General features: G+C 47.1%; 57 protein-coding genes and 1 other annotated feature (2 of these 58 only partly in view). Of the genes, 6 read left to right on the forward strand and 51 right to left on the reverse strand.

All coding sequences use genetic code 11. The features are described from left to right. From ASG16_RS25290 to ASG16_RS25315, 6 genes are all read left to right on the forward strand, one after another. Positions 1–273 carry the final stretch of a hypothetical protein gene (locus tag ASG16_RS25290; RefSeq protein WP_056492715.1) on the forward strand. It extends 639 nt beyond the left edge of the window, so 273 of the gene's 912 nt are visible here — the last part of the coding sequence; its start codon lies beyond the left edge, outside the window; the stop codon is at positions 271–273. A 103-nt stretch (positions 274–376) separates the two neighbouring features. Then, the gene (locus ASG16_RS25295) at positions 377–583 is read left to right on the forward strand and encodes a ferredoxin (protein WP_007724004.1); all 207 of its coding nucleotides are present in this window, start codon (positions 377–379) and stop codon (positions 581–583) included. A 369-nt stretch (positions 584–952) separates the two neighbouring features. Continuing rightward, positions 953–1201: a binding site (T-box leader), on the forward strand. Positions 1202–1271: 70 nt separating this feature from the next. Continuing rightward, positions 1272–2426 carry a pyridoxal-phosphate-dependent aminotransferase family protein gene (locus tag ASG16_RS25300; protein ID WP_056492712.1) on the forward strand — a complete coding sequence of 385 codons (1155 nt, stop codon included), beginning with the start codon at positions 1272–1274 and terminating at the stop codon, positions 2424–2426. After that, positions 2419–4002, forward strand: a complete 1584-nt coding sequence (gene serA, locus ASG16_RS25305) for a phosphoglycerate dehydrogenase (protein WP_056492709.1) — start codon at positions 2419–2421, stop codon at positions 4000–4002. Before ASG16_RS25300 ends, serA begins: the two co-directional genes overlap by 8 nt. Positions 4003–4119: 117 nt before the next feature. Then, a complete protein-coding gene (locus ASG16_RS25310; RefSeq protein ID WP_056492706.1) occupies positions 4120–5403 on the forward strand; it encodes an ArsB/NhaD family transporter in 1284 nt (427 codons plus the stop codon). Between the two features lie 13 nt (positions 5404–5416). After that, positions 5417–5692, forward strand: coding sequence for a hypothetical protein (locus ASG16_RS25315; protein ID WP_241970829.1), 276 nt, complete (start codon positions 5417–5419; stop codon positions 5690–5692). 39 nt (positions 5693–5731) lie between these two features. On the opposite strand, the gene ASG16_RS25320 is transcribed toward ASG16_RS25315, so the two are convergent. From ASG16_RS25320 to lpdA, 51 genes are all read right to left on the reverse strand, one after another. Continuing rightward, the gene (locus ASG16_RS25320) at positions 5732–6862 is read right to left on the reverse strand and encodes an HAD family hydrolase (protein ID WP_056492705.1); all 1131 of its coding nucleotides are present in this window, start codon (positions 6860–6862) and stop codon (positions 5732–5734) included. 14 nt (positions 6863–6876) lie between these two features. Next, entirely contained in the window at positions 6877–8661 is a 1785-nt protein-coding gene (locus tag ASG16_RS25325; RefSeq protein WP_056492702.1) for an ATP-binding protein, read from the reverse strand. 1 nt (position 8662) lies between these two features. After that, the gene (locus ASG16_RS25330; RefSeq protein WP_012686105.1) at positions 8663–9379 is read right to left on the reverse strand and encodes a response regulator transcription factor; all 717 of its coding nucleotides are present in this window, start codon (positions 9377–9379) and stop codon (positions 8663–8665) included. 88 nt (positions 9380–9467) lie between these two features. Beyond that, the gene (gene ccsB / locus ASG16_RS25335) at positions 9468–10697 is read right to left on the reverse strand and encodes a c-type cytochrome biogenesis protein CcsB (RefSeq protein ID WP_056492699.1); all 1230 of its coding nucleotides are present in this window, start codon (positions 10695–10697) and stop codon (positions 9468–9470) included. A gap of 24 nt (positions 10698–10721) precedes the next feature. Then, positions 10722–12356 carry a cytochrome c biogenesis protein ResB gene (gene resB, locus ASG16_RS25340; protein WP_056492696.1) on the reverse strand — a complete coding sequence of 545 codons (1635 nt, stop codon included), beginning with the start codon at positions 12354–12356 and terminating at the stop codon, positions 10722–10724. 13 nt (positions 12357–12369) lie between these two features. Continuing rightward, positions 12370–12894: a thiol-disulfide oxidoreductase ResA gene (resA, locus tag ASG16_RS25345; RefSeq protein ID WP_056492694.1), complete on the reverse strand. Its 525-nt coding sequence runs from the start codon at positions 12892–12894 to the stop codon at positions 12370–12372. Between the two features lie 108 nt (positions 12895–13002). Beyond that, on the reverse strand, positions 13003–13752 hold the full coding sequence (locus tag ASG16_RS25350) for a pseudouridine synthase (protein ID WP_056492691.1): 750 nt from the start codon (positions 13750–13752) through the stop codon (positions 13003–13005). A gap of 115 nt (positions 13753–13867) precedes the next feature. Then, positions 13868–14401 carry a spore maturation protein gene (locus ASG16_RS25355; RefSeq protein ID WP_056492687.1) on the reverse strand — a complete coding sequence of 178 codons (534 nt, stop codon included), beginning with the start codon at positions 14399–14401 and terminating at the stop codon, positions 13868–13870. Between the two features lie 11 nt (positions 14402–14412). Continuing rightward, positions 14413–15003: a nucleoside recognition domain-containing protein gene (locus ASG16_RS25360; protein ID WP_056492685.1), complete on the reverse strand. Its 591-nt coding sequence runs from the start codon at positions 15001–15003 to the stop codon at positions 14413–14415. After that, entirely contained in the window at positions 14996–16165 is a 1170-nt protein-coding gene (locus ASG16_RS25365) for a D-alanyl-D-alanine carboxypeptidase family protein (RefSeq protein WP_056492682.1), read from the reverse strand. Before ASG16_RS25365 ends, ASG16_RS25360 begins: the two co-directional genes overlap by 8 nt. A gap of 144 nt (positions 16166–16309) precedes the next feature. Then, a complete protein-coding gene (scpB, locus tag ASG16_RS25370; protein WP_048032593.1) occupies positions 16310–16894 on the reverse strand; it encodes an SMC-Scp complex subunit ScpB in 585 nt (194 codons plus the stop codon). Continuing rightward, the gene (locus tag ASG16_RS25375; protein ID WP_048032592.1) at positions 16884–17648 is read right to left on the reverse strand and encodes a segregation/condensation protein A; all 765 of its coding nucleotides are present in this window, start codon (positions 17646–17648) and stop codon (positions 16884–16886) included. Before ASG16_RS25375 ends, scpB begins: the two co-directional genes overlap by 11 nt. A 19-nt stretch (positions 17649–17667) precedes the next feature. Further along, complete coding sequence (locus ASG16_RS25380) at positions 17668–18336, reverse strand: site-2 protease family protein (protein ID WP_048032591.1); 669 nt, start codon at positions 18334–18336, stop codon at positions 17668–17670. Between the two features lie 185 nt (positions 18337–18521). Next, positions 18522–18953: a peptidylprolyl isomerase gene (locus tag ASG16_RS25385; protein WP_016739980.1), complete on the reverse strand. Its 432-nt coding sequence runs from the start codon at positions 18951–18953 to the stop codon at positions 18522–18524. A 68-nt stretch (positions 18954–19021) separates the two neighbouring features. Further along, the gene (locus ASG16_RS25390; RefSeq protein ID WP_056492679.1) at positions 19022–21295 is read right to left on the reverse strand and encodes a GGDEF domain-containing protein; all 2274 of its coding nucleotides are present in this window, start codon (positions 21293–21295) and stop codon (positions 19022–19024) included. A gap of 124 nt (positions 21296–21419) precedes the next feature. Next, the gene (gene lysA / locus ASG16_RS25395; RefSeq protein ID WP_056492676.1) at positions 21420–22742 is read right to left on the reverse strand and encodes a diaminopimelate decarboxylase; all 1323 of its coding nucleotides are present in this window, start codon (positions 22740–22742) and stop codon (positions 21420–21422) included. Positions 22743–22921: 179 nt separating this feature from the next. Further along, positions 22922–24391, reverse strand: coding sequence for a spore germination protein (locus ASG16_RS25400; protein ID WP_056492673.1), 1470 nt, complete (start codon positions 24389–24391; stop codon positions 22922–22924). Next, the gene (gene spoVAEA / locus ASG16_RS25405) at positions 24345–24959 is read right to left on the reverse strand and encodes a stage V sporulation protein SpoVABEA (protein ID WP_056492670.1); all 615 of its coding nucleotides are present in this window, start codon (positions 24957–24959) and stop codon (positions 24345–24347) included. Before spoVAEA ends, ASG16_RS25400 begins: the two co-directional genes overlap by 47 nt. A 29-nt stretch (positions 24960–24988) precedes the next feature. After that, positions 24989–25339: a stage V sporulation protein AE gene (spoVAE, locus tag ASG16_RS25410; RefSeq protein ID WP_007724093.1), complete on the reverse strand. Its 351-nt coding sequence runs from the start codon at positions 25337–25339 to the stop codon at positions 24989–24991. Then, positions 25339–26364, reverse strand: a complete 1026-nt coding sequence (spoVAD, locus tag ASG16_RS25415) for a stage V sporulation protein AD (RefSeq protein WP_056492668.1) — start codon at positions 26362–26364, stop codon at positions 25339–25341. Before spoVAD ends, spoVAE begins: the two co-directional genes overlap by 1 nt. A gap of 13 nt (positions 26365–26377) precedes the next feature. After that, complete coding sequence (spoVAC, locus tag ASG16_RS25420) at positions 26378–26863, reverse strand: stage V sporulation protein AC (RefSeq protein ID WP_007724098.1); 486 nt, start codon at positions 26861–26863, stop codon at positions 26378–26380. An 81-nt stretch (positions 26864–26944) separates the two neighbouring features. Next, positions 26945–27364, reverse strand: coding sequence for a stage V sporulation protein AB (locus ASG16_RS25425; protein ID WP_056492665.1), 420 nt, complete (start codon positions 27362–27364; stop codon positions 26945–26947). Further along, positions 27361–27975: a stage V sporulation protein AA gene (locus tag ASG16_RS25430; RefSeq protein WP_056492662.1), complete on the reverse strand. Its 615-nt coding sequence runs from the start codon at positions 27973–27975 to the stop codon at positions 27361–27363. The genes ASG16_RS25425 and ASG16_RS25430 overlap by 4 nt, the downstream gene beginning before the upstream one ends. A gap of 125 nt (positions 27976–28100) precedes the next feature. After that, entirely contained in the window at positions 28101–28856 is a 756-nt protein-coding gene (gene sigF, locus ASG16_RS25435; protein ID WP_005827375.1) for an RNA polymerase sporulation sigma factor SigF, read from the reverse strand. Positions 28857–28867: 11 nt separating this feature from the next. Further along, positions 28868–29317 carry an anti-sigma F factor gene (spoIIAB, locus tag ASG16_RS25440; RefSeq protein ID WP_007724107.1) on the reverse strand — a complete coding sequence of 150 codons (450 nt, stop codon included), beginning with the start codon at positions 29315–29317 and terminating at the stop codon, positions 28868–28870. After that, on the reverse strand, positions 29317–29667 hold the full coding sequence (gene spoIIAA / locus ASG16_RS25445) for an anti-sigma F factor antagonist (protein WP_048032580.1): 351 nt from the start codon (positions 29665–29667) through the stop codon (positions 29317–29319). The genes spoIIAB and spoIIAA overlap by 1 nt, the downstream gene beginning before the upstream one ends. 147 nt (positions 29668–29814) lie before the next feature. Continuing rightward, a complete protein-coding gene (locus tag ASG16_RS25450; RefSeq protein ID WP_048032579.1) occupies positions 29815–30999 on the reverse strand; it encodes a D-alanyl-D-alanine carboxypeptidase family protein in 1185 nt (394 codons plus the stop codon). Positions 31000–31143: 144 nt separating this feature from the next. Continuing rightward, positions 31144–33216, reverse strand: a complete 2073-nt coding sequence (locus ASG16_RS25455) for a methyl-accepting chemotaxis protein (protein WP_056492659.1) — start codon at positions 33214–33216, stop codon at positions 31144–31146. Between the two features lie 181 nt (positions 33217–33397). After that, positions 33398–34357 carry an ABC transporter ATP-binding protein gene (locus tag ASG16_RS25460; protein WP_056492656.1) on the reverse strand — a complete coding sequence of 320 codons (960 nt, stop codon included), beginning with the start codon at positions 34355–34357 and terminating at the stop codon, positions 33398–33400. 14 nt (positions 34358–34371) lie between these two features. Next, positions 34372–35361 carry an ABC transporter ATP-binding protein gene (locus tag ASG16_RS25465; protein ID WP_056492653.1) on the reverse strand — a complete coding sequence of 330 codons (990 nt, stop codon included), beginning with the start codon at positions 35359–35361 and terminating at the stop codon, positions 34372–34374. Between the two features lie 14 nt (positions 35362–35375). Further along, entirely contained in the window at positions 35376–36293 is a 918-nt protein-coding gene (locus ASG16_RS25470) for an ABC transporter permease (protein ID WP_056492650.1), read from the reverse strand. A 6-nt stretch (positions 36294–36299) separates the two neighbouring features. Then, positions 36300–37232: an ABC transporter permease gene (locus ASG16_RS25475; RefSeq protein WP_048032574.1), complete on the reverse strand. Its 933-nt coding sequence runs from the start codon at positions 37230–37232 to the stop codon at positions 36300–36302. 250 nt (positions 37233–37482) lie between these two features. Next, complete coding sequence (locus ASG16_RS25480; protein WP_056492647.1) at positions 37483–39132, reverse strand: peptide ABC transporter substrate-binding protein; 1650 nt, start codon at positions 39130–39132, stop codon at positions 37483–37485. 109 nt (positions 39133–39241) lie between these two features. Continuing rightward, positions 39242–39712, reverse strand: coding sequence for an Lrp/AsnC family transcriptional regulator (locus ASG16_RS25485; RefSeq protein ID WP_007720718.1), 471 nt, complete (start codon positions 39710–39712; stop codon positions 39242–39244). Between the two features lie 330 nt (positions 39713–40042). Next, complete coding sequence (locus ASG16_RS25490) at positions 40043–41350, reverse strand: pyrimidine-nucleoside phosphorylase (protein WP_056492644.1); 1308 nt, start codon at positions 41348–41350, stop codon at positions 40043–40045. Positions 41351–41374: 24 nt separating this feature from the next. After that, entirely contained in the window at positions 41375–42184 is an 810-nt protein-coding gene (locus tag ASG16_RS25495; RefSeq protein WP_056492641.1) for a purine-nucleoside phosphorylase, read from the reverse strand. 60 nt (positions 42185–42244) lie between these two features. After that, positions 42245–43417 (reverse strand): phosphopentomutase, encoded by a 1173-nt coding sequence (gene deoB / locus ASG16_RS25500; RefSeq protein ID WP_056492638.1) that lies wholly within the window; start codon positions 43415–43417, stop codon positions 42245–42247. 119 nt (positions 43418–43536) lie between these two features. Further along, on the reverse strand, positions 43537–44424 hold the full coding sequence (xerD, locus tag ASG16_RS25505; protein WP_048032569.1) for a site-specific tyrosine recombinase XerD: 888 nt from the start codon (positions 44422–44424) through the stop codon (positions 43537–43539). A 93-nt stretch (positions 44425–44517) separates the two neighbouring features. Next, on the reverse strand, positions 44518–44757 hold the full coding sequence (locus tag ASG16_RS25510; protein ID WP_048032568.1) for a YqzK family protein: 240 nt from the start codon (positions 44755–44757) through the stop codon (positions 44518–44520). Between the two features lie 156 nt (positions 44758–44913). Continuing rightward, on the reverse strand, positions 44914–45378 hold the full coding sequence (gene fur / locus ASG16_RS25515) for a ferric iron uptake transcriptional regulator (protein WP_007720739.1): 465 nt from the start codon (positions 45376–45378) through the stop codon (positions 44914–44916). A 94-nt stretch (positions 45379–45472) separates the two neighbouring features. Then, positions 45473–46099 carry a stage II sporulation protein M gene (spoIIM, locus tag ASG16_RS25520; protein ID WP_056492635.1) on the reverse strand — a complete coding sequence of 209 codons (627 nt, stop codon included), beginning with the start codon at positions 46097–46099 and terminating at the stop codon, positions 45473–45475. 67 nt (positions 46100–46166) lie between these two features. After that, the gene (locus ASG16_RS25525) at positions 46167–47339 is read right to left on the reverse strand and encodes an endonuclease Q family protein (protein ID WP_056492632.1); all 1173 of its coding nucleotides are present in this window, start codon (positions 47337–47339) and stop codon (positions 46167–46169) included. 4 nt (positions 47340–47343) lie between these two features. Further along, positions 47344–47901 carry an NUDIX domain-containing protein gene (locus ASG16_RS25530; RefSeq protein WP_007720749.1) on the reverse strand — a complete coding sequence of 186 codons (558 nt, stop codon included), beginning with the start codon at positions 47899–47901 and terminating at the stop codon, positions 47344–47346. A 161-nt stretch (positions 47902–48062) separates the two neighbouring features. Continuing rightward, a complete protein-coding gene (locus ASG16_RS25540; RefSeq protein ID WP_056493337.1) occupies positions 48063–49262 on the reverse strand; it encodes a DUF3866 family protein in 1200 nt (399 codons plus the stop codon). Positions 49263–49405: 143 nt separating this feature from the next. Continuing rightward, complete coding sequence (locus ASG16_RS25545) at positions 49406–50527, reverse strand: M20/M25/M40 family metallo-hydrolase (RefSeq protein WP_056492629.1); 1122 nt, start codon at positions 50525–50527, stop codon at positions 49406–49408. A 91-nt stretch (positions 50528–50618) separates the two neighbouring features. After that, positions 50619–51035 (reverse strand): methylmalonyl-CoA epimerase, encoded by a 417-nt coding sequence (mce, locus tag ASG16_RS25550; protein WP_056492626.1) that lies wholly within the window; start codon positions 51033–51035, stop codon positions 50619–50621. A gap of 329 nt (positions 51036–51364) precedes the next feature. Continuing rightward, positions 51365–53524 carry a copper amine oxidase N-terminal domain-containing protein gene (locus ASG16_RS25555; protein ID WP_056492623.1) on the reverse strand — a complete coding sequence of 720 codons (2160 nt, stop codon included), beginning with the start codon at positions 53522–53524 and terminating at the stop codon, positions 51365–51367. 240 nt (positions 53525–53764) lie between these two features. Continuing rightward, a complete protein-coding gene (locus ASG16_RS25560; protein WP_056492621.1) occupies positions 53765–55105 on the reverse strand; it encodes a dihydrolipoamide acetyltransferase family protein in 1341 nt (446 codons plus the stop codon). A gap of 20 nt (positions 55106–55125) precedes the next feature. After that, positions 55126–56109, reverse strand: a complete 984-nt coding sequence (locus tag ASG16_RS25565; protein WP_007720847.1) for an alpha-ketoacid dehydrogenase subunit beta — start codon at positions 56107–56109, stop codon at positions 55126–55128. Between the two features lie 13 nt (positions 56110–56122). Continuing rightward, positions 56123–57115: a thiamine pyrophosphate-dependent dehydrogenase E1 component subunit alpha gene (locus ASG16_RS25570; protein WP_056492618.1), complete on the reverse strand. Its 993-nt coding sequence runs from the start codon at positions 57113–57115 to the stop codon at positions 56123–56125. Positions 57116–57133: 18 nt separating this feature from the next. Next, positions 57134–57671, reverse strand: partial view of a dihydrolipoyl dehydrogenase gene (lpdA, locus tag ASG16_RS25575; protein WP_056492615.1) — the 3' end only. It continues 884 nt past the right edge of the window; the window shows 538 of its 1422 coding nt (coding positions 885–1422); the start codon falls outside the window, past its right edge; it ends in the stop codon at positions 57134–57136.

The following is a 57671-nucleotide window of genomic DNA, read 5'->3' on the forward strand; positions in this document are numbered from 1 at the left end:
TGGAAGCAGTATCCGTTCCATTACCGCACCTATCTCGCATCTGTGGCCATGTCGGCAAGCAATCAATGGAGCAGCTATAATCCTGAGGACCTGACTGCAAGACTTGATTTACTCATCGCATCTAACGAAGTTCAAGCACTAGGAATCAAGGATTTAGCCGCTGCCGTGAAGATTTTGAACGCGACAGATGCAGTATCTGCGGGAGATTTTAAACGCTTAAATACACAGCTCTACTCCGTGTTGAAGGCACCTGAAATCCCTCTTTATAAGTAGTCGTACATTTTTAGACTGATTCAATCTTGAAATCTTGTCACCAAGAGCATACAATGGTCTATGATAGTGGACGTACCACTTCGGTATGGGAGGTGAAACCACGATGACTACATGGGTAGATAAAGATACTTGTATTGCTTGCGGTGCTTGTGGCGCCACGGCTCCTGACGTATTTGATTACGACGATGAGGGCCTTGCGTTCAACAAGTTGGATGACAATGCTAACAGCGTTGAAATCCCGGATATCCTGCATGACGATGTTCGTGATGCTGCTGAAGGATGCCCGACCGACTCTATTAAAGTGGAATAGTATTCCATCTACTAATGGAAGAGACCTCTTACGTACTCCGGTATGTAAGAGGTTTTTCATTATGCTCTCCTCTCCTCCGCTGAACGAATGATCGACAATTTCCCGTTCTTTCTTTTGAGATTTTTCGGTAAGATAAAAACAACAGCAAAAACCGAACATTAAAACGCGTTTTTTCCATTTTTTGTGATGTCAATATCTTAATGTTCGTGTTTTGGTCATTTTTATGCTGTTATCAACATGAAATTGAGTATTATTCACGAACGATAACCGTTATAAAATAATTAATGTTCATTTTTTCTTGTTTTTCTTCTTGACGGTGTTATTTTGACGTGATATCGTAAGTACAAATCTTACGAAACACCTTATAAAACAACGGCGTTGACGAAGAAACGCTGTGATCGAGAAATCCCCAGAGAGCCGATGGTTGCTGCGAATCGGCGTTTTCTCCCACGGTTAAGCACTTCTGAGCTGCTGCGTTGAAAAGAGGGTTCACCATCCCAGTAGACGCAAACGGTAGATCCGTTATCTCTTTTAGGTCATGTACCTACCAAGGCTCTTTTTTGAGAAAAAAGGAGCGAATGAGGGTGGCACCGCGAAGCAAAGCCTCTCGTCCCTCACTGTTCTGTAATAGGAGCAGTGTGAGAACGGGAGGTTTTTTTGATATGCACATATATAGGAGGAGAAAACCATGTTTGCAGACAAAATGATCTTGAGAATCCCTGGTCCTACACCCATTCCACCACGTGTTCAAACAGCGATGAGCCAACCGATGATTGGACACCGCAGCGGCAAGTTCTCCGCTCTTTTCGCCCGTACTGCTGAAAGATTGAAGCCTTACTTTGGTACCAAGCAGGACGTATACATCTTGGCAGGTAGTGGAACGAGTGCACTGGAGATGGGCGTCGTAAATACGCTCCAACCAGGCGATGAAGCTGCCGTCCTCGTCAGCGGTGCATTTGGTGAGCGCTTTGCAAAAATTTGCGAGCGTTATGGTATCATCGCCCATCGGTTAGAAGTCCCTTGGGGAAACGCCGTAACACCTGAGCTAGTTGAAACATTCCTGCAAAAAAAGCCACAAGTAAAAGCCGTATTCGCCACCTACTGTGAAACATCCACTGGGGTAGAAAATCCGATTGCTGACTTGGCGAAGGCAATCCGCACACATTCGGACGCCCTCTTCATTGTCGATGCAGTAAGCAACCTCGGTGCGGTTCCATGCGAAATGGATGCTTGGGGTGTCGATATCGTGGTAACCGGCTCGCAAAAAGCTTTCATGCTGCCAACAGGCCTTGCCTTCCTCGCTGCGAGTGAACGCGCATGGCAAGTAATTGAGCAAAACAAATCGCTCGCCTTCTATTTGGACCTGAAAGCATACCGCAAGAGCCTAGCAGAGCAAACAACACCGTATACGCCTGCTGTATCCCTCATTTTCGGTCTCGACGAGGTATTGGATATGTTGGAGGAAGAAGGCTTACCAGCTATCGTAAAACGCCATGAACTGATGAGAGACATGACTCGCGCAGCGATGAGGGCATTAAACATCAAACTGATGGCCGAAGATCAGTACGCATCGACAACCGTTACTTCTTGCGATCCTGAGGGTGTCTTTCATGCAGAAGCTCTCCGCAAAATGTTAACGCAGCAATTCAACATCACGATTGCTGGCGGCCAGCAGCACTTGAAAGGCAAAATCTTCCGCATCGGGCACATGGGCTATTGCGAGCCATTGGATGTCCTGCAAGTCATTTCTGCCATCGAATTGTCGCTTCACCAAATCGGTGCCCCAGTTGAGCTGGGTGCTGGTGTAAAAGCTGCTCAGGAGGTGCTCATTGCACATGTATAAAGTACTCATTACCGACCCACTTAGCGAATTTGGAATTCAACAACTCTTGGACGCTTCTGATGTAGAAGTTGTTCGTCAAACAAACCTCTCCCCTGCTGAACTGATCGCTGTGATTGGCGACTACGATGCACTCCTCGTACGCAGCCAAACCCAGGTAACAGCAGAAGTACTCGCTGCCGGCAAAAAGTTAAAGGCAGTCGGTCGCGCAGGTGTTGGCGTAGATAACATTGATATCAACGCTGCCACCCAAGCAGGTATTCCCGTCATCAACGCTCCAGATGGCAACACCATCTCTACTGCGGAGCATTCGTTTGCCATGCTGATGGCTGTCGCTCGTAACATCCCTCAAGCTCACAAGAAGCTGGTAGACGGTACATGGGATCGCAAAAGCTTCCAGGGGGTTGAGCTGAACAACAAAGTACTGGGAGTCATCGGTATGGGCCGCATCGGTTCAGAGGTTGCGAAGCGTGCGAAAGCATTTGGTATGACCGTCATGGGCTTCGATCCGTTCATGACCGAGGAACGTGCAGAAAAGATGGGTGTAACCAACGCAACTGTCGACGAAATTTGCCGCAAAGCAGATTTTATTACCGTCCATACTCCGCTGACAAAAGAAACCCGCCATATCATCAGCACGCGTGAGTTCGCAAAAATGAAAGATGGCGTTCGCTTGATCAACTGCGCTCGTGGGGGAATCATTGACGAGAAAGCTCTCTACGAGGCGATTACCGCAGGAAAAGTCGCAGGAGCAGCTCTGGATGTCTTTGAAGAAGAACCACCTGTAGACAACCCTCTCGTCGGTCTGCCACAGGTAGTAACGACTCCACATCTGGGAGCTTCGACCATTGAAGCACAGGAAAACGTGGCCGTAGACGTATCGGAAGAAATCCTGAAGGTTCTACGTGACGAGCCATTCAAAAACGCAGTGAATTTGCCTTCGATCCCTGCACACGTTATGGAAAAAGTCCAACCGTACTTTACGTTGGGTGAAAAGCTGGGCCATTTCCTTGCCCAAGTGACAGTTGGTTCCATTTCGGAGATTTCGATTAAATATAGCGGTGAGTTGACAGATGTAGACACGTCCCCGCTGACTCGCACAGTCCTCAAAGGCGTGCTCTCCTTCCGTTTGGGCGAGGAAGTCAACTATGTGAACGCCCCGATTCTGGCAAAAGTGCGCGACATAACCGTTACAGAGCAAAAAGCAGCACAAAACAAAGGCTTTACGAACTTACTGACCGTTAGCTTAAAAACGACGCAAGAGACTCGCACAGTGGCTGGAACACGACTCAATGGTTACGGTGCGCGTATTGTGAAAATTGACGACTTTGCGATTGACGTAGCGCCTGAGGGCTACCTCCTCTACATTCACCATAATGACCGTCCAGGTGTGATCGGACGTGTCGGTTCCATCTTGGGTGAAAACAGCGTGAACATCGCAACGATGCAGGTAGGACGCCGTGATATCGGTGGAGACGCGATCATGATGCTCTCTGTCGACAAACCATTGACGCCAGAGCTCCTCGATACGATGGGCGAGCTGGCAGAAGTGAAAAGCGTTACACAAATCGAGCTGTAGGTTCTCCCTTCCGCACGAGAATAGACCTGGCCCTTGCCGGGTCTTTTTCTTTACCCTTATTTTGGTTAGAGCTATAATGGGACAAGATAATTCTACACACCAAGGAAGGAGCTTCTTATGACGAACCAGGCATTATTCGCTATTGGTATCTTTTTAGTTACCTATGCATTTATTATTAGCGAAAAGTTACATCGAACCATCGTCGCCATGTCTGGCGGAATTCTCATGGTCTTGTTCGGGATCGTTACACAAGAACAAGCAATTCACCATATCGACTTTAACACCCTCGGCCTACTTATTGGGATGATGATCTTGGTTGCCATTACGGCACAGACTGGTGTATTCAAGTATGTGGCCATCCGTGCGGCAAAGGTCGCAAAGGGTAAACCGATTCGTATCCTTGTTTACCTGAGCTTGATCACGGCCGTTGCCTCCGCCTTTTTGGACAACGTTACCACTGTACTTCTCATCGTACCTGTGACGTTTAGCATCGCCCGCCAGCTCGAGCTTAATCCGATTCCTTTTTTAATCAGTGAAATTATCGCTTCTAATGCCGGAGGAACCGCTACGTTGATCGGTGACCCACCGAATATCATGATTGGCAGCTCTGTACCGGAGCTTGATTTTATGAAATTTCTTATGAATTTGAGCCCAGTTATCATCGTAATTCTCGCTGTAACGGTTGTTTGCTTGGTCTTGATTTACCGTAAACAGCTAGTAACGTCACCTGAGTTGAGTGCAAAAATCATGCAGTTAAATGAGCGCGATGAAATTACCGACAGCCGTTTATTGAAAAAGTCTTTGACCGTGATGGGATTGACCATTATTGGTTTCATGCTTCATGGGGCCCTTCATTTGGAGTCGGCAACGATCGCTTTAACTGGAGCTTTTCTTTTGCTCCTCCTTACTGGAGAGCATTATTTAGAAGACGCGATCAGCAAAGTCGAGTGGAATACGATTTTCTTCTTCATCGGTCTGTTTGTTCTCGTCTCTGGGTTAGTGGAAACAGGTGTGATCAAAAAGCTCGCAACGGAAGCGATGAATCTGACGGGTGGAGATCCATTGAATACCTCCCTGTTGATCCTCTGGTTGAGCGCAATCGCCTCTGCTTTTGTCGACAATATCCCGTTCGTTGCCACCATGATTCCGATGATCAAGGAAATGGGAGCCCTCGGGATCACCAATCTGGAGCCTCTTTGGTGGAGCCTTGCACTCGGGGCGTGTTTAGGTGGAAACGGGACCTTGATTGGAGCGAGTGCCAACGTGATTGTTGCTGGCTTAGCTGCAAAGGAAGGACATCATATCGGCTTTTTCAGCTTTATGAAGGTCGCCTTCCCGTTGATGATCCTGTCTATCTTGATTGCTCATGTCTACGTGTACCTGCGCTATTTTATTTGGTGAGGAGGAATCCCTATTGTTCCATTACACCTTTAATGAGGAAGAAATTGAGATCAAGGAACAAATTTCACAACAAGATGCTACCTATCATATAGTCGTTAAATCCGAGTCCATGCGAGCACGTGTCAAAGAGGTACGTCGTTATTTTGAGGGGAACAAAGACTACACGGATGTCCTGTTTTTTTCACGAGAGGACGGTTCTTTCGAAGTAATCGTACGTCACAACATGATAGAATCCTTTTTGATTCACGCCTTTCGCTTCAAATGCTTGCAATCGATTTGTTGGGAATAAAAAAACTCCGCCGTTTTTACATACGGCGGAGTTTTTTATCTACAAAATGGAAAGGATATCGCGAACATCATCGAGAATAAAATCTGCTTTTTCCTCTTCAAACTTGCTGCGTGCGTCTTGACCAGACAGTCCAGTCAATGTCGCTGCAAACTTGCAACCGATCGAGCGAGCCGCTAGAAAATCTGCGAGTGAATCTCCGACGATCAGCACCTCTTCCCCATTTTCGATTGGCAATGAAAAATGGACAGCATCGCTAATCGGTGCATCGAGTCCGAGCAGCCCTTTTACATAGGAATATGGGTGTGGCTTGGACATCGGCGCAAAGCTAGGAAACGCTTCTTCCGCATCGAGTACGTGAGAGGCAGTTACGACACGGTTCGGGTCGAACCATTCCAGTATGTTCATCTCACTGAGGGGAACATGCGTCTCGATCGTAGGGCGCCCTGTTCCAATTCCCAGTGTGTATCCTTTTTCTTTTAACGTGCGAAACAACTCCACCATTTCTGCAGGCGGTACAATCGGAATCTCGTCTGACAAGAAGCCCTTCTTGCCTGGCTGCATGGTTTCACGACCAATCGATGCCGCCACGCGCTCATCACCGAGATACCATTCTTGAAACGTCTTTTGAATCAACTGCCATAGATCACTGTTGCGAGAGAACATTTCTGTTGAAACACCGCAACGCTCTTTTGCAATTTGATTTAAGTAGAGCAGCATTTCTGCTTTTTGTGCGGAACCTTTGGCAAAATCTGCGGTGAACGCTGCGTAGTCTACTTGGAAATCAGGAGCATAAGTGGCTGCCCACTCTTTCACTTTTGCCAGTTGCGGTCGATCAATTTGTTCGACAAGAAGGCTCGTTGCTTCTGGAACTTGCGTTTTAACCGCTTCAATCATACGAATCAACTGATAGGAAAACGCGAGGAAAACCATGTCCCAGTTGGAGTTGATTCCACGAGACTTGATAAAATTCAGCACTTCATCATGAGCGAAAACTTGCTCGCGCACTCGTCTGATTTGCGCTTCTACTGGCGCAGGCGTGAATTCCTCGCCTGCAAGCCCTACATACTGCGGGCTGTACAAAAATTCCCACACCGTCAATGCAGAAGCATCAAAGTAACGCTCTTCACTCAACATAACCCCGTCAACATCAAATAAGATCGTTTTGATCATTTCTCTCTACACTCCTATTTGTTTTTATGCAGCATCAAGGCGATTGTAAAAGTCGTTCCCTCACCCAGTTTACTCTGCACACTGATGGTACCCCCGTGTGCTTCGACAAGGTTTTTCGCGATGGCTAGTCCAAGTCCAGTTCCACCTAGTCGTCCACGTGTGCGAGCCTTGTCTGCTTTATAGAACCGCTCAAAAACAAACGGCAAATCTTCTTGCGGAATGCCACTGCCTGTATCGCTAATCTCAACCAGCAACGTTTTATCACCGCGAGCCCGAATGGTGACGCTTCCCCCACTTGGCGTATGCCGCAGCGCATTATCGATCAAATTCGTTAGCACTTGCTCCATGCGATCAGGATCAATGAGCACATGCGTGTGTGTCGTCGATATTTCGAGGAAAAGGTGGATTTCGCGTTCTCTCGCCAAATTGGTGAATTTGCGTTGAATGCGTTCCAAATACGGACGCAGTTCCATCGTCTCCTGGAACAATTCAACATGCCCCGCTTCCATCCGCGCCAAGCTGAGCAATTCATTCACCAGCTTGGTCATACGCGCTGACTCGTCATAGATAATCTGCGCCAATTCTTTATGCTCTTCTGGTGTAGCCACGATATCATCCACAATTGCTTCACTGTACCCTTGCAACATGGATAATGGTGTTCGCAGCTCATGGGATACGTTTGCCACAAAATCATTACGCATCTTATCCAGCTTGCGTTCCTGCGTAATGTCCCGAAGAACTGCGACAGCACCACGGATTTGATCCCGATCATTCAAAGGTACCATGACAACGGACCATATCCGCCCTTGAACAGGGATATCCTCTGTCACTTCCTGTCCGGTTTGCAAAACCTGCTGATAGAACGAGAACAACGGCACAGGTTCATCCGAATGCTCGAAATCCCAATCTCGCAGGAATCGTTCTGCTGGAGGATTCGTTACGGCCAGCTTGCCGTTCGCATCTATCATCACAACACCATCTACCATGCTTCTAAGAACACTCGCCAGTTGCTCCTTCTCTTTGGACAGTGCATCGACTAACTGATTGAGCTTGCTTGCCATCGTGTTAAACGAAGCCGCCAGTTCACCTGTCTCGTCTTGAGTCCTGATCGGGATTTCAGCATGAAAGTCCCCTTCTGCAATGCGATGCGCCGTTTCTTTCATCTGACGTAATGGAATCGTAAGACGCGATGAAAGGAAAAAGGCGAATACAGTGGTAGAGACGAATCCGATGACACCAACCACAAAGATTAAAAATCTGACTTCACTAACCGTATCATCAAAATCTTCAATCGCCTGATACATGACCACTGCACCCGTTTTCCCTGCTGCCATTTCTAAAGGCACGGCGACCGCAAGCAGTTCATGCTTATTGTTCGTGTGATCAGTGGAATTCTGCACATCAATATAAATCGTTTTGGGAGCAGGATGCTTACCAGCCAGCGCTTCTGGCAAACTCAATGCAGGATTTTGGAGCAATTGCTCTACTGGAATACGAGGGAGCCCAGCCCCCTCGCTCATACCGACTTGCTTGCCTTTTTCATCTAAAATGACCATGCCCGTATGATGGACCAAGCCAAACCTGGAAGCCATCTCCATAGCTGCTGTCATATCCGGACTCTGCGCCAAACCGATTGCGATGCCATCTGCCAGATCGTGCAAATTCTTCGACTGCCGATTGCTATAAAAGCTGTCAAAAGATTGAACGAGCAACAAACTAAAGATCGTCAAGACGAGAGCAAATAAGGCAATAATGGTCATCCATAGCTTTCCGACTACACTACGAAAAATAACGTCCACTTTACTTAGGCACCTCTAGCTTGTATCCGACACCCCAAACCGTGGCGATCATATTGGCAGCTTGCGGAGAAACACGGTTCAATTTTTCGCGGAGACGCTTGATATGCGTATCCACCGTGCGCAAATCGCCAAAAAACTCGTAGTGCCACACATCTTTTAACAACTCTTCACGCGTAAACACTTTATCTGGCGACAATGCCAGATAGTGCAGCAGCTCATACTCTTTTGGAGTCAGGCTTACCTCTTGGCCACTTGCGATGACTTTGTGAGCATCGTGGTCAATCGTCAATTCCGGGAAAACAAGGACAGAATGACTGTTGAATGTCTCTGTCTTCAAATAAGCTGTCGCGGAAGAGCGACGCAGAATCGCTTTTACCCGGTACATGACCTCACGCGGGCTGAACGGTTTCACGACATAATCGTCTACCCCTGCCTCAAACCCGTGAACGCGGTTCGTTTCTTCCCCTTTTGCCGTCAGCATAATAATGGGGGTTGCCTTGAATTCGCGAACACGCTGGCATACCTCGATCCCGTCCATTCCTGGCAGCATCAGGTCGAGCAAAATGATATCATAATCACTTCCCACTGCCATTTCGACTGCTTGCTCTCCATTATCTGCTTCATCAATCAGAAAATTTTCTCTTTCCAAATACATTTTCAGAAGTCTGCGAATGCGTTCTTCATCATCCACTACGAGAATACGTGCCATTTTTTCCATCTGGAACACCTCTTGCTCTCATAATATCGTAAAACCGTTAGAAGATAGTCCAAAAAGCTGGTAGTAAAACCAGCTTTTCGAGGATATTCTACACCCCAGCGTAGGAGTGCAAACCAGCAATGACCAAGTTGACCACGACCAGTGTAATCAAAATAATGACGAACCCGATGACGGACATCCATGCTGATTTTGCACCGATCCATCCTCTGGATAGACGCAAGTGCAAGTAGGCACTGTAGAAGAGCCAGACAATTAAGGCCCATACTTCCTTCGGGTCCCAGCCCCAGAATCGTCCCCATGCCTCTTCTGCCCAAATCATCGCAAAGATAAGGGCCCCGAGAGTAAACACCGGATATCCGATACTGATAGCTCGATAACTGATCTCATCCAGAAGCTCAGGATCGACACTTTCAACGGAAGGCTTGATTGCAGCCCCTAATCGTTTTCGGAAAATCAAACGCAATCCGCCATACAGAATTCCCCCTGTAAGGACTGACCACAGCATCGTGTTTAATTTGCGTGCGGCGTCTTTTCCCTCCATCCAGGTAGGTGCCTCAAAGAGTGGTGACATTGGACCTTCCTTGATGATGGTTGAATCAGTAGGTGCAACAATCGCTGGCAGAATGTACTCCACTTTCGGTTTTACCATCTGTCCTGCTGCATTCATTTCTTCTTTCTTCATCTCAAATACCGTCTTTTGATCCATACGAGCGAACGTAGAATCCATCAAAATGAATCCAACGAGCATGAGGACCACAGCTAGCACAATCTCCAGCCATTTCGTACTTTTCGTCGAAATGTGCTGCGGTACGGTACGGATCAAATACATCAAACCCGCTGCAAAACCAACCGCCAAAATCCCTTCACCCAGTGCAGCAGTTGTCACGTGAATGTGCAGCCAGTAGCTCTGCAAAGACGGAATCAATGGGGTGATTTCCTTCGGGAACACGTACGAATACGCGAGCATGATAACCCCAAGCGGAAGGACGAACGCTCCAATCGAGGTCAGCTTGTAGATCCGGTAAATAATTAAGTAGGCCAAGATAATACAGTAATCCAGGAATGCCATAAACTCAAACATGTTACTCGTCGGGCTATGGCCGCCAGCAATCCAGCGAGCAATCACATACCCTGTTTGCGCCACAAAACCGATAACGGCTAACCAATACGCAATCCGTCCATAGCGTTCTTCATGTTGTTTGGGATCACGCCCTGCCCAGTTTTTACCCGTCACGGCTACAGCGAAGACGATAGACGAGATGACGTAGAGCAGGAACGCGATATCCAGTAACCAGTCACTCAGTTGAATGAGCTGCACGTTGTTAGTACCCCCTTTGAAGCTTTAGGCCTTGGCCTTCGTTTTATCTTCTATCGTGACAGGGAGCTCCGCTTGTTTAACCAGCCCTTCTACTTCTCTACGAAGACCGAACCAGTTTTTATTCGTGTGAGCTGCTACCAAGATACTTCCCTCTTGCGTCTGTACCCAAACCCGACGATGTTGCCAGAACACACCGATTGCAACGCCTGCAAGGAAAATGAATGAACCGAAATAAATCAATGGCAATGCTTTGTCCACTCGTACATTCAGTCCTGCAATATCGATTAAATCAGGCATTTTGATCTCGAGTCCGTAACGCGGATCATTTTTTTGTGTAAGAATGGTTCCTTCTAGATAAACCAATTTTTCATTATAATTTCCATTCTCTCCAATGAGTTCCAATGCCACCATCGGATTTTTAGGCAAATTGGTTTTCGTCGCCGGCTTCCCGTCTTTTCCCATAATAAAATCGGGGAAGTAATCTAAAATCCGTACCGTGAATCCATCCGCAATGGTTTGCTCGGGCTGTGGATTGTACAGATCAATTTTGATAAGGCCGATCTCTTTTTTATTGTTTTTCAAATCGACCACTGTAAAATTAAGCGCTCCAAGCTGCATTTCTTGCACGCCGCTCTGATAAATGTAGAGGCTGTCCTGTTCCATCGGATGATTCACGACGATCGGCCCCTTCTGTACTTCTACCAAATCCGGCTTTTTCCCTGGAACGTCAGCGCTTTTATTTTCATACAAAATGGCCTCTGTCTGGTAGCTCTTCACGATGGCTCCGCCCTTAAGCTCCAGTTGCTCCGGCATTTCTTCTTCCGACCAATACTCTGTCGTGTAGTTTTCGTTTTTTATGTAGTAAGGGGTATTCGGAATCGCTATTGTTTGTCCCTCACGCACCCAGACGTACTCGTCCAAGTAAAAGCCAGGCAGGCTTCGCATCAGGGTACCGACCAAAAACAAGATCAGTCCAATGTGATTAATGTAAGGACCCCAACGGCTAAAACGGCCTTTTTCAGCCATAATCGCCCGTTCCGTGCGGAAAATGCGGTATCCTTTTTCTTTCAATGCAAGAGCAGAGGCGTCCAGTATCGCTTCCTGATTGGCTTCTGGAGCAAGCTCACCCTCTGCAAACAGCTTTTGCCCTTTCAAAAAGGACTTGTGCTGGTTCAATCTTGGCTTCTTTAACGCTTTATACAGCGGTACTACGCGGTCCAGACTACAGATAATCAAGGACGTACCGAGCATAACCAGAAGCGTCACAAACCACCAGGACGAATACATATTGTGAAATCCAAGGCCGTAGAAAATCGTTCCCAGCGTTCCATATGATTCCGTATAAAAACGGGCAACATCTGCTTCTGTCGGTACGGGAACCGGTATGTACATTTGTTGCGGAAAGATGGTTCCGACTGCGGACGCCACCAAAATGACAATAATGATACCGATTGCAATTTTGACCGAAGAAAAAAAGTTCCAGACTCGATCGATTACCTTCGTCTTATTCGTTTGAGAACGTCTTGCCATTCCTTCATAACGCATGTCAGGAAACGATGTCTGCTCGTGGACTTCCACATTCAAAGGCTTCCCGCAAGACTCACAGAGCAGCGTCCCAACCGGGTTGGTATGACCGCATTCGCATTTTCTCTGATCCATCATTGCTCCTCACTTACGGCAAGATTTTTGTTATTTTCGACTCAATCATCGCTTCATCTAACTGCCCGATAAAGATGTCCTGCACTTCTCCATCTGGGTCGATGAAAAAGGTCGTCGGAATTGGACCGATTCGATACAGCTTTGTAATTTCCGATTGACGATCGAGCAAAATAGGGAAGTCAATCCCGAACTGCTTCACGAATGGTTCTACAGCAACTGGCGATTCTCCGATATTGACGCCGACTACAACCAATCCCTTATCTTTAAACTTCGTGTACTGCTCTTGCAATGCCGGCATTTCTTCCTTACAGGGTTCACACCACGTACCCCAGAAATTAAGGATAACGCCCTTTCCTTTCAAACTTTCCAGAGTCAGCTCTGGTCCATTCAGTTGCTCCAAACTAAAATTCGGAGCATCGCTTCCTACTTTCACAGCACCGGGGTCCTTCACAAAGCTGGAATAGAGTGCAAAGACCAGCGCTACAAGCAAAACACCCAATACCGCGATCCTGACATATGTACGATTGCTTTTGTTCATGACGCCATACTCCCATCTACTGCTAATAAATTGCATCCTTTTCCCATTCTATTATAGCGTTCCTAGTTTTTCCGACAGCGCACAACTTATGAACAGATTTTGAACGAATCAATGTTTCGACCGCGGGCTGCGTTTCTTTTGAACCAATCCCCGCTTCAAGCTCTCCACTTCCTCATGAGTGAGCTTGCGAAATTCGCCCGGCTTCAATCCATCTAATGTAAGAAACCCTAAACGGATTCGCTCCAATGTCAATACCGGATGGCCGATCGCTTCACACATTCTACGCACTTGGCGGTTTCGTCCTTCATGTATGGTCAGTTCTACCAATGCCTTTTGGCTGCTAGACTCTGTCTTCAACAATTTGGACTGACCGGGAGAAGTCATGCCGTCTTCCAAACGAATGCCGGTTGCTAGCTTGTGCACTTTTTCCTGGCTGGGGATTCCCTTTACCCATGCCCGATACACTTTATCGATTTCATAGCTTGGATGTGCCAGCCTGTTAGCGAGCTCCCCGTCGTTCGTCAAGAGCAGCAAGCCGGACGTATCGTAATCCAAGCGACCTACTGGATATACCCTTTCTTTGATTCCCTTCAACAGATCGATAACTACCCGTCTGCCTCGCGGGTCTGTGACGCTTGTAATGACACCCGTAGGCTTGTACAACAAGAGATAGACATGTTGCTCCAGCTTAACCTGCTGTCCATTCACCACAATTTTGTCCTTGAGCGGATCGACTTTTATTCCCTGCTCTCGTACGACTTGGCCATTTACCTGTACCTTGCCTTGCGCAATCAGCTCTTCACAATGGCGACGAGAGGCGACTCCAGCATGCGCCAATACTTTCTGTAAACGTTCCATCGTTGGTTCACCTCTACAACATCATACCCATTCTTACTAGTGTGGACAAGAAAAAGGGAAAAACTTCCCCATATTCACGAGGAAGTTTTCACTATCTACACGATTTGAATTCTATCTAAGCGAAAATGTACGAAACAATGAGCAGCGAGAATATGACACCAGCCAGGTCCGACCATAAGCCTACCTTTAGTGCATAAGCAGAATTGCGAATACCAACTGCCCCAAAATAAACGGTTAGGACATACAGTGTCGTATCTGTGCTCCCTTGCATAGTAGCTGCCAGTCTACCTAAAAAAGAATCGGGACCGTACTGCGCAATCAGATCTGTTGCAATCGCAAGGGAGCCTGTTCCCGTCAACGGACGAAGCAACGCCAACGGGACCAGTTCTTCTGGAAAATGCAACAGGTCAAGAAGCGGTTTGAGTGCGCGAAGCAGTAGATCCAATGCTCCTGATTCCCGAAACATACTCACCGCAACCATCATGGCAATCAAGTGCGGGAGTATGCGAATTGTAGTGGTTAAGCCGCCTTTTGCTCCATCTACAAACGTCTCGTAGACGGGGACTTGTTTTTGCCACCCATACAACAAGACAAAGGCAATTGTACCGGGAATGGCCCAAAGAGAGAGCAGGGATACCCATTGGTACATAAGGACTCCCCCTATCTGTGTCTTCGTATATGCCGATAACGATACATGCGATCAATCAACAGGGCGACAATGGTGGCAGCAAAGGAAGATAACAGCGTAGTGCCTACGATTTCTACGGGATTCACGGAGCCATACTGCATGCGGATCGCGATCATCGTCGTAGGGATAATCGTAATACTCGCCGTATTGATTGCCAGCAGCGTACACATGGCAGGAGAAGCGTTCTGCTTGTCTGGATTTAGCTTTTGGAGCTCTTCCATGGCTTTTAGTCCCATTGGAGTTGCTGCATTACCAAGCCCGAGCAGGTTTGCGCTCATATTTGAGAGGATGTATCCCATAGCTGGGTGTCCTTTTGGTACATCGGGAAAAAGTATTTGGATGATCGGTGACAATACCCGCGCCAACAACTCAAGGAGTCCTGACTTTTCTGCAATTCGCATCATTCCCATCCAAAAGGCGAGAACACTGAGAAGTCCGAGACAAACGGTTACTCCCGTCTTGGCTCCCTCAAACGCTGCTGCGTTAATTGCTTCCATCCGCCCCGTTATGGCCGCAACGACAATGCTAATGACAATGAGCCCGAGCCAGATGACATTAAGCACTCCACAGCCCCCCTGACACTATGTCCCAAAATGGCTGCCACATTGAGCGTGAAGCTTGCGGAGATGCTAAAGTCGGCGCATCCACGCTAACTAGTAACGGAACCTGCCCAATCATCTTCTCCTTTAAATAGAGTTGAAGAAACCCTGCCAGTTGACCATTCATTTTCGCTGTAACCGTCGATTCTCCCATAACGACACGCTTGTGAATCCCCTCTGCCTCTGCCGTTTGCAACGGATATTGAAAAGCGTTTGTTGTGACGAGATGAGTTCCTGCTTCAAGTGTGACTGGCGTGTCAGGCTTTACCTCCTGCCCTTTTTTGACCAGTTCCTGTAGCGGATAATTCGCAAAGCCCCAATCCATCAGCTTGGCGGAGTCATTCCAGTCATCAGAAGCATTCAGAGTAATCGTCGCTAGCTGTCTTCCGTCCCGTGTGGCGGAAGATGCCAGGCAGCGCTTCGCGAGTTTGGTGTATCCCGTTTTCACACCATCAGCACCGTTGTATAAATGAAGCATCTTGTTTTTATTGAGTAGGCGCCGGTCCCACTGCTCGCCTTCCCATGAAATATCCTTGACTTTCGTTGAGACGATTTGACGAAACACGGGATTATGTAAGGCGTAGGCGGACAGCTTTGCCATATCTTCTGCGGTGGAGTAATGCTGATTACTGTCATCTAAACCATGCGGATTGGTGAAATTCGTATGCTCCATTCCAATCATCGCAGCTTTTTCATTCATCAAGTAAGTGAATCCAGGCACTGACCCTCCAATGTGCGTTGCGATGGTGACGGCTGCGTCATTGCCAGATCGTAGCATCAAACCGTACAGCAGCTCTTCAAGCGTGAGCTTCTCCCCATTTTTCAAATAGATCGATGAGCCTTCAACCCCTACGGCTTGTGGCGGTACCGTTACCTGTGCATCCATTTTGCCCATCTCGATCGCTACGATTGCTGTCATCGTTTTGGTCAAGCTTGCGATCCTCATTTTTTTCGTACCGTTTTTGGAATAAAGAATCCGTCCACTCTCTACATCGATTAGCGCTGCACCTTCTGCTGACAAGCTAGGTGGAGCTGCAGCAGCTTTTACTACCGCTGCCGGCGTAAGAGCCATCTGTATAAAAAGAAAAACGACGAGTACGCCGGACAGATTTTTTCGTATGTTCATAAACGTCCTCCCCATTTGAAAACTTGGACTCAACCTTGACGATAAGTCAAGAGAAAAGCCGTCGTTATACCACGATACACAGGTTTGTACCATAGTATATGGGGACGAGTCGTATGATAGTACGAAAAACTGTCCGAGCTGTAACTAGTCGTTTGTCGATTCTTCTGCTTTTCCGAATAGCGCTGATGCTTCCAGTCGCGCTTCTTCGATATCAAGATTGACAGGCGGTTCTGGTAAATCCCCCAGTTCCCGTAAACCAAAATGCTCCAAAAATTCTTTGGTGGTCGCGTACAAAATGGGACGTCCGATCCCCTCTGCTCTCCCCGCTTCACGAATGAGTTGTTTGGATAAGAGGGTGTTCAGTGCTTTTTCGCATTTAACGCCACGGATTTCTTCAATCTCCGAACGGGTCAGGGGCTGCTTGTACGCAACAATGGCGAGAGTCTCCAATGCTGCTTGGGATAGGGTTGACTGACCTGGCGATGTTGCTAGCCGTTCAAAATAGGGTACATGCTCGGGCAGAGTGGTCAACTGATACGCTTTTGCCACTTCCACGATTTGAATACCGCGTCCTGCCCGGCGGAAGTCAGCTTTCATGTCTTCGATCAAATCGATGACCTCTTCTTCCGACACCTCAGTGATTTCACTGATTTCTTTGGCATCGATTCCTTCATCACCCGAGATGAACAGCAAGCCCTCGATTACGCCTTTCAGCTTGTCATAGTCCATCGGTATGGGCTCCTTCCGTTCCGTTTTCACATATGATGATGTCTTGAAACAATTGATTTTGTACACAGGTAATGTGCTTCGCCTTCATAAGCTCAAGCAAGGCGAGAAAGGTCGTCACAATCTCTGTACGCGTCGCCCCTTGAGTAAACAACTCAGAAAACCGAACCATCCCACCGCTGCGTACCGCTTGACGTATCTCTGTCATCCGATCCTTGATGGAGATCTCGTCACGCGACACCTTGGTTATCGGTTCTTTTTCTTTCGTTTTCTTTACCAGCTTTTCCAGCGCGTTGATCAAATCGTAGAGGGTCACATTGGTTACGGTATGATCCTCTTCACGCGCATAAGGGGATAAATTTTCTGCGGGACGCGTAAAAACTTGATTACGACCGATTTCCATTTCTCGCAAGTTCTCAGCAAGCATTTTATAGCGCTTGTACTCCAACAGACGCGCAACCAGTTCTTCACGCGGGTCTATCTCGTCTACATCCATATCGAGGAACTGCTGAAAGACATGCTCCTCCTTTTTCGGTAACAGCATCTTGCTTTTAATAGAGAGGAGCGTAGCCGCCATGACTACGAACTCACTGGCCACATCCAGTTGGAGCTCTTGCATCTTGTCAATCGTCGCGAGGTATTGCTCCGTAATTTCCGCTATCGGTATGTCGTAGATGTCCACCTCAGCCTTGTCGATCAGATGGAGCAACAGATCGAGTGGTCCCTCAAAGGAATCAAGTTTGATGCTGTAAGCCAAAAGTCGTCCCTCGTTTCCGTTAGATGAACACGCTTAATATGTTCACTGCAATCTGTTGAATCCAGGTGCTTACAATAGCAAGCGGAATCCCGAAAATGGTAGAGCTGACACCTGGAATGAAAATCAGCAAGAGCAAGATCCACGGTCCGTAAACCTCATAATGATAATACTTCGCATCCCAACTGCGCGGAGACAAGAAGCGCAATATTTTGTAGCCATCCAACGGTGGGATCGGCAAAAGGTTAAAGACAAACAGTGCCGCATTGATGATGATACTAAATTCAAGCGTTGTCTCAATGGCAAAGACTGCTTTTTCATTCATCCCTACCAAGACTCCCGAATATTGGACCAGTATGTATCCGATATAAAACAAGATCGACAAAATAAAGTTAATGATCGGTCCTGCTACCGATACATACACAATCCCTAAACGCTTGTTCCCGCGAAAATGAAGAGGATTGATCGGCACTGGCTTCGCCCACCCAAATGGACCAAACAGAATCAGAATCAAACCAAACGGATCAATATGCGGGATTGGATTTAATGTTAAGCGGCCCTCCGATTTCGCCGTATTGTCACCCAGCTTCCAAGCGACAAAGGCATGCGCCCATTCATGCAAAGTGAAAGCGATAACGAACGCAATTAAGCGAAACGGTACCGTTTTCCAATCAAAGTGAAAAAGATCCATTGCTTCCTCCAATCATGCGCGTTCAAAAAGTCATCTTTTTGAACATCCCCAGATAAAAATCGTCTATCTTCTAGCATACCAGCAGATAGATAGGCTTACAACCCCATTCAAAACTGCCCCAACATGCACTCTGACGAAAAAACACCGATAAGGTTTCCCTCATCGGTGTTCATTTCACGAAACTTTTATTCGCCTACTTTAACTGTACCCATTTTATCGCCTTGTTTGATTGCATCAACGTGTTCCAAACCGGAAGTGACGCGACCAAAAACAGTATGTACACCATCGAGATGAGGGAAAGAATCGTAGCAGATGAAGAATTGGCTTCCGCCTGTGTCTTTTCCTGCGTGTGCCATGGACAGGTAACCGCGTAGATGTTTGTGTGGGTTTCCTTTTGTTTCACATTTGATGGTGTAACCAGGGCCGCCTGTACCTGTTCCGTAAGGGCATCCGCCTTGTGCTACGAAGCCAGGGATAACACGGTGGAAGGACAGACCGTTGTAGAAGCCTTCGTTAGCCAATTTTTCAAAGTTTGCTACTGTGCCTGGAGCTTCTTGATCGAACAGCTCCAGCTCGATTTGGTTACCATTTTCCATGGTGATGAGCGCTTTTTTCATATGTTGAGCCTCCATACCTTGTAAAGTTAACGTACCCATTCTACCATGGAGAACGATTGACGTCCAATTTATCCCTCGATGCGAATCTGCTCTTCGCCAGGTAACTCACAGTCGGGAATAAAAACAGTCCCCGTCCTCGCCTTTGCCATCATTTTCACGTACGCTGCCTTCTCTGCAACTTGTTCCGCACTGGTGTACTTCCCTGCATATAAGACGACACCTGCCATCGACATCGAGAGCTCCTGACCGTCCCCCATTCTGCGCTTTTCATAAATGTCCGAAAAGTACGGCGTAAAAGCATCCATGATAAACAAGACAACATCATTCGCACATTGTGCTGTCGTAATCAGGATAAAATCATCTCCGCCAATATGGCCAATGAAGTCAGACCCGCTTCCGTACCATTTCGCGGCTTCCCGCAACAAGTTCGCCGTTCGAACGATAATCTGATCACCCACTTCAAACCCGTAGCGGTCGTTAAACCATTTGAAACGGTCAAGATCACAGTAGATGACCACCTGATGATCATTCCGTTTCAGCCGTTGATTCAATTCTCTTTCAATCTGCACATTCCCCGGCAATCCTGTCAGCGGATTGGCAGAGCTCGCTATCTCGAGCTTTATGGAGGCCATTTTGTCCAACAGCTTCTGCACGGTAACGATACCGATGTACTCGCCATTCTCATCAATAATAATGACCACATCATACAAATGATAAGCATCTCTGGCCATTGCCCGCTTCGCTACCTCGTCCAACTTGTCGTCTTTCGTAGCTTTGAGCGGGTTGGTATTCATAATTTGAGAAACGGGCCTTTCATAATACAACGCGATTCCGTATTGACCACCTAGAATTTGATACAGAGAAAACCGCATGACAAGTCCAACCGGTATGCCATTCTCCAACACTACCACGCTTTCAATGCGCTGATTGTGTTCAAAAATTTCATGGATGCGTCTTACTTTCTCGTGCTTTTCAACACTGATTGTCTTCGTCAAAATTTCCGTCATAGCCGGAGTGGGCAGCGTTTGTTCTGCTTCTTGCTCAATCCGCCTTTCCATTGTAAACCGCAGAAAGTTCATAGCCTTTCCACATAGCTGCGCCATCCCTTTGTCCGGCTTGCCTAAATAGTAACCCTGTCCATAGATGACACCGACATCCATGAGTGTTTCCAGCTCACGCTCCGTCTCGATCCCTTCTGCTATGATTTTGCAGTTCACTTTGTCAGCAAAGGATACAAACGTCTCCAACAACGCCTGCTTAATCGGGTCGACATCGATATTGCGGATCAATGACATATCGAGCTTAATAAAATCTGGATAGATTTCTGTAATCGATTCCAAGCTGGAGTACCCTGCTCCCGCATCATCTACGGCAATCATATAGCCTTGCTTGCGGTACTCCTCAATGATTTTTCGAAAGGCAGCGTAATTTGTAATCGCGTGGCGCTCTGTGATTTCAAAAACAATGTTTTGTGGCGTCAGTTCATACTCTGCCAAAAGCATCTGCACTTTTCCACGCAACAGAAACGGATCGTCAATCGCCCGTGGGTCCAAATTGATAAATAGTTTTTCATGCGGCTTCAGGTAGCGGATATGCTCCAATGCCCGCTTGCGACATATATGCTCCAAACGAAACACAGTATCCGTCTCTTGTGCATAATCAAACAAGGCAGCGGGAGTTGCAAAGAGACTGTTGACCGGTCCTCGTGCTAATGCCTCCCATCCCAAAGCTTCGCCATTTGGCAAATGAATGATCGGCATGAAATGCATCTGCACGTTTTCTTCTGCAAGCAGCTTGTGAAATTGTCTGATGTGCGTATATTTTTCGGAGGTAATCCCATACTTGGCCATATGTACAGCATGTTTGACAGAGGTGTACATCTCTTTTACGATATCTTCTCCGATGATTTCCGCATAGCCGATATGGACACGAAGCTCCTCACGATTGACGAAGCTTACTTGTCGATTTAACTGTCGTTCAGCCAACTCCTGAAAATGAATCGATAGCATTTGACAGTCTTCCTCACTCATCATTTGCGAAAAGGAAGTGTAGATCGCAAAATCATCTCCCCACAGCTTTTGAATCGCGATGATTCTCCCTTTAATTTCAAATGCTTGACGAGCTACAGTTGGCAAAATACTTTCAAATATATGAAGAACTCTCTTGGCACTCGTATCGCCATAGCGTTGCTCTACCTCTGTCAGCTTGACGATATCTATATAAAACATGACGACTTTTTTCTCTCTCTCCACTTCTTGCCGAATCATCGCCTTCATCCATTGGCGTTTGTCCAATGAAATATAGGGTATCCGTCGAAACCGCTTTATTAGAGTCGACAACATGATGAATCGCTCCCCCTCACCCTTTCATTATGCCGAGAAAACATTAAGCAATCATGAATGGGAGATGAAGGAAATACAAAACCTTCCCAAACGATCGGGAAGGTTTGTTCATTTTTTATGAAGTTTAGCGCATAAGCTGCGCGCGTTTTGGCAAAACATCGTGACCAACTACTTCTGCGTATGTTTCGCGTCGCACGACCACTTCTGCTTCTCCGTCCTTGACAAATACAACAGCAGGACGAGCGATTCGGTTGTAATTGTTCGCCATCGAATAACCATATGCACCTGTGCTTGGAACTGCGAGAATATCACCCGCCTGTGCTTCTGGCAGCTTCACATCCCAGATGAGCATATCCCCTGACTCACAGCACTTCCCTGCAATCGAAACAACTTCTGTGGCAGTTGCATTCATTTTGTTCGCAATCGCTGCTTCGTATTCTGCATCGTACAAAGCCGGTCGCAGATTGTCTGTCATGCCACCATCGACCGCAATATATTTCCGGACATTAGGAATGTTCTTTTGCGATCCAATTCGGTACAAGGTTGTCCCTGCATCCCCTACAATACTCCGACCTGGCTCGATCCAAATCTCAGGTAGAGGAATCGCAAGCGCTGTGAGCTCTTGGCGAACGATATCTGTAATGGCTTTGATATACGTTTCCGCTGGCTGCGGTGTATCGCCTTCTACATACCGAATACCGAATCCGCCTCCTACATTCAGCACTTCAGGGAGGAATCCAAGCTTTCCTTTTGCTTCGCCCAACAGTTCTGTCAATCGTTTGACAGCAACGAGGAAGCCTTCTGTTTCAAAAATTTGTGAGCCAATATGACTATGAACTCCCAATAAATGGAGATGATTGCTTTCGTGAGAGAATTGAATCGCCTCAAGTGCCTGGCCGTTTTGCACGTCAAAGCCAAACTTGGAGTCGATCTGCCCTGTAGAAATGTATTCATGCGTATGAGCTTCTACACCCGGTGTGACACGCAAGAGAACGGAGACCTTTTCATTCCGCTCTTCGGCCAATTGCGCCAAGATGTGCAACTCATAAAAGTTGTCCACAACGAAGCAGCCAATTTTGGCATCTAGCGCCATGATTAGCTCATCAATAGATTTGTTGTTGCCATGAAAATGGATGCGTTCTACGGGAAATCCAGCTTGCAGAGCCGTGTACAATTCGCCGCCAGATACTACATCGAGTGACAAGCCTTCCTCTTCAATCAACTTGCACATCGCCATCGTGCAAAACGCTTTGCTCGCATAAGCAACCTGGAAGGAAAAACCCGTATTGTGAAACGCATTGACAAATTCCCGGCATTTGGTGCGAATTTGTTGTTCGTCATACACATATAAAGGTGTTCCGTAAGTAGCTGCTAGCTGTGTCGTATCACAGCCTCCGATTTCCAAGTTTCCTTGTTCATTCACTCGACTTGTCCCGTGTAAGTACATGTTTCGTTTCCTCCCCAATTCATTCGCACCGATGATGTATATAGACAACCTTTTATAGAGAAAGGCAACCAACAAGGAGCGTCAGTTGCCATACAGAAACTTTTGTTCGTAAGGCTTCCCTACAATTTACTACAAGGCTGTGCGTTTGACAATGGGTGATGTCATCCGTTTTCAGAATATTATTGCCGAGAGGAATTTTGTGAGCGAACGATACTCGGCCTGTTGTTTTTGCTGGGCACAGCCAGCCGTACCATAATGTCCTTCATCCCTTTGTAGTTGAATGGAATGAACGGCCATAAGTAAGGCGTATTGAGCGAACGGGTGGAAGCCAAGAAAATCAGGATGAGCGTAAGTCCGATCATCAGTCCCGTTGTGGAGAAAAAGCCCACCATGAGAATCAGAAACAAGCGAATCAGTCGATTGGCCAAGCTCAACTCATAACTGGGAGTCGCGTACATCCCAATTGCCGCCACTGCCAAATACAAGATAACCTCGGGTGCAAGGAGTCCTACCTTGATCGCCACATCCCCGACCAGAATCGCGGCCAATAAGCCTACAGCAATCGAGAGCGGCGCTGGCGTGTGAATGGCGGCCATCCGCATCAAGTCCAGACCGACCTCAGCAATCAAGAATTGTGCCAAAATAGGGATGCTCCCCATCTTCTTGATCCCCAGGAAGTGAAGTGGCTCCGGTATCATGGAAGGGTGCATGACCAAAAGCAACCAGATCGGCAAAACAAAGACGGAAGCAAAGATTCCCAAAAAGCGAATCCAGCGCAGATAAGCACCGATTACCGGTGTTTGTCGATACTCCTCCGCATGCTGGACATGATGAAAATAAGTGGCGGGTGTGATCATGACACTCGGCGAAGTATCCACATAAATCAGTACGTGACCTTCCAAAAGATGTACAGCAGCCACATCGGGACGCTCTGTATATCGTACTAACGGGAAAGGGTTCAAAGTCTTTCCAATGATAAATTCTTCGACGGTTTTTTCCGCCATCGGTATCCCGTCTATCTGGATGTTTTGTAGACGCTCTTTTAACGTTTGGACCAGCTCTTCATTCGCTACATCATGCAAGTAGGCAACTGCAACGTCTGTCTTGGTACGCTCCCCAATCTGCATGATTTCAAATCGGAGCCGTTCATCACGTATTCTTCGGCGGGTAAGAGCTGTATTGGTTACGAGTACTTCTGTAAAACCGTCATGCGCTCCACGCACGATTCTCTCCGTATCTGGCTCCTGCGGTGTGCGATTCGGCAGGATTTTGGCATCGAGGATAATAGCGTGGGGAGATCGGTCAATGATCAATCCTACTTGACCGACGAGCAATTTATCCATAAATTCGTCTGTCGTTTCCACCTTACTGAGCTGAAAGAAAGGGATGAATTTGTGGAACAACTGGTCGAAAGCGTCGTCCGCCAGCTCCCGGTCACGCACATCGTTCAACTCACGCATGACCTGTGAAATCAGCAAGCTTTCTGCGAAGCCATTTATGTAATACAACAACATACGTGTATGACCCACATAAAAATCGTGAACCCCAATATCAAAGCTCTTACCGACACCAAGTCTGTCGTTCAAATACCTCTGATTCTCTTCAAGATAAGTCGAGATGGGATGCCGTTTTTCCGTGACTTGTGCCATGAGCGCCGCTCCTTTCCATTATCCACTGCACCGCTCTCATCGTTATAGGACAACCGTTTTGCAAACTATCTCTGCCTTCCATTTTGCCTATATCTCCAATGCCGATGACATTCGGTATATGCAGGGAATTCAAGATGTCTACCGTATCTCCATAAATATGATGCTGAAGCTGCTCGTCTGCGTATCCATCCTTGTCCACGGCTTCGTCTACAATTTGTCCTTGGTTGTTTACGGAATAAGCGACAGTCGCACCCTTGACCCAGTGTGTATTCGAGGCTACTGCAATCGCACCGATTACTTCGATATCAGGATGCTTCACCACGTATTCGAGTGCTCGTTCCCCTCTACCCTTGCCGTAATCTCCGTTGTCATCGAACATGACGATGACAGGATCATATGGTGTCATTTTAATGAGCTCGACCATCTGATTGCCTCGCAGCGGAGTCGGATTCCCGGCAGACAGTGATATACATCGACCACCAAATTGCTTGGCGACATTCTCGATAACTTTTTGGGCAATATGATCTCCGTCTGTCACCAATATGACTTTCCGGCGTACTGTGTCCATCCTAGGTCACCGCCTTTTATTGCCTGGACTTACCCTTTGGGTTTAAAGATGAGTGAGGCAAAAAATCCGAATGCAATCGCAGCCGATATACCCGCACTCGTGACCTCAAAAATCCCCGTTGCCACACCGATCAACCCATGTTGTTCAGCCTCGCTGATGGCTCCATGGTACAAAGAATGACCGAAGCTCGTAATCGGTACAGTCGCACCTGCACCTGCGAAATCAATAAACTTGTCATACACCCCGATAAAATCGAGAAAAACTCCTGCCACAACCAGCGTACTCATGACATGAGCAGGCGTTAACTTGCCAACATCCAGAAGGAGCTGACCTACTACACAAACCAAGCCCCCTACGACAAAAGCAATCAGGTACTCCATCATTTTCCTCCTTCAAGTGCAACCGCATGGGCGATGCATGGTATCGAATTGCCCTGCTGATAGCTCACCGGGCTTAAGAGGGCTCCCGTGGCGCAGACCAAGACGTTTTTCAGTAACCCACGGTTAAGTTGATCCAAAATGTAGCTATACGTGACCACTGCACTGCTGGCACAACCGCTCCCGCCTGCAAATACATCCTGATCGGGGGAGTAAATCATCATTCCGCAATCATTGTAGACTTGATCCATGTCGTAGCCTTCTGTCAACATGAGCTCCTTTAGAATCGGAAACCCGACAGATGCCAGATCACCGGTCACGATCAAATCATAGGATTGTGGAGAACGCCCCGTATCTTGAAAATGCGTCTGGATCGTAGAAGCAGCCGCTGGCGCCATGGCCGTCCCCATGTCAAACGGGTCTTTAATCCCCATATCCACTACTTTTCCCATCGTCGCATACGTAATGCGCGGACCAGTTCCCCCTATCCCAACCAATCCCGCACCGGCTCCTGTCACTGTCCACTGGGCGCTTGGCGGCTTCTGGCCTCCATATTCCGTGGGATAACGATACTGCCTTTCCGCTGTGGCATTGTGGCTACTACAAGCAGCAATCGCCCTGTTCGCATAGCCTGCGTTTACCAAAGCCGCCGCATTTGCTAGTGTCAGCATTGAGGTAGAACAAGCGCCGTACATGCCCAAAAGCGGAATCGCCACCTTTTCTGCTGCAAAGTTGGTGGTGATGTTCTGATTCAACAGGTCACCGGCGAGAATGATATCCACATCCTTGCCCGTGATCCCCGCCTTTTGCAGCAAGGTGTTGACTGCATCCTCCATTAACTGGCGTTCGGCGTCTTCCCACGTCTGTTGGCCTGCATACATATCGTCGTGGATCTTATCAAACAAGTGTGCCAGCGGCCCTTCTCCTTCTTTTGGTCCCACAGCAACTGCCGAGCTTTGCAAGCGCACATTTTGATCGAAGTGCCAGGTTTGCCGATTGACTCGTTTCACTGGTTGATTGTTTGACACCGACAGCCCTCCCTTAGAAAAACATGTTGATCAGGCTCTTTAAAATTCCCGCAATGAAAGCAGCAACAACCCCAAATACAATGACCGATCCAGCAAGCTTAAACATATTTCCCCCAACACCCAGAACATACCCTTCGCTCCGATGTTCGATGGCAGCAGAAGCGATCGAGTTGGCAAAGCCTGTAACAGGCACGGCTGATCCTGCTCCTGCATACTGCCCGATATTGTCATACACACCTAACCCTGTCAGCAAAACGGATAGAAAGATAAGCGTCGCAACGGTCGGATTGCTTGCCGTTTTCTCCGTAAAACCGAAAAAGGTAATATACATATTTTGAATGGCCTGACCCAACAAACATATGGTCCCTCCTACCCAGAAAGCACGAAACGAGTTAAGCAGAACATTTCGTTTGGGCTGGAACTTGGAAGCCTGCTGTTGATACAGTTGCTTGGTCATCTGCATCGATCCGGGGTTTTTGGATTTTGTTTTGGTTGCCATGCCCTTTCACTCCCTTTGTAAGCTTTCTTCCTATATCCTTCCTTTTTCTAAAGATGCCTATGAATAGTGGTATTTACCATTTCACAGATGAAGCAGCCATTGCAGTAAGGAACCCGTCACTTTTCCCAACACCACTGCCATCAACAGAAAGAGAAGACTGCCATCCATGTGGATTCGCTTCGCTAATATCGGGAAGACATTCAGTACCTCAGTTAAGCCTGCGGCGAGTGTCCCCACAAATATCCCAGCAAATATCCCGTAAATCGAAGAAACGATAACGGGCAAATGAGCACCCCAGTGAAAAAAATCAATGAACGTAAAAAAAAGCGCTCCTGCCACCAAGGCCCATTCCAGCGAGCGGATATATCGATGAGCATTCGTTAATTGTGTCAACCTCGGAATGATGTCGAGAACGGTAATAAACGCGACCAGCCCGCTCCCTACTGCAAGACCTCCACCTAGTCCGATCAATATAAGCAACAAGCACTTGATGACGCTCATTTCTTCGTCCGTTGGTTTTCCTTGTTTTCATTTTGTATGTAGTATTGATCAAGGCTTTGCTGATACATAAACAATTCCACTTCTAACGGACTAGGTTCTTCGTTGATTTTTTTCTGGAAGATATGATTGAAAAACAGAATCATCCCCAATCCGATCCCGATGGAGTAAGGAATTTGCATCCACAAAGGCTGACTGCTTTTTTCACCTGTAATTAAATAGTAGATTCGCTCGTGAACCTGCATCATACTGACATCGGTATGGAAATTCATGATCGCCAAGCCTGAGCCAATGAACAGCAGAAGCCACACCATCGCCACCAAAATCGGGTTCGCTTTCTTTCGAGGATTGAGTACCTCCACAATAATTTGGGGAGCACCCTGGACGTCCAATTCCACGTCGGGATAGACAGAACGCAGCCTTTTAATCACCTGCATAATATCGATAATGATCAAATTGCCATCCGTTGGCGTTGTCTGGTAAATGGGCATCCGCTTTAACGCTTCCTCGCGCTCTCCATCCCAGTAAAGCTGGCAAATGTCCCCAAGCGTAATCATGGCTTGTGGCTTTACGGCCAATCGCTTTCTCAGGCGCAGAAACAACGCGTCTTTCATGGTACCTTCCCCTTCCATCACATACCTGATTATTCGCTAGTATGTGCCGAGCCACAAAACCCATGCAAATAAACGGAAATGAACAAAACACCCCAGCCACGTAGTGACCGGAGTGTTTGTATTAGTTAATGCTCAATTTGGTCTTTGATCGTTTGCAAAATGCGCTTCTCGAGGCGCGATACCTGTACTTGCGAGATTCCCAGCCTTTCCGCTACTTCCGACTGTGTCTGATCCTTGTAGTAGCGCAGGTAGACAATGAGCTGCTCTCGCTCGCTCAATCGACTGATCGCATCCTTGAGGGCAATTTTTTCAAACCATTTGTTGACCCCTTCATCCGCAATCTGATCGATCAACGTAATAGGGTCCCCGTCATTTTCAAAAACCGTTTCATGGATGGAAGAAGGTGCCCGATTCGCTTCTTGTGCAAACACGACTTCTTCTGGCGTAATCCCCACCGCGTCCGCAACCTCAGCAATCGTGGGTGCGCGACCGAACTGCTTGTACAGCTCATCCTTTGTTCGTCGTACCTTATTGGCTGTTTCTTTGAGTGATCGACTTACCTTGACTGTACCGTCATCGCGTAAGAAGCGTTGAATTTCTCCAATAATCATCGGCACTGCATAGGTTGAGAATCGCACATCATAGGAGAGATCAAACTTGTCTACGGCTTTCAAAAGGCCAATACAACCGATCTGAAACAAATCATCCGCTTCGTATCCACGGTTGATAAAGCGCTGGACGACAGACCAGACCAGTCGAATATTGCTGTTGACTAAAAGCTCTCGTGCCTCAGTGTCTCCAGCTTGGCTTTTGGCGATTAGCTCTTTTACTTGGTCATTGGTCAGAAATGGTTGACTCGCGTTTTTGATATCGGCACCCATTGGCACTACCCCTAATTTTGCAAGGCTTTGGCAAACGCCAGGCGTTTGGTGAGGCGCACAGTTGTTCCTTTACCCACAACCGTTGCCACTTCCAAAGAATCCATGAAATTCTCCATTATCGTAAAGCCCATTCCAGAGCGCTCAAGCTCCGGTTTCGTCGTATAGAGTGGCTGCATGGCCTGCTCCACATCCTCAATTCCTCGTCCATTATCTTCCACAATCAGATCAATGCTGTCCTCTTGAATTCGCACAGAGATTTGTACCACACCCTCTGGATTTTCGTCATAACCATGAATAATGGCATTCGTAACAGCTTCGGATATAACGGTTTTGATTTCTTCCAGCTCGTCCATCGTAATATCGAGTTGGGAAATGAAGGCTGCGACTGCTACACGTGCGAATGCTTCATTTTGGCTCAATGCTGCAAACGACACTGACATAAAGTTACGCTGTACCATCATTACGCCACCCCCAGAACATGCAAAGCATCCGCTTCATTTTCGCGAAACTTGATTACCTTGAATAACCCGGACATCTCAAATATTCGATAGATTGTAGGGTTGATCGAGCAGACGTACATATCTCCAGATCGGGCAGAAATCTGCTTGTATCTTCCCAAAATAACTCCGATACCAGAGCTGTCCATAAACGTCAAATCAGCCAGACTCAGCACAATATGGCGTATAGTAGAGGTACGCAAAAGATCATCCGCCTTCTTGCGTAACTCTTCTGCCGTATGATGATCCAGCTCACCCTGCAAACGGATCACCAGCACGTCCTGCCGTGTCTCCATCGCAACTCGTAAACTCATAGCTGACCCACTCCTTCTCCCTTGATAGAAACTCTCTTTCTTCCTCGGCGAAACCAATTCCTGCCAGCCGACAAAAGAACAAAAAAATCGAGCAGCCGCGCCATTCCATTCGGGGCAACTCGATTCTTTTCGCGCTCATGCTGTCTGTCAGTAGCTAATCAAAATGCTCTTGGTGGTTCGCTTAAGAATCTCCCACATGTTGGCTTTATCTACCTGATCTTCTGGGATCAGATCGATTCGATTTACTTCTTTGCCATCTTTCGTGCGGATGAAAATGTGGCCGATTACTTGGTTCTTTGCTATAGGAGCGTGAACCGCCTCATTGATGACAATTTCCTTTTGGAAGGTATCGGCTGATTCTCCTTTTTTCATCAACAAGCTAACAGCATGTGGTGTAACCGCATTGATCTGCGCTTTCTGACCTTTATCCACAACAAGTGCACGAACAGCTTCCCCCTTTTTGTACATCGGCGTCACCTGAAAGTGCGTGAATGCGTAATTGAACATGGTCGATACTTCATTGTTGCGGGTTTTTACATCAGGCTCACCCATCACGACTGCAATGACGCGCATGTTGTCGCGTTTGGCAGTCGCTGTTAAACAGTATTTCGCTTCGCCTGTGTACCCTGTTTTCAAACCGTCCACCCCTTCATAAAAACGCACCAGCTTGTTCGTATTCACAAGCCAGAAGGGGCTCTCTGTATCTTTTCGCAAATAGTCTTGGTACGTACCAGTGAACTTCGTGATGCCTTCATGCTTTAAGAGCTCGCGTGACATGATCGCAATATCTGCTGCCGAAGAGTAGTGATTCGCGGCAGGAAGCCCATTGGAGTTTACAAAATGTGTATTTTTCATGCCGAGCTGCTGTGCGCGTTCATTCATTCGCGCGACAAAACTCTCTTCTGTCCCAGCCAAGTGCTCGGCCATCGCTACAGAGGCATCATTCCCAGAAGCAATCGCAATCCCTTTCATCATGTCCTCTACCGTCATTTCTTCACCGGGCTGTAGAAAAATTTGCGACCCGCCCATCGATGCTGCTCTTTCACTTGTTCGAACCTTATCGGTAAGCTTAAGCTCTCCCCGTTCCACCGCTTCCATGATCAAAAGCATGGTCATTACTTTGGTGATACTGGCGGGTGGCATTTTTTCATTGGCGTTCTTTTCATACAAGACTGTTCCCGTATCCGCTTCAATCATCACTGCGGATGAAGCTTGTGGGGCAAAATGATTGTCACCCTTTTGCTGTCCAGCCTTTTCTTTGGCAATCGCCATCGGAGAAAAGATGGTTAAGCACATAACGAAGCATAGAGCGAGGTATCCATTCCGTTTCATAGCAGTCTCTTCCCTCCATTCATGGTTTTATTCTCACCATCATGAAAGGAAAATATTCACACAAAAACGGCAAGATTATCTTCTGGAAAGCACATCCGGTTTCACGAAAAAATCCCTTCCGCTACTAGCAGAAGGGACACTTTCTTAAATGACGAATCGGCTCACATTTTGCGTTAGCTCATCCGCCATTTTTTTCAATTGCTCTACGTTTTCATTAATGCGTGCAATCGAATTCAATTGTTCATCCACTGTCTCTACCACACCTGAGATGGAATCACTAATTTCATCCGACATGGTGGCAAGACGTTGCATGGAGTTCGTCACAACCTGATTACCTGCCGCCATCTCTTCCGAGGTCGCTGTCATCGATTCGCTCTGCTCTGCAGCCGCTTGAATCTCTGCCACGATATTTTGGAAAGCAGTTCCCACAGACTCTACGGACTGCAAGCCTCCACTCACCATGGTAACGATCTCGTCCATATGCTTGCTCATATCCATTGCCTCATCATTGATCGAATGGGCAATGGCAGCGATACGCTCCGAGAAGGAGCTGCTTTCCTCTGCGAGCTTGCGAACCTCGCTGGCAACTACCGAGAAGCCTCGTCCAGCATCTCCAGCGCGGGCAGCCTCAATGGCAGCATTCAACGCCAACAAATTCGTTTGCGAAGCAATACTCGTAATCATTTCAACGATACTCGTAATTTCACGAGCCCGCTCACGAAGATTGTGCATCTGCCCAGCAGTACGTTCTACCTCACCAGTAGCACGTCTCACCGTATTAATTACGTTTTCCACTAACTCCATTCCGCCTTGCGCTCTCTCAAAGGTACGGGTCGTGGCAACCGATGTAGATTCGGCAGCCACAGCCACCTGTTCAACGCCTTCCGATATTTCCGAGACGGTGTTGGCCGTCGCTTGCACTTCATTCGTCTGCGTAGAGACGCGTTGGGCAATCGTAGAGATATTATCCGTAATGACGTTAATGGCTCCTTTGTTTTCTTGCGCAAATAGAGTCAGCTCATCTGTCGCTACATTCAGTTGTGTAGCTTGTCCCTGTACAAGGGCAATCAGCTTGCGGAGTTCAGCCGCCATGTCATTCATTTTGCGGCCAACCATAGCCAGCTCGTCATTGCCATTTACTTTTACGTTGATATTAAAATGTCCGGCGCCGATTTGATCCATATCCTGTGCTATCGCGAACAGAGACAGTCGAATCCGATTCGCAAACCACCAGATCGCCCAAACCGAAAGCCCGATGATCGGCAAGCTGAAGAGCACGAAGTACAGCCACATTCCGTCTACTTCACCGTATACCTCGTCCGTTCCCGTGGACAAAACGACATTCCATTTCAACATTGGGATCGGTGCAAAAGCTGCAAATGAATCGATTCCATGATCCGAGTACAGCAAACTGTTACTCGTCTCATGCTGCATTAGAGCAAGCATCTCTTCATAATCTTTGTCACCAGCCAGCACGAGCTTGTTGTTGTTATTCGGATTTTGATGGGCCACAACCAAACCATCCTGGCGAACGACAAATGCGTAGCCATTCTCCATGAAAGAGATCTCAGGAATCTTTTGAATCATTTGGTCAATTGTAAAGCCAACAACGAACAACCGGCTCGTATCATCGGCCTTTTCCCCTATGGGTGTCGCAATATAAAGAAAACTCTTGTTGCTGCCTTCAACGATTTCTTCATCAGAAATGACCAAGGATTTCGTGGTTAACGCTCTTTGGAAGTATTGCTTTTGCTTGAAGTCAATCTCGTTTGTCCCGGTCAAGGAATACAGGGATTTCCCGGAAGCCGTGTCGATCAAATAGATTCTGGAAACTTCTTTATGCGCCTGGCGCAATAGAGTAAACTGCTCCATGATAAGCGGCTGCAGATCTGTCATCATCACACGTTTGGTTGCTGCCGATTTGGTGGAGTTCACAATCGCTTGTAAGTCATCTTCCATACTATTCGCATGCTGGTCAGCCAGCATTTTCGCTTGATTAGAGGTTATGCTAAACAATGTTGATTTCGAGAAGGAAAGGGCTATGTATTGCAAAGAACCGATAATAATAAGTACAAGAATTAGACCAAACACAATCATCTTTGTAGCAAGAGAGCCTTTTAGCTTTTCCGTTACTACTTGGCTAGTCAGGTTCACTTTTTTTATGAGATTCGAAATTCCCTCCTTCTTTTTCCATCGTGGCGACAAAAATTTACTCATGCTACTTGCCCCCTTTATCACTGCTACCATTTTCCAGTGCAAGAACTCCGAAAAAATACCCCTGAAAAAAAACTGCCTCTGGGTACAATACCCACTTTTTTCAGAGGTAAAACCTCCCTTATGAAGGGAAACGAGTTCCGGGCTGCACGAGTAGCCTCGGAACTCGCTATTTGTAATTGATTTAGTTATACAAATGACAAGCTGCGAAATGTCCTGGCTCTACTTCTTTCCACACAGGTACGGATGCAGCGCATTCCGGCATTGCTTTCGGGCAACGAGTACGGAAATGGCAACCGCTTGGTGGGTTCATTGGGCTAGGTACATCGCCTTGTAATACAATGCGCTCACGGCTACGCTCAACTTCTGGGTCTGGAATCGGAATTGCAGACAACAGCGCTTGCGTATACGGATGGAGCGGCTTTTCATACAAAGCATCACTTTCTGCCAGCTCAACCATTTTACCCAGGTACATAACCGCTACACGGTCGGAAATGTATTTTACCATGGACAGGTCATGGGCAATGAACATGTAGGTCAAGCCCATTTTTTCTTGCAACTGTTCGAGCAAGTTTACAACCTGTGCTTGTACGGATACGTCCAAAGCAGAGATCGGCTCGTCACACACGATGAATTTTGGCTCTACTGCCAATGCACGGGCAATTCCGATACGTTGGCGCTGACCACCTGAAAACTCGTGTGGGAAGCGGTTCATATGCTCAGGATTCAAGCTCACCAAGGAAAGCAGCTCCTGGATGCGCTCTTTGCGCTTCTGACCAGTCGCCAGGCCATGAATATCCAGCGCCTCGCCAATGATATCCCCGACTGTCATACGCGGATTCAAGGATGCGTAAGGGTCTTGGAAAATCATTTGCATGTTGCGGCGCATCGCCTTCATTTCTTGCTGGTTCAAATCCATGATGCTCTTGCCTTCAAACAGGACGTCCCCTTCAGTCGCATCATACAGTCTCAAGATGGTACGACCGGCAGTGGACTTTCCACAGCCTGACTCTCCTACTACGCCCAATGTTTCTCCACGTTTGATCTCAAACGAGATATCATTCACAGCTTTCAGAGTATTATCACCAATCGAAAAGAACTTTTTCAGATTACGTACTTCAATCAAATTTTCACGTTTATCCACTGATATCCCTCCTTCTACGCACGGTTCTGAGCAAGCGGATGCTGAAGCCAACAAGCTGCTCGCTGAGTCGTACTGATGTCGTTCAGCTCAGGATCGATCTCTTGGCACACACGCATCGCAGATTCACAACGCGCGGTGAATCCACAGCCAACTGGTGGACGAAGAAGGTCTGGTGGCGTACCAAAAATTGGTGTCAGTGGCTCGTCACGGTTCAAGTCAAGACGTGGTACCGAGCGAAGCAAGCCTTTGGTGTAAGGATGTTGCGGATTGTAGAAAATATCGTCAACTGTTCCTGTCTCGATCACTTTTCCTGCGTACATAACGATTACGCGGTCACACATCTCAGCAACAACACCAAGGTCATGCGTGATCAAGATAATGGATGTGCCTGTTTTCTTTTGCAATTCTTTCATCAGGTCCAAAATTTGCGCCTGAATCGTTACGTCCAAAGCTGTCGTCGGTTCATCCGCGATCAACAGCTTCGGCGAACAGGCGAGGGCAATCGCGATCATCGCACGTTGACGCATACCGCCAGAGAACTCGTGTGGATATTGCTCCACACGTTTCTCAGGTTGCGGAATACCAACCATAGTCAACAGTTCAATAGCACGATCACGTGCTGCAGATTTCGACATGTTTTGGTGCTTGATCAAGCCTTCGGTAATTTGGCTACCGATGGTCATTGTTGGGTTCAAGGAAGTCATTGGATCTTGGAAGATCATCCCGATATCTTTACCGCGGATCGATTCCATTTCTTTTTTCGACTTCTTGACGATATCCTCGCCATTGAAGAGAATTTGCCCTTGTTTAATTTCACCTGGAGGCATTGGAATCAGCTTCATGAGGGTTTGGGCGGTTACGGATTTACCGCAACCGGACTCCCCTACAATCGCTACAGCCTCTCCGCGGTTGACGTGAAAATTCACACCGCGGACTGCTTTTACTTCACCTGCATACGTATGGAAGGATACATGCAGGTCTTTTACATCAAGAATGCGTTCCATAACGACTATCCCTCCTATTTACGCAGGCGTGGGTCTACAGCATCGCGCAGACCGTCACCGAACAAGTTAAATGCCAAGATGGTCACGGAAATAAAGATTGCCGGGAATGTCAAACGCCATGGATAGTACTTCATGGCCGGCAAGCCCTCATTGGACATCGTTCCCCACGATGCAATCGGTGCCGAAACCCCTAACCCGATAAAGGACAAGAAGGATTCTGCGAAAATCGCGGAAGGTACAGTCAAGCTCAACGTTACGATGATTGGACCCAAAGCATTTGGAATCAAGTGTTTGAAGATCAGACGGTTTGCGTCAGCACCAAGGGAGCGCGCTGCCAGTACAAACTCTTGGTTTTTCAATTGAAGGATCTGACCACGCACAATCCGGGCCATACCGATCCATCCCGTTATCGTCAAGGCAAGAATAATCGTTCCAACACCAGGCTCTAAAACAACCATCAACAAAATAACAACCAGCAGGTAAGGAATCGCAAACAAAATATCTGCGAAACGCATCATCAATTCATCTACTCTACCGCCATAGAAACCTGCGATACCGCCCCAGATCACACCAATGATCAGGTCAATGAACGCTGCGGCAAGACCTACTTGCAGAGAGATTCGTGCACCGTACCAAATACGTTCAAATACGTCACGACCTAGGTCATCTGTGCCAAACCAGTGTTCAGCAGACGGCTTTTTGTTCTTGCCAGCCAGATCCGTCGTAAAATAATCTTGTGGAGTTAACCATGGGATCACAATGGCACATACGATCAACGCAGCAATGAAGATCATAGAAATCATTGCGACTTTATTCATTCTCAAACGACGCCAAACGTCAGACCAAAAAGAGAGACTTGGGCGCTTAATTGCTTCAGCTTGACGTAGGTCAACGGAAATTGGCTCGAAATGTTCTTTAGTCAAGTTTTGCACGTGTCATTACTCCTTTCCTGCGTCCGAAAGTTTGATCCGTGGGTCTACCAAGGTGTATGCGATGTCAACAATCAGAATCATCACAACTAGGATAATGGAGTAGAACACGGTCGTACCCATGATTACTGTATAGTCGCGGTTTGTAATAGACAAAACGAATTCGCGACCAAGACCAGGAACACCGAAAATACGTTCAATAACGAATGCCCCTGTCAAAATACCAGCAATCAGTGGACCCAGGTAAGTAACAACTGGCAAAAGCGCATTACGGATTGCGTGCTTTACTGTAATGGTAAAAGTATGCAGGCCTTTTGCTTTTGCTGTTTTGATGTAATCTTGCCCCATAACTTCAATCATATTGGAACGCGTCAAACGCGCGATAAATGCCATCGGTGATGCGGCGAGTGCCAATGATGGAAGGATGGTGTATTCGAATCCTTCCCATTTCGCGATTGGAAACCAGCCCAAATTAATAGCGAAAATGTATTGGTAAAAGGACGCCAAAATAAAGCTTGGTACCGATAATCCCAAAACGGCGATGACCATTGCGGAATAGTCTTGCCATTTATTATGGTTTAGCGCTGCGATAACCCCTAGCGTAATCCCTCCGAAGATAGCGAGCAATAAAGCTTGTGCTCCCAAGTGAGCTGAAACTGGGAAACCACGATTAATCATGTCGTTAACAGTTGAAGATTTCTCCGTAAACGACGGACCAAGTTCCCATGTTGCTACACCCTTCAAATATTCAAAGTATTGTTCGTGCAACGGCAGGTTCAGCTTGTACTTTGCCTCTAGTGCTGCCTTAATTTCCGGCGGGACCTGCTTCTCGGATGTAAATGGACCACCTGGTACTGCTTTCATGATGAAGAAGGTGGCCGTTACAATTAAGAAGAGCGAGATGAGCATAAAAATGATGCGCTTACCGAGATAACGGATCAACTAACTTACCCCCTTGGTAGATTTTTGATTGCTTTCACGTCCCATGTTTACACTGCGGAACGCTGCCGACACAGTGTAAAAATCGGCTGTGTAAATAACCCTTAGATCTCTTGCAGTAAAGCTTCTCTCTCTATTTTTTCTTTGCTGGCAATCATACCAGCTGGTATTTATGGGAAGGGCTTGCATAGCAGAGGGTATATGTTGCAACCATATACCCTCTGCCGCAAATCCCGTTTCCTTCGTTATGAAATTACTCGATGTAAGCGCCTTTCCAATCCACGTCACCCAGGCCAGTTTGGTGAACGCCTTTCACTTCTGGCTTCTGTACCCAAGATTGCGTGTAGAAGTAAATTGGCATGATTGGCATTTCATCCATTAGGATTTGCTCTGCATCTGCCAAAATTTTCTTGCGTTTCTCGAGGTCTGGCTCCTGAGCAGATTGGTTCAACAACTCTTTATATTTTGCATTCTCCCAACGCGTATCGTTGTTTCCACCCATTTTATCCTTGTAGAGCTCCAGGAAGTTGATTGGGTCATTGAAGTCACCCAGCCAGCCCATCCGTCCAATCTGGAAGTTACCCTCATGCATGTCTTCCAGGTAAACTTTCCATTCTTTGTTCTCGAGTTTCACATCTACTCCGAGATTTTTCTTCCATTGGTCTTGGATGGCCTCAGCAATCTTCTTGTGAGCCTCAGATGTGTTGTAGGACAAGGTAATCGGTGGCAGCTTGCTCAAGCCAGCCTCTTTCAGTCCCTCTTCCAAAAGCTTTTTCGCATTTTCTATATCCTTGTCTTTGAAATAGCCATTTGGATTCAGCACCATGGATGGAGGAACAGCGCCAGTTGCCGGGATTTGACCCGTTTGGAGAATGTTGTCGATCAAGCCTTGGCGATCGATCGAGTAGGCAAATGCTTTTCTCACTTTAATGTTATTAAATGGCGGCTTTTCGGTATTGAACTTGTACCAGTACGTACCAGCGATTGGATTGGTTTGAATCTTGCCTTGCTCTTTCAATGCTGGAATCGCATCTGTTGGCAAAGCACTCATAGGTGCGCCAGCCCAGTCGATTTCGCCATTTTCGAACATGGAGAGCTCTGTATTTTCGTCTTCTACCATGGAGAATTCGATTTTGTCGAGCTTTACATTGTCTTTATCCCAGTAATTTTCGTTCTTCACGAGCACCATCTTGCTCTTGTGCTCCCAAGATTCGATTTTGAAAGGTCCGTTACCGACGTGCGAACTTGCTTCGCCTGCCCACTTCGGATTTGCATCAATTACTTTTTTGTTAACTGGGAAGTAGGTACGGAATGCGAGCAATTCTAGGAAGTATGGAGTCGGATTCTCCAGCTTAACTTCCAGTGTCTTATCGTCAAGTGCCTTCACGCCTACTTCATCAAGCTTTGCTTCGCCCTTGTTTGCTTTTTCACCATTCTTCACGTAGTACAGCTGATATGCGTAGTTGGAAGCTGTTTTTGGATCGAGAGCACGCTTCCAAGCATACTCAAAGTCATGTGCTGTTACAGGATCACCATTGCTCCATTTCGCTTCTCTGATTTTAAATGTGTACGTTAGCTTATCATCAGAGACGGTATAGCTCTCAGCAGCAGCTTCATGCGGCTTATCGTCGGTTCCAATGCGGGTCAAGCCATCAAAGGTTGCCAAGATAATCGCGCCTGAAGTCGTGTCCTCTGCCAGCCCTGGATCAGTTGTAGGTGGCTCCGAGTGCAGGTTCATCTTTAAAACTTGTGGCTTTTTCTCAGCCGCTGGAGTTGCAGGCTGTGAAGGTGCTGGTGTTTCTCCTGGCGGTGGAGCGGCAGCTGGTTGACCTCCTCCGCACCCTGCCAGGGCAGTTCCTAATACAGCAATCGAGCTCACAAGTGCAAACACATTCTTTTTCAACGCAATAACCCCCAGTTTTCTTTTTTGTCTTTTTTCTGAAAATAAAGGACGAAAAAAAATGAAAACTACGCGAAGCTGCTTGACTTCGGCTGGAAGGCATCAACCCCTTTCATTGCAGGGTCACCTCGTCGTCTTGAACGAAAGAGAAGGTGTCTTTGTACTGCTTCAGTTCCAGTGAAACGTCCGCAGCTGCAATTCCTTCAATTTGAGAGAGTCGTTCGTTAACAAAGGTGATCAGCTCATCATTACTATGGAAACACGCTTGGATAATCAAGTCGTGCTTACCGCTATAAGCGCCTACAAAGCGTACTGCAGAAAATTTGCTTAATTTTTCTGCCACTTCTTTCTGCAAACCTAGCTTTGTGGTTAACCCGATGATAACCTGCACATGTAATCCTAATTTCTCTGGATCGGGTTGAATTACGAATTGGAAGACACCGTCTTGCAAAAGACGAGTGATGCGCGATCGAATTGTTCCTTCGCTCACGCCTAGTTGATGGGCGATTTCTGTATATGGGATACGCCCATCTTCATGGAGGATTTGCAGAATCTGTCTGTCGACATGGTCCAGCTTTTTCATAAATACGATTTTCTGAGAACCTCCATCATTTTTTTACGAATTTCGCAATAATCTTTTACAAACAGTCTAATACAATAAAAGTAATCGGAAATGATAGCGGTGTCAACGAAATTTGACAAGTAGAATTATAAAACTTTATAAAGTCAATCCGAACAGTAAAATAAATTTTATACAATAAAGAACGACTTATATCTTACTATTGAATATGAAAAACTAGATTTAATCAACAATATTTTTTCGAGAAACTGTATTTTTACTCATAAAACAAGGCGTGCTCATGTGCTGTGCACGCCTTGTTTTATTTGATTAATCAACTAATTACCAGACAATCTATGCTTCGATAATTTTATAAATCAACGGTTGTTTTTCGTCGATTGCCGTCGAAATCTGGAAGGCACCTTCCATTTCTTTCAAGGCACTTTGCAGAAGCTGGTCTTCGTTAGCATGGATGGTGACCAAAACTTCTCCAGCCTTCACCTGATCCCCGCGTTTTTTGTGCAGAACAAGACCTACTGCCAAGTCAATTGGCATTTCTTTTGTCAATCTGCCAGCACCCAAGACAACAGAAGCATGACCGATTGCTTCTGCATCAATCGCACTTACAAAGCCGTCCTGTTCGGCTGTAACGGTATGAATGATCTTTGCTTGCGGCAGACGAGACAACTCATAGACGTCCTGCTTATTGCCGCCTTGAGCCTCTACCATTTCCGCCAGTTTATCCACTGCTTTTCCGGAAGCCATCAGGTCTTCGAGCTTCTTACGTCCTTCTTCCACATCCGTAACAAGCCCACCCATAACAAGCATGCGGGAACCAATAGCCAATACCAGCTCGGTCAAATCGCGAGGGCCTTTACCTGCAAGTGTCTCTACCGCTTCTTTCACTTCCAGTGCATTGCCCACGGCAAAACCAAGCGGCTGGTTCATATCGCTGATAACCGCCACCGTTTTACGTCCTACTTGACTACCGATTGCAACCATCGCATTTGCTAATGTTTCTGCCTCTTCAATGCTTTTCATGAAAGCGCCCTTCCCTACTTTTACGTCAAGCAGGATGGCATCTGCCCCAGCGGCAATCTTCTTGGACATAATGGAGCTTGCAATCAACGGCACAGCTTCTACAGTAGCTGTCACGTCACGCAGAGCATACAGCTTCTTGTCTGCAGGTGTCAGGTTGCCAGACTGTCCGATTACGGACACGCCAATATCACGCACCTGCTGCAAAAATTGCTCGCGTGTGCGTTCTACTTCAAAACCTGCGAAGGACTCCAGCTTGTCGATAGTGCCTCCGGAGTATCCGAGACCTCTTCCAGACATCTTTGCCACAGGAATACCTGCTGCCGCTACCAACGGCGCAACAACAAGAGTAGTTTTGTCCCCTACTCCGCCTGTACTGTGCTTGTCTACCTTAATTCCTTGCAGGGAAGACAGGTCAAGCTGTTCGCCTGATCCTGCCATTGCCAAGGTTAGATCTCCTGTCTCTCTCGCAGTCATGCCTCGGAAAAAGACTGCCATTGCCCATGCGGACATCTGGTAGTCAGGAATGCTTCCATCTGTATAGCCTGTCACCAGAAATTGAATCTCTTCTGATGTCAGTTCTCCGCCATCACGTTTTTTGGCGATCATATCGACCATACGCATTGTTAATCCCTCCGAATCCGTTACTTACATCTTGGCTACGATACCGTTTACCAGAGCCAGGAATTGCGATTTTACCTTTTCTGTCGTTTCCATTACTTCATCATGGGACAGAGGCTGTTCCAAAATACCTGCTGCCATGTTGCTAATGCACGAAATACCAAGTACCTTCACACCCATGTGTCGTGCGACGATTACTTCTGGTACAGTGGACATCCCTACAGCATCTCCACCCAACAGGCGAAGCATACGGATTTCCGCAGGAGTTTCGTAGGTAGGACCTAACAGACCTGCGTATACACCTTCACGTAGCTGGATTCCTTGCTCGGAAGCAACTTCATGAGCCAGCTTGCGGAGCTGTTTGGAATAAGCCTCAGACATATCTGGGAAACGCGCTCCCAATTGTTCATCATTTGCACCGATCAATGGATTGCGGAACGTCATGTTGATGTGATCGGAAATCAGCATGAGGTCGCCTGGATTGTAGCCTTCGTTAATTCCGCCAGCCGCATTGGTCACAATAATGGTTTCAACGCCGAGCAGCTTCATGACACGGATTGGGAAAACAACGGCATCCAGTCCATGTCCCTCATAAAAGTGGAAACGACCTTGCATCGCAACGACTTGCTTGCCTTGCAGCTTTCCAATCACGAGTTGTCCTTTGTGGCCGACAACGGTGGACACAGTGAACCCAGGAATTTCATGATAAGGGATGATCACTGGATTTTCGATTTCATCTGCCAAAACACCCAGCCCTGATCCGAGTACGAGACCAATGGTTGGTTTTTCTGTTAGTTTCGGTTCGATATATGCTACTGCATCATGGAAATTTGCCAATTTAACTCTCTCCTTTTTTGTGTTTCTTCTATTATATAAATGTTTATTTTTGCTTAACCTTTATAAATGATTGAGGAAGCTTTTCCCAATCACCGGAGCAGTTACTTCAAAATTGTCTGCGATAGTCGCACCCAAGTCCGCAAATGTTTCACGGATACCCAAATGTTCTCCAGCTTGAATACCCTTGTGGTAGACAAGCAACGGAACGTATTCTCTGGTATGGTCACTGCCATGATGTACAGGATCGTTTCCATGGTCTGCCGTGATTACCAGCAAATCATTTTCTTGTAGCGCTTCCAAAAGCTCTGGAATACGAGCGTCGAACTCCATCAAAGCGTGACCATACCCTTCTGGATCGCGGCGATGACCGAACTTCGCATCGAAGTCCACGAGGTTGACAAAAGAAAGACCCGTAAACGATAGTTTCATCGTGCCCAGAATTTGATCTACACCGTCCATGTTATCTTTGGTACGGATAGATTGGGTAACTCCCTCTTCTGCGTAAATGTCGCTGATTTTGCCAATGGCAATAGAAGCAAGGCCAGCATCTTGCAGACGATTCATGACTGTCGGAGCAAATGGTTTCACGGAATAATCGTGACGATTTGCTGTACGGCTAAAATTACCTGGCTGTCCAACAAATGGGCGTGCAATGACACGAGTAACGGCAAACTCATCACGAAGCGTCAACTCACGAGCTACCTCGCAAATATGGTACAGCTCTTCAAGCGGAACAACCTCTTCGTGGGCTGCCACCTGGAAAACACTGTCCGCAGATGTATAGACAATCACTGCACCCGTATTCATATGCTCTTGGCCAAGCTCGTCGAGAATGTCCGTCCCAGAAGCGACCTTGTTCCCGAGCACTTTGCGGCCAATACGTTGCTCAAATTCCGAGATCAACTCTTGTGGAAATCCGTCTGGATAGGTGTTAAACGGAGTAGACACATGCAGACCCATGATTTCCCAATGACCAGTCGTCGTATCTTTCCCCATGGAGATTTCCTGCATTTTCCCATAATGGGCCATAGGAGTTGCTACTGGCGCAACGTTTTGGAGTGGTGCTATATTTCCCAAACCTAATTTTTGCAAGTTGGGCAATGAAAACCCTGCAACTCGTTCCGCAATATGACCCAAGGTGTTCGCTCCTGCATCATTGAACTTAGGCGCATCAGGTTGTTCGCCAATCCCTACGCTGTCCATGACGATCAAAAAAACTCGTGAATACTGCATCTTAACGCCTCCTGTTTACCAGTCATTCGAATTCCATAATCAAGTCGTCAGACGTCTGACCTGATTCAGAAAATTTTTCTCCGCCCGACAATCAGGCGGAGTCGATCGTTTTTTCATACTCATGCTCGCGGATGCGTCTTGGCATAGATGTCCTTAATCCGCGTTCTGGTCACATGTGTGTAAATCTGGGTGGTTGAAATATCAGCATGCCCAAGCATCTCCTGAACAGAGCGCAAATCGGCTCCATTTTCCAGCAAGTGAGTGGCAAAAGAGTGGCGAAGCGTATGGGGTGTAATCTCTGCACGGATGTTTGATTTTTGGGCATATCGTTTAATAATTTTCCAAAAACCTTGCCGTGTAATTTGTTTGCCCAAGTGATTCAGAAATAATGCAGTATCGCCAGTTCCTTTTACCAGCTTGGGACGCCCTGCCTGCAAATAGTGGCGAACCATTTGAATGGCAACCGAGCCTAACGGAATGATTCGCTCTTTTGATCCTTTTCCCAAGCATTTGACAAAGCCCATATCCAGATTCACATCAGCACTATCCAGATTGACTAACTCCGAGACACGAATGCCTGTCGCATATAAAAGCTCAAGCATCGCCTTGTCCCGCAGCCCGGCAGGATGATTGACAGGAGGACTTTCCAAAAGACGTTCCACTTCCTCAACAGAGAGCACTTTCGGTAAGCGTTTCTCGATTTTCGGTGTTTCTAGATGAATGGATGGATCTTTATCTATGTACTTATCCCGAATGAGAAACTGATAAAATGCTCGTATCGATGCCATATTGCGAGAAAGCGTTGCTGTAGCACGTCCTTTTTCCCGTAAAACAAGCAAGTAACCAATGATGTGCGTCCGAGTAGAATCCTCTATTCGAGAGACACCTTGCTCCTGTAAGTACGAGGTAAAGGCCACCATATCCCGTTGATAGGATTCCAGGGTATTTCTCGATAACCCTTTCTCCACAGTCAGGAAATGAATAAACTGATCAATCAGACTGTCCATGAAGCTGTCCCCTTCAGCTGATAAGTATCGTGTATTGCTTTCCACAAAGAAAAAGAAACTCCTGCTTCTCCAGATAAAAAACTCAAACTCGCATTACTCTCCTGTTAAAAAGAAGAGCTGCAGTCGTGCGACATAACCGTCAAAATCCTGTGCCTGAGAGGTATTGATGACTTTTACTACCTTCACCGCATTCCCATGTGGTTCTTGATAAGGGTTTGCCGGGAGAAATTTGTCCGCCAGCAAGGTAATGATGCCGTAGGAGAGCAAGGTGCAGGTAATGAAAAGAAGCAAGAAACGAAGACCCTCCATCAAGCGGCGATAAGAGACCTTCATCCGTGAGCCTCCTTTCAGACTTTCTTTCATTTATATGCACTTGTCCCTCGCTCCATTCGAATCGATCCTCGCTTAGGATTCCACAGGAATAGGTCTGCCATTACAAAAGCTCCCAAGGAAAAAAGAAAAACTTCTCCGTTCCCAGAGAAGTCGACTTTATTTGAAGTCCTCCACGTTCACTTTATCTACACAACGATTGCAGATCCCGTAGAAGGTCAATCGGTGGTCGGTAATATAAAAGTTGTAAACATTCTTGACTTTCTCTTCTGCTGTGACAAGCAGATCTTCAAAAATTTCATCCACCGTACCACAATTGAGGCAAATGAGGTGATGGTGGTGATAGGCAGCATTATCATCACGAAGATCGTAACGAGCTACACCATCGCCAAAATTCATTTTATGAAGGATCTTCAGTTCGCTCAACAGCTCTAATGTCCTGTATACGGTAGCAAGCCCGATTTCCGGCGCTTTATCCTTCACCAACAAGTAAACATCTTCCGCGCTCAAGTGGTCTTCTTCATTCTCCAACAACACGCGAACAGTGGCTTCACGCTGTGGTGTCAGCTTGTAGTTCTGTGAATGCAACTGCTGCTTAATTTTCTCTAATTTTTCTTCCAACATTAATGCCCCTCCCCGCTCGCATGAAACCTGTTCCTATTATAGTAGAGGGGCATTGAATAAGTCAAATGCATAAGTTATTACCTGAGAATTATTCTTAATTAAGCACAAGCTGCATCAACCTAGGGGAAATGAAGGTTTCAAACAAGGCTGCAATCGTCAATACCGCCAGCATGCTAAGAACAAGAACGGTATAGCCCATAAAATGTGGCATGATGACATCCCTTTTGCTTAGCACTCTCGTTCGTATGAGTCGAAGAGAAAACGAAATTCCGCTGACACCTACAATAAAAAGGGCAGGGACGACCAATAAATTTTGCGGGAGAACACCCACCATGGCAAATGTTACGCCTTGCCATTGGAGTTGACTTACCAAAAATCCGACGGTGAAACCAACCACGACCCCTTTTAAAAAGAGCATCAACAAAATCATAGGCAACCCAATAATGGATAATCCTAGCACCCACATGATCGCTATGGTTTTGGCATAATGACCAAACGCCTGCTGAAAATGGGCACTGGTCTCAAGGATTCCATCACTGCCAAGACTGTTGAAAAAATATTGCAGAAAACCGTACAGCTCCTGCTTCTGTGACAATGGCAGTGAATTGACGAGGACGGCTCCGAAAATAATGCCCATCGTAAACAGGACGATCGTGAACCAGTAGAGTGACTGATGTTCTCTCGCATAGGATTGGATAGTTTGTCCGACTCGTGAACGCACGCTTCGTCGCCTCCCGCTTGGCTGATTACTGTACAGCTTATGCGGACGAGTTCTCCCCTATGACAACCTACATCGGGACGATCTTTCCGTAGGTACCGGCACCGCCCTTTTGGACAGAGAGCTTTCCCTCTCGTGCTTGCACAATAAGCGAAGCAATTTTCTCTCCCACAACACGAGTGAGCTGTTCTTCGTTCACGCGATGCAATACGTTCATCTGTGTACCAAACGACTGATACAGCTTGTCCAACAATTTCGGTCCGACTCCCGGAATGAATTCCAACGGGATTTGCTCGATATAAGGAGGACGGAACGCCGGATGCTGGCCTGCCTCTACATCCGCTAGCTGATCAATGCGGGCTGCAACCCCTCGCACAATTCGTTGGAAGCCGCATTCCGGACATTTGCCTGAGGCATCCGCCGCGAGTAAAGACTGGCAACCTTGGCACGCTGTCTGATGATACTTGCCAAGCTCGGGGTGTAGACCGTAGTTCATACGAACCCCTCTGCCTTCGATACGCTTAATTGCTTTCACCCACTCTGCGAAGGAACGCTCTTGCATATACATCGATTGATATTCCCGGCCTATCTTCGCCAGAGAATGGGCATCTGAGTTTGTGAGAAAGGTTTTGTCATGCAGCTCGGATATGCGGTCCGCCATAATTGTATTCGCACTCAATCCTAGCTCAACCGCATAGATGAGCGAAGGATCGAGCACTTCCGCCATCGAATCCGTACAGCTCCCATACAACCCTTTATGCGGCGTAAAAACATGGGCCGGGATCAAGATTCCCTGCAATTGATCGACACAGGCTTGTAATTCCCTGAGTGATGTGTAGATACGCTGAGAACTCAATTGCACATTTTTGCAGCGTTCTGACAGCCATGCGGTAAATTGCTTCATTTCTTGCAGCTTCGGCAGATAAACGAGGAAATGAGCTGCACCACGCCCCGGCTCCTTGATTTCTACTTCGCACCCCAAGATTAGCAAGGTATCTTTGTAGGAAATTCCTCCATCCACCAGTTCAGTGGCTAATCCCTTTTCCAACAGATCTACGAGCTCATCCTGAACCTCCGGCGAATGTGCATCAATAATCCCGATGACATCCATCCCTTTTTTATCTGAGGCTTCCTCCAAAATTTTGGTGAGAGTCATTTGGCGAGAAGCCGTTATTTTCACAGGTTTACCCGTCCACGTACCGCCGATGTGAATATGCATGTCGCAAAAATAGGAAGAAAGCATCGTACTACCCACGTTCGCGCAGCATTTTGTTTTCCCACGCAAATAATGCCACGACTGTCTTGGCATCACGGATTTCTCCACTTTGATGCAGGGCATGCGCTTCTTCCAGTGTTACTTCCAGCACATCAACGAACTCATCCTCGTCCGGCTTGCTTTCTCCTTTTTTCAAACCAGTGGCCACAAAAACATGTAAAATTTCATCCGCGAAGCCTGGCGATGTATAAAAAGAGCTGAGCGGTGTGTACTGACTCGCAACGTAACCCGTCTCTTCCTCCAGTTCGCGCATTGCACATGCAAGTGGCTCTTCCCCTGGCTCCAGCTTTCCTGCTGGGATTTCCACGATCGTACGCTCCAAGGGCTTGCGGAACTGACGAACCACAACCATTTTGTTATCATCTGTTATCGGCAATACGGCAACCGCCCCTTGATGATTCACGATTTCTCGCTTGGCTGTGTTGCCATTGGGCAGAAGCACTTCATCTACCTTGACCTTAATAATTCTTCCGTCATAAATCGGTTGACTGGAAATGGTTTTTTCATACAAGTGATCATATTTATTCACTGTCGTCATCATCCTTTTTTTCATGAAGTCGTTCTAAATCGTCGATTCCCTCCATAAGTTGGGAGCATAGAACTTGTCCACCCTATTGTATCGGAGGAGAACATGAATGAAAACATATGTTAGCGAAAAGCACTTGCGTATGGTCGGAAAAGCTTGGGAGATCAAGGCTGCACTTCGTTCCTGGTCAAGTAAAGACCTAACGCTTCAAGAGTACTTGATGAAGCGGGCGAATGCGGGGCGTCGTTAACGGTTTGGAAGATGTAGCCCAGACTGTTTTCTACCAAATCGGCAGCCATCCATGCCGTCTGAAAAGGGGCAGGGTCCTCTTGCCAATTTCGCCCCATCGTAGAAAAGGACAAGCCATACCCCTTTTCCAGTGAAGCCAGTTCTGACGGGTCTGGGACTTTTCCCTTTATGAAAATATGCTTCCCTGCAACTTCTATTGCTTTTATTTGCCGTGAAAGGACTTCATCTCTTTCATCCCTGAAAATCGGGATTGTAACCAGGGCAGGACAGAGAGCAAATCTATTTAATATCGATACGCTATGATGACTGACACCGTAATGCCTGGTACGTGGGTCCCCAAAGCTGATTCTAGGAATAAAAAAGGGTGTTCCTCCAAGAGTGGCTACGGCATGAATGACCTCAGCTAATTGAATTCCCGAAAAGCCATAAGGTGTACCCGTTCCCGCTACCCCAGGTCCGAGCATACAAACAATGATATCAGCATGCTCTACATGGCGTGCTGCCAGCAAGCCACTATGAATTGTCAACGACTCACGATCTCCGCCCCACGCATGACCTGTCGTCACTGTCGCAGCCAAGCTCCCGTTTACTTTTAATTGATGGACATGCTGACTCAAGGCAATCGGCAAGGATGCGCCGTCTGGCATGACATATACGATACGGGCATTTGGATTTTTTTTATGCAAAGCAAGGACAGCAACAGGTAGAAGACTGTGTAGCTCGCCGATCAAAACAGGGGTACCTTCCAAGGATAAATCTTCTTGCACAAACAAAGGGTGGTACGGGCTGGCCTGTTCTTCTACCGAATCTACCGCGAGCTGCCATGGCGAATAGCGCATTTTCATCACATGCCCCCACTCATTCGGAAGGACATCCGTTTCCTCTGGTTGAGTAATCTTTCCTACGACAAAATGATACCCGCCTGTCCCCAATTCCAATCGAACAGCGGTTGTATTGATCAAAAGTAAATCGCCACTTTTATAATCCTCCTGCAAAAAAGACAGCACTCTCTCCATTTTGTATCCAGCAACCGATTCTGTCCGGACTTCGAGTATCTGCATCCCTGTTTGCTTTTCTAGAACTTTTTGGACCGTCCCCACCGTCAAACGAAGCACCCAGCTTCCCCCTTTCATTCCTGCCTCGTCCCCGCGCTTTCTATTCAGTCTATGATGAACAGTGGTTGTCTCAATCATGCAAACAAGTGAGCGAACGAACAAAAAGGTCGGAACCCCTCGCAAGGAGATCCGACCTCATTTGGTTACTCTTGTACTTCTGCAATGACAGCAAGCACCAGCTCAGCCGCTTTGTTCAGTTCAGCGATTGGCATGCGCTCGTTTTTTGTATGGATTTCTTCATAGCCGATGGCAAAGTTTACGCTTGGCACGTTGTAGCCGTTAAATACGTTACCGTCGCTTCCGCCGCCGCTTGCAACCAGCTCAGGATTGCGGTCAACGCGTTTAACCGCTGCAATTGCTTTTTGTACAACAGGCGTTTCTTCGTTGAATTTGTAGCCGTGGTACATAAAAATAACGTCATTTTCGCAAGTCGCACCCATCTCGGCTGCCACTTCTTCAAATGCTGATGTCATTTTCTTCACTTGTGCTTCCAGCTTGTCCATAACCAAGCTGCGAGCCTCGGACCAAATTTCCACATAATCCGTTACGATATTGTACGCTTTTCCACCTTCAAAACGCCCGATGTTTGCAGTTGTGTCCGCATCAATACGGCCCAGTGGCATACGGGAAATTGCTTTACTAGCAACTGATATAGCACTGATGCCATCCTCTGGATTCACACCTGCATGCGCTGCTTTACCGTGGATTTTGGTTACGATGCGATATTGTCCAGCACCAGCTACTGTAATTTTTCCAACTGGACCTTCCGAATCGAGGATGAAGCCCATTTCTGCTTTCAGCAGACTGGAATCCATTGCCCGGGAGCCTACAAGTCCAGACTCTTCTCCCACAGTCAATACGACTTGGATCGTTGGATGTGGCAAGTTTTGCTCTTTCATGCTGCGAATGCCTTCAAAAATCGCGGCGATTCCTGCTTTGTCATCCGCACCGAGGATCGTCGTTCCATCGGAATAGATGTAGCCATCGCGAATTTGTGGCTTGATTCCGTTTCCTGGTACAACCGTATCCATATGACTGCTAAACAGAATAACTGGACCTTTTCCAGTTCCCTCCAAGGTTGCGATCAGATTGTTGGCACCGTGTCCGGTTTTCGCTGCTGCGTCATCCTCTTCTACGGTAAAGCCCATCGCAATCAGTTTTTCTTTGAGTACCTTGTTGATCTCTGCTTCGTTCTTCGTTTCACTGTCAATTTGGACGAGCTCTAAAAATTCATTTAACAAACGCTCTTGGTTGATCGTACTCACACTCGTTACCTCCTGATCGTACTGCCCGATTTTGGTACATATTCACAAGTTCCAGTATACCGCAAAAAAATTTTTTCTACTACGTAAACGGCTATGATTCTTTCGGATATTGGCATAGCTCATACAAAACGCCATTTGCTGCCTTCGGATGCAAAAATCCAATCAGCGCATCGTGCGCACCCGCTTTGGGGACCTCGTGAATGAGAGGTACTCCTTGCTCTTTTAATGTGGCTAGACGACCCGTAACGTCATCCACATCAAAAGCAATGTGGTGAATGCCTTCTCCGCGTTTTTCCATAAATTTTGCTATCGGACTCTCATCACTTAGCGGTTCTAGTAATTCAATATGACTTTCCCCGATCTTTAAAAATGCCACTTGTACTTGTTCGCTCTCTACGATTTCAGTTCCAACCAACTCCAATCCCAATTGCTCGGTGTAAAAGGGAAGCGTCTTTTCCAAGCTTTTTACCGCAATGCCGATATGGGCAATTTTTTTCGGTGCGCTCACGAATCATCATCCTTTTGTAAGTGGTTGTCTCATTGGCTACATTTCGGTACAATTTCAGCATGGACGAAAAAAAGAAAGCCAATGATATCCTTTTCTTCATTCTAGCACAGCCACTTACAGAATCACCTGATAAATTCCTCAACCCTGAAAGGAGGTTTGATTAGAATGAGACACCAATCGCTCTTTGCAAAAATCCTGATCGGCATTCTAATACTCTCACTCATCGTTCCCACGTTTTTTTACTTTCAATAAACGAGTGATGATAAACAGTTAAAAACCCCTTTCCGACAGAAAAGCGGAAAGGGGTTTTTCGTTGTCCCAGCTAGTTTTTATTTGTGAACGAATACGCTGGAAGTTTTCGCATCCCAGCCGACTTTGTAACCAAGATTATCCGTAACCGTACGGATTGGGATCATTGGCATGCCGTTTTTCAGGACAACAGGTGTTGGCAATTGGATTTCCGTTTTGCCTACTTTAGCTGTTTTCGAGCCAACTGTAAACTTCACAACCTTGGTTCCACTGATAACAGCAACACTTGTATTGTTCCATTGCGTAGTCAGTGCCAGTGCTTCTTTAAAGAATTGGGCTGGAACCATGGTCGTATTTCCATCTGCAATGTAAGGAGCTACAGAGAGAGGATAGTTTTTGCCATGCAGGGTGAAGTTTGCTGTATTAACTTTAAAGGAAGCCGAGTTCACCGGAATAACAGTCGATGGTTGTTGCGGCTGTTGTGGTGTCGGCGTTGCAGGCTTTGGTTGAGCCGGGGAAGGCATCCCTACACCAACAGCGCGTGCAAACAGCAAGCCTCTTTCTTCGGAAGTAAATACGCTGATGCTATATGTGTTTTTCACAGCAGGGTTTACGATGTTCGCTGCTGGATTGATCACGATATTAGCGTTTGTTGCCGCAGGAATATCCTGAGACGGATAAATCAGTACGTTTTGTCCACGAACCGCAACGAAATTCGCTCCTACACCGTTTACAGAGATGTTAGCTGGCGCGATGTAAGCCGGTACCTTGTAGCCTACCGGGAATACGATCTCGATGAAATCGCGTTGCTTTTGCAGACCAACACCTAATCCTTTGATTGCCACGTTCACACCCGTTTGCTTGCCAAGTGCATTTTGTGTCAAAGCGATAGTTGCAGTGTTGTTGTTAGTAGCTGTATTTGGTACAGGTACTTGCGTTGTTGGATTGGTTGGGTTGGTTGGCGTCGGGTTCACAGAAGAGCCACCAACACTGAAGGATTTGGATTCCAAGGTTCTTCCGGAAACAGTAGCCTTCAACGTATAGCTGCCAGCCGTTTTTGGATTGGAAATCCACGCTCCATAAGTAACTTCAACCTTCACTCTGCTATTAGCACTGAAGCCGGTTGGCGCTACCAACACGATTCTATTACCGGCTGCAGTTGCTTTTTTCGCTGGTTTCCCATTGAGCAAAAAGTCTGATGCAGTCAAAATACCCGGTACCATGTCAGATGATGGGAATTCGAGAACCAGTTCTCCATCCGCTTTCAATTCTTTGCTGCCAAAGTCAGCATCAAAGGTGTAGCTGGAGCGAGCTCCTGCGCCCGGATCAGACAGGTTTACTGTAAAGCTGTCGGAAGCGCTGCTAGAGCTGGAACCGTTCTTCGTAATTTCAATATCTTCTGATTCGTATGTAGTTCCATCATATTTCACTTTAAAAACATGCTTGCCACTGGAATCAGGGTTCTCGATTCCAGCATCCTTGTCAAATTCCAAGGTGATGTAATCATCTGCGTCTGCACCACTCGGAATTTTGACATCAACCGTACTGCCACTGACACTGACAGATTTCGCTGTATAACCGTTTACTTTTACATCCTCTTCATCAATGCTTGATGGCAGCATGTTTTTCTCTGGGAAAGTGACAGTAATCGTGGAGTTAGTCTCCAGCTCATCACTTCCTTTGAGAGAAATTTTGCCAAGCTTGAGGCTGACTTTTTCTCCTGCTGCTTTGCTGCTCAACGATACGGCGTAATCATTGCTAGACTTGCTGCTGCTGCTCGAGCTGCTTTTTTTGATATCTACATCATCCGATTCCGAATCCTCGTCGCCCGCTTCTACACTTACGCTGTATGAACCTTTGTCATCGGGATTCGTGATACCGCTCGTAATTTTAATCTTAATTTTATCGCCTTTTTCTAAATCTTCATCTGTCTTGATTGTAATTTCTTCTCCATCAACACTTACTTTCTTCACATCGAAGCTAGCATCAATATCATCCGTATCAATGTCATCGTCGATATCATAATCAGAATCGAATTCGATGGTAATGGTTTCTCCACTATCTAGGTCTTCTTCTAGCTTGAATTCAATGGTGTAGTCACTTTCTTTACCTGCACCATCGTTGTCAGCCGTTACCGACAATTTTTCAATAGCATGTGCTTGCTGCGGTACTGACACAAAAGGTGTAGCGGCCAGCGCTGATGCCAGCACTATTGGTAGTGCTTTTTTACTCTTTTCCATGTTTTTCCTCCCATATTTACCCTTTATCTGGAAATTCTCTCTAGCAGGACGCTACCAGTCTACCACAAATGCTATCTGGTGGGAATCTCTTCTATATCATTTATGAGACTTACTGGCTCCAATTGCTAAGACGAAGACGTCTCGGAAAAAGTTACATACGTAATGATCGATTTGGAAAATTTTTTTAGATATTTTTTTATCAAAAAACCAGGTCTTTATCTGACCTGGTTTTTCCACACCCTAGTACAGCTTGGTATCCGGTCCTACATTCTCAAGCTTTTGCTTCACGCTTTGCAGGAATCGTCCACAAATCAGACCATCCAGCACGCGATGATCCAAGGACATGCACAGATTGACCATGGAACGCACTGCGATCATGTCGTTAATGACGACAGGGCGTTTCACAATGGACTCGACACTAAGAATCGCAGCTTGTGGAGCATTGATAATCGGCTGGGACAAAACAGAGCCAAAGGAGCCTGTGTTGTTAACCGTAAAGGTCCCGCCTGTCATGTCATCCATCGTCAATTTTCCTGCACGGGTGCGTGCTGCCAGATCATCAACTGCCTTAGCAATGCCAAGAATGGATTTTTGGTCAGCATGCTTGATGACAGGAACATAGAGAGCATCTTCCGTGGCTACTGCGATGGAGATGTTGATGTCCTTTTTCACGATGATTTTGTCATGTGCCCATGTGGAATTGATCATCGGGTACTCTTTTAACGCTTCCACAACCGCTTTGATAAAGAACGGCAGGAACGTGAGGTTGAGCCCTTCTTTTTTCGCGAATTCACCTTTTGCCTGATTGCGGAAGTTAACGAGATTGGTCACGTCTACTTCGACCATCGTCCAAGCATGTGGAGCTTCATGCTTACTCTGTACCATCCGGCTTGCAATCGTACGACGAATAGAGGTTACAGGGACAACTTGATCACCGCTTGCAACCGGTATATCTACAGAAACAGCAGGAGTCGAAGCAGGTACTGCCGGTGCAGGTGTTGAAACGACAGTAGATTGTTCGACTGCTGCCACTGGAGCCTGCGCGACCGTTTCTTTCACGGTCTCAGTTGGTTTTTGGCCGCCCTCATCGATAATCGCTTGGACATCTTTGCGGGTAATACGACCGCCTGCTCCAGTCCCTACAACGCGGGACAAATCAATGCCATGTTGCTGTGAGAGCATGACAACAGCAGGTGAATAACGTTGTTTTGGTCCATCCATGACTGGTACTTGCTGAATAGATACAGCCGGCGTAGCTGCCTTTGGCTGCTCGTTTGCTGGCGCTTGTGGGGCCGCAGTTTCCGTCGTGCCAGCAGGCGCTGCAGTTGTACCTTCCGCACCACTTTCTTCTTCTATATATAGGATCAACGTACCGACAGCGACTGTCTCACCTTCTGGCACGACGATCTCAGTAACGCGTCCTGAAACAGTAGAAGGAACCTCTGCGTTTACTTTATCCGTCGTCACTTCAGCCAGCGAGTCGTATTTCTTGACCGTGTCGCCTACATTGACCAGCCATTTGCTAATGGTGCCCTCGGTCACGCTCTCTCCGAGCTGGGGCATAAGTACTTTCGTTGCCATGATCCTTGGTCCTCCTCGCCTTAAAAGTTGGCCAGCTCGCGCATTGCTTCCAATACTTTTTCCGGGTTCAGCATAAAGTATTTTTCCATCGGCGGGCTGTATGGCATAGCCGGTACATCTGGACCGCAAAGACGTTTAATCGGTGCATCCAAATCGAACAGGCAATGCTCCGCTACAATGGCAGCTACCTCACCGCCAACGCCGCCTTCTTTGTTGTCCTCGTGTACGATCAATACTTTGCCTGTCTTCGAAGCCGCTTCTACAATCGCTTCCTTATCCAACGGATACAGTGTGCGCAAATCAAGAACATGCGCGCTGATGCCTTCTTGTGCGAGCTTTTCCGCAGCTTGCAGTGCGAAGTGCAGAGTCAAACCGTAGGAGATGACCGTGATGTCTGTACCCTCTCGCTTGACGTCCGCTTTGCCAATCGGCAGCACATAGTCATCCTCAGGCACTTCGCCTTTGATTAAACGATAGCAACGCTTGTGCTCGAAAAAGAGCACAGGGTCCTCGTCGCGAATGGCTGCTTTCAGAAGACCTTTTGCATCATAAGGTGTTGAAGGTGCTACTACTTTCAAACCAGGGGTGTTCGTGAACATCGCTTCCACAGATTGCGAATGGTACAGTGCACCGTGAACCCCGCCGCCAAATGGAGCACGAATCGTGATCGGGCAATGCCAGTCGTTGTTCGAACGATAGCGCATTTTCGCCGCCTCACTGACAATTTGGTTCACAGCTGGCATGATGAAGTCCGCAAACTGAATCTCCGCGATTGGACGCATGCCGTAAGCTGCCGCCCCAATCCCTACACCGACAATAGCGGATTCAGCCAGTGGCGTATCAATCACGCGCTCCTCGCCAAACTCTTCAATCAACCCGTTTGTCGCACGGAAAACCCCACCGCGTACGCCAACGTCTTCTCCGAGGATAAACACATTGGAATCGCGACGCATTTCTTCACGCATCGCCATTGTAATTGCATCAATAAAAGAAATGACTGCCATAAAAGATCCCCCCTTATTCCCCGTATACGTATGTCATAGTCGATTCTGGTGTTGGATATGGCGCGTTTTCTGCATATTCAGTGGCTTCATCCACTTCCATCTGTACGCGAGCAAGCATATCCGCTTCCTTATGTTCGTCCAAGAGTCCGATCTCTCTCAAATATGCAGCGAAAACAATCAACGGGTCCTTTTTCTTCGCTTCTTCCACTTCTTCTCTCGTACGATACACGCGATCGTCATCGTCACTGGAGTGTGGAACAAGGCGATACATAACGGCTTCGATCAGCGTTGGCCCTTGACCACTGCGAGCACGCTCAACCGCTTCTTTCATGACGCGGTATACTTCAATCGGATCGTTTCCGTCCACACTGATGCCCGGGAAGCCATATCCTATCGCGCGGTCTGCTACACTTTCACAAGCCAACTGCTTTTTCAGTGGTACAGAGATCGCGTATTTGTTGTTTTCGCAGAAGAAGATAACCGGGAGCTTGTGGACACCCGCAAAGTTCGCACCTTCGTGGAAGTCCCCCTGGTTGCTGGAACCTTCTCCGAACGATGCATACACAACAAAATCTTTTTGCTTCATTCTACCCGCCAAAGCCATACCGACTGCGTGCGGCACTTGGGTAGTCACAGGGCTTGAGCCCGTCAAAATATTGTACTTCTTGCCACCGAAGTGACCTGGCATCTGTCTTCCTCCGCTATTCGGGTCTTCTGCTTTCGCAAAAGCGGACAGCATGCAATCACGGGCTGTTTGGCCAAAGACCAGCACCAAACCAAGATCGCGATAGTACGGGCACAAGAAATCTCTGTCTTTTTCCATCGCAAAAGCTGCCCCCACCTGAGCTGCTTCCTGACCCTGGCAGGAAATCACGAACGGTACTTTGCCCGCACGATTCAACAGCCATTGGCGCTCGTCAATTTTTCTGGCCAATAGCATGTAATAATACATGTCAAGGACTTGCGCATCGGTCAATCCCACTTGCTCATGTCGCTTGGTTGTCATCGTTACATTCCCTCCTTGCTAATTGTGTATCGCTTTTCCGTCGACAGCCTGCGCTGCCTCCATGATTGCTTCGGATAAGGATGGATGCGGGTGAATCGTCTGACCGATCTCCCACGGAGTCGCATCCAGTACACGGGCCAAGCCCGCTTCGGAAATCATATCTGTCACATGTGTACCGATCATGTGAACCCCTAACAAATCATTGGTCTTGGCATCAACGACCAACTTCACAAAGCCGTCATTCTCACCGTGAATCAGTGCTTTGCCTAATGGCTTAAAGCTGAACTTGCCGATTTTCACATCGTAGCCTTGTTCTTTTGCTTCTTTTTCAGTGAGTCCGACATTTGCAACCTCTGGTCGGCTATACGTACATTTCGGAACCTTGGTGTAATCCATCGGGTGCGGGTTTAGTCCAGCCATGTGCTCTACCGCAAGAATTCCTTCATGCGAGGCAACATGCGCCAATTGCAGACCGCCAATAACGTCACCAATCGCATAAATATGAGACTCTGCGGTCTGGAAAAATTCATTAACCACGACTACGCCACGCTCGACT

It is taken from the genome of Brevibacillus sp. Leaf182 (genome assembly GCF_001423865.2).
GTDB lineage: Bacteria > Bacillota > Bacilli > Brevibacillales > Brevibacillaceae > Brevibacillus > Brevibacillus brevis_C.

What these genes read in the sequence shown, in the direction of transcription:
- spoVAE (WP_007724093.1), bottom strand. Translation starts at nt 25,339, where the DNA reads ATGGAGTACCTGATTGCTTTTGTCGTAGGGGGCTTGGTTTGTGTAGTA.
- ASG16_RS25330 (WP_012686105.1), bottom strand. Translation starts at nt 9,379, where the DNA reads ATGGAAAAAATGGCACGTATTCTCGTAGTGGATGATGAAGAACGCATT.
- ASG16_RS25455 (WP_056492659.1), bottom strand. Translation starts at nt 33,216, where the DNA reads ATGAGTAAATTTTTGTCGCCACGATGGAAAAAGAAGGAGGGAATTTCG.
- fur (WP_007720739.1), bottom strand. Translation starts at nt 45,378, where the DNA reads ATGTTGGAAGAAAAATTAGAGAAAATTAAGCAGCAGTTGCATTCACAG.
- spoIIAA (WP_048032580.1), bottom strand. Translation starts at nt 29,667, where the DNA reads ATGAGTTTACGAGTTGCGATGGAGACACGGCAGGACGTGCTGGTGATC.
- ASG16_RS25510 (WP_048032568.1), bottom strand. Translation starts at nt 44,757, where the DNA reads ATGAAGGTCTCTTATCGCCGCTTGATGGAGGGTCTTCGTTTCTTGCTT.
- ASG16_RS25485 (WP_007720718.1), bottom strand. Translation starts at nt 39,712, where the DNA reads ATGAAAAAGCTGGACCATGTCGACAGACAGATTCTGCAAATCCTCCAT.
- spoVAEA (WP_056492670.1), bottom strand. Translation starts at nt 24,959, where the DNA reads ATGGACACAGTACGCCGGAAAGTCATATTGGTGACAGACGGAGATCAT.
- ASG16_RS25450 (WP_048032579.1), bottom strand. Translation starts at nt 30,999, where the DNA reads ATGAAACGGAATGGATACCTCGCTCTATGCTTCGTTATGTGCTTAACC.
- lysA (WP_056492676.1), bottom strand. Translation starts at nt 22,742, where the DNA reads ATGTACTTACACGGGACAAGTCGAGTGAATGAACAAGGAAACTTGGAA.
- ASG16_RS25430 (WP_056492662.1), bottom strand. Translation starts at nt 27,975, where the DNA reads ATGAAAGACGCGTTGTTTCTGCGCCTGAGAAAGCGATTGGCCGTAAAG.
- resA (WP_056492694.1), bottom strand. Translation starts at nt 12,894, where the DNA reads ATGAACAAAAGCAATCGTACATATGTCAGGATCGCGGTATTGGGTGTT.
- ASG16_RS25465 (WP_056492653.1), bottom strand. Translation starts at nt 35,361, where the DNA reads ATGGAACGCATTCTTGATGTAAAAGACCTGCATGTATCCTTCCATACG.
- ASG16_RS25390 (WP_056492679.1), bottom strand. Translation starts at nt 21,295, where the DNA reads ATGTTGTCGACTCTAATAAAGCGGTTTCGACGGATACCCTATATTTCA.
- sigF (WP_005827375.1), bottom strand. Translation starts at nt 28,856, where the DNA reads ATGGGTGCCGATATCAAAAACGCGAGTCAACCATTTCTGACCAATGAC.
- ASG16_RS25425 (WP_056492665.1), bottom strand. Translation starts at nt 27,364, where the DNA reads ATGAGCGTCATCAAGTGCTTGTTGCTTATATTGATCGGACTAGGTGGA.
- ASG16_RS25555 (WP_056492623.1), bottom strand. Translation starts at nt 53,524, where the DNA reads ATGGAAAAGAGTAAAAAAGCACTACCAATAGTGCTGGCATCAGCGCTG.
- serA (WP_056492709.1), top strand. Translation starts at nt 2,419, where the DNA reads ATGTATAAAGTACTCATTACCGACCCACTTAGCGAATTTGGAATTCAA.
- ASG16_RS25310 (WP_056492706.1), top strand. Translation starts at nt 4,120, where the DNA reads ATGACGAACCAGGCATTATTCGCTATTGGTATCTTTTTAGTTACCTAT.
- scpB (WP_048032593.1), bottom strand. Translation starts at nt 16,894, where the DNA reads ATGGACTATGACAAGCTGAAAGGCGTAATCGAGGGCTTGCTGTTCATC.
- spoIIAB (WP_007724107.1), bottom strand. Translation starts at nt 29,317, where the DNA reads ATGATGGTACAGCGTAACTTTATGTCAGTGTCGTTTGCAGCATTGAGC.
- xerD (WP_048032569.1), bottom strand. Translation starts at nt 44,424, where the DNA reads ATGGACAGTCTGATTGATCAGTTTATTCATTTCCTGACTGTGGAGAAA.
- ASG16_RS25350 (WP_056492691.1), bottom strand. Translation starts at nt 13,752, where the DNA reads ATGGAACGTTTACAGAAAGTATTGGCGCATGCTGGAGTCGCCTCTCGT.
- ASG16_RS25490 (WP_056492644.1), bottom strand. Translation starts at nt 41,350, where the DNA reads ATGCGTATGGTCGATATGATCGCCAAAAAACGTGATGGCGGAGAACTG.
- ASG16_RS25320 (WP_056492705.1), bottom strand. Translation starts at nt 6,862, where the DNA reads ATGATCAAAACGATCTTATTTGATGTTGACGGGGTTATGTTGAGTGAA.
- ASG16_RS25400 (WP_056492673.1), bottom strand. Translation starts at nt 24,391, where the DNA reads ATGGCACAAGTCACGGAAAAACGGCATCCCATCTCGACTTATCTTGAA.
- ASG16_RS25355 (WP_056492687.1), bottom strand. Translation starts at nt 14,401, where the DNA reads ATGTACCAATGGGTATCCCTGCTCTCTCTTTGGGCCATTCCCGGTACA.
- ASG16_RS25560 (WP_056492621.1), bottom strand. Translation starts at nt 55,105, where the DNA reads ATGGCAACGAAAGTACTTATGCCCCAGCTCGGAGAGAGCGTGACCGAG.
- ASG16_RS25300 (WP_056492712.1), top strand. Translation starts at nt 1,272, where the DNA reads ATGTTTGCAGACAAAATGATCTTGAGAATCCCTGGTCCTACACCCATT.
- ASG16_RS25365 (WP_056492682.1), bottom strand. Translation starts at nt 16,165, where the DNA reads ATGAACATACGAAAAAATCTGTCCGGCGTACTCGTCGTTTTTCTTTTT.
- ASG16_RS25525 (WP_056492632.1), bottom strand. Translation starts at nt 47,339, where the DNA reads ATGCTTTCTTCCTATTTTTGCGACATGCATATTCACATCGGCGGTACG.
- deoB (WP_056492638.1), bottom strand. Translation starts at nt 43,417, where the DNA reads ATGCAGTATTCACGAGTTTTTTTGATCGTCATGGACAGCGTAGGGATT.
- spoVAC (WP_007724098.1), bottom strand. Translation starts at nt 26,863, where the DNA reads ATGGCAACCAAAACAAAATCCAAAAACCCCGGATCGATGCAGATGACC.
- resB (WP_056492696.1), bottom strand. Translation starts at nt 12,356, where the DNA reads ATGGATCAGAGAAAATGCGAATGCGGTCATACCAACCCGGTTGGGACG.
- ASG16_RS25385 (WP_016739980.1), bottom strand. Translation starts at nt 18,953, where the DNA reads ATGAAAAAAGCGCTCATCACCATGGAAAATGGTAACCAAATCGAGCTG.
- ASG16_RS25380 (WP_048032591.1), bottom strand. Translation starts at nt 18,336, where the DNA reads ATGGATCTTTTTCACTTTGATTGGAAAACGGTACCGTTTCGCTTAATT.
- ASG16_RS25565 (WP_007720847.1), bottom strand. Translation starts at nt 56,109, where the DNA reads ATGGCAGTCATTTCTTTTATTGATGCAATTACAATGGCGATGCGTGAA.
- ASG16_RS25570 (WP_056492618.1), bottom strand. Translation starts at nt 57,115, where the DNA reads ATGACAACCAAGCGACATGAGCAAGTGGGATTGACCGATGCGCAAGTC.
- ASG16_RS25295 (WP_007724004.1), top strand. Translation starts at nt 377, where the DNA reads ATGACTACATGGGTAGATAAAGATACTTGTATTGCTTGCGGTGCTTGT.